Source organism: Paenibacillus violae (assembly GCF_032461945.1).
GTDB classification, from domain to species: domain Bacteria; phylum Bacillota; class Bacilli; order Paenibacillales; family NBRC-103111; genus Paenibacillus_E; species Paenibacillus_E violae.
On record NZ_JAWCUD010000007.1, the window covers coordinates 165,316 to 222,986 of the forward strand.

Below are 57,671 nucleotides of genomic sequence, written 5' to 3' on the forward strand. Positions count from 1 at the left end.
TTGCACTTGCACTTGCACTTGCACTTGCACTTGCACTTGCACTTGCACTTGCACTTGCACTTGCACTTGCACTTGCACTTGCACTTGCACTTGCACTTGCACTTGCACTTGCACTTGCACTTGCACTTGGGCTTGCACACGGCTTCCGGCCGTGAAGGGAACTACGGTCCGCTATTCCAATATTCTCACGAATTTCACTAGCCCAAGGGAACTACGGTCCTCTAATATGTCACATTCAGCTTAAATTCAACAAAAAAAGTGGAAATAAGTCCCCGTAGTTCCCCAACAGCAACACCATGTTTCACAGTACCATGTCCCCCACCACCACTACCCTCCAAAGCAGAAAGGGGCTATCTCAACAGATCATTGCTGACCTGTTAAGATAGCCCCTCATCTTTATTTCTTCGAACCGATCTCCAGCAGATCTTTCACGGCCACGCTCACCATGATCAACCCTGCCACCGGAGGAACGAAAGCGTTGCTCGCAGGCGGCTGCTTCGCTTTGCGAATTTCTGGGGCATTCGCCGGTACGATTTGTTGTGTAACGTCTTCACGCGGCTTCATCGGCTCTTCGGTAGAGAAGACGACTTTTACGCCTTTTTTGATGCCTTCTTTGCGCAGCTTCTGGCGCACGACCCGAGCGATCGGATCCATGCTCGTTTTGGAAATATCCGCTACTTTGAACTGCGAAGGGTCCATTTTGTTAGCGGCTCCCATGCTGGAGATGATCGGAATCTTCCGCTCCAAGCATTGCTTGATCAGATGAATTTTATAGGAAATGGTGTCACTGGCATCGAGCACGTAGTCGATGTGATGAGCGAACACTTCCTCGTAGGTTTCCTCTGTGTAGAACATCCGCATGGAGATAACATCGCATTCCGGATTAATCAGTTTGATCCGATCGCGCATCAGATCAGCTTTGGGCTGCCCTACGGTCGTTGTAAGGGCATGAATCTGACGGTTAATATTCGTGATGTCGACAACGTCCTTGTCGATCAGAATAAGCCGTCCGACCCCTGTACGCGCCAATGCTTCTGCGGCGATCGAACCGACACCGCCGATGCCCAGGACGGCGACGGTGCTATTTTTCATAATATCTAGACCTTCAGGGCCAATGGCTAGTTCAGTCCGCGAAAATTGGTGAAGCATAGAAACACGTCCTCTTCAATGTTCTTAGGCTTTAGCAGGCTGCTTAAGCGCTAAGCGAATCGACAATTGATCAAGCTGTTTGTCATCTACAGTTCCCGGTGCATCCATCAACAGGTCAGTCGCGCTAGCTGTTTTCGGGAATGCAATTGTTTCTCTCAAGTTCGTACGGCCTGTGATCAGCATCACCAAACGGTCGAAACCGAAGGCGAAACCGCCATGTGGAGGCGTCCCATATTCGAACGCATCGAGCAAGAAGCCGAATTTCTCTTGTGCTTCTTCATTTGAGAAACCAAGTGCTCCGAACATTTTCTCTTGCACATCACGTTGGTAAATACGCATGGAACCGCCGCCTACTTCATAGCCGTTCAATACAAGGTCATACGCTTGAGCGCGAATTTGGCCAGGGTCCGTGTCAAAGAAATGAATGTCATCTTCGTTAGGACGCGTGAACGGATGGTGCTCTGCGACATAACGTTTGGCTTCTTCGTCGTATCCAAGCAGCGGGAAGTCTACGACCCATGCATACTTGAACTTGGAGTCGTCGATGAGTCCAAGCTCACGACCGATTTTCAGACGAAGGTTGCCTAGAACATCAGCTACGACTTTCTTTTTATCCGCGGAGAAAAGAAGTAGATCTCCTTCTTCAGCGCCAAGACGCTCAGTCAGAGCAGCAATTTCAGCTTCGTTAAAGAATTTCACGATAGGCCCTTTGAATTCGCCGTCTTTGACTTGAATCCATGCTAAACCTTTGGCACCGTAACGCGCCGCGAATGGCAGCAGGTCATCGATTTCTTTACGGCTCCAAGTACCGCAGCCTTTGGCATTCAGCGCTTTCACTTGGCCTCCGCCTTTAACCACATTCGCAAACACTTGTACGCCGGAAGTTTGAACGATATCCGATACATCTTCAAGCTCCAGTCCGAAACGCAGATCCGGTTTGTCTGAACCATATTTCGCCATTGCATCCGCATACGTAATACGCTGGAATGGACGCGGAATTTCGACTTGTGCCGTCTCTCTCATCAAGTTCACGACAAGCTCTTCCAAAATATCCAGCAATTGATCTTGCGCTAGGAAGGAAGTCTCAATGTCGACTTGTGTAAATTCCGGTTGACGGTCTGCACGAAGGTCTTCGTCGCGGAAACAACGTGCGATTTGGTAGTAACGCTCCAGACCACTAACCATCAATAGTTGTTTGAAAATTTGTGGGGATTGCGGCAGCGCGAAAAATTCACCCGGGTGAACACGGCTTGGCACCAAGTAATCGCGAGCGCCTTCCGGTGTGCTTTTCGTCAAAATCGGTGTTTCCACTTCTACAAATCCTTGGTCATCCAAGAAATTGCGGAAAATTTTGGACGCTTTCGAGCGAAGCATTAACGTTCTTTGCATTTCCGGACGACGAAGGTCCAAATAGCGGTATTTCAGACGAACGGCTTCATCTACTTCCACACCGTCTTCAATGAAGAACGGAGGTGTCTTGGCTGCGTTCATGATTTCGATTTCCGTTACTTGGATTTCAATTTCACCGGTTGGGATATTTTTGTTAACCGTCTCCGCGTCACGCTCAACAACTTTCCCTTTTACAGCAAGCACATATTCATTACGCGCACGATCCGCAATAGCTAGGGCATCGCCTGAGAAATCCGGGTTAAATACGGTCTGTACAAGCCCGCTGCGATCGCGAAGATCAATAAATAGAACCCCGCCTAAGTCACGTCTTCTTTGTACCCACCCGTTTAAAATAACAGTCTGTCCTACCTGAGCTTTCGTAAGCTGCCCGCAATGATGTGTTTTGAGCATCATAATGTTGTTGCCTCCTCATGAGTAATTAATCATTTAAAACTATCTATTCGAATAGTGTCTTTGCAGCATTTGAAGCAAGATCCACTAAACTTACAATAACTTGAGAACCTGTTTCCATCTGCTTCAGCGTAATTTCGCCGCGGGCTAACTCATCGTCTCCGAGAATCGCCACATACTTCGCTTGAAAACGGTCTGCTGATTTCATTTGCGCCTTCAATTTGCGCCCTTGGTAGTCCTTCTCGGCTTTGAGGCCTTGAATCCTTAACTGGTGAAGCAGCTTCGTGACTTCCTTCTCGGCAGGCTCGCCTAATCCGATTAGGTATACATCAAGCGGCTCCGGTTTCGGAATCTCAACACCTTGCGCCTGCAGCACAAGCAGAATGCGTTCCAGACCTAGCCCCAAGCCTACGCCTGGCTGATCTGTGCCATGACCGCCAATTTGCTCAACGAGACCGTTATAGCGCCCGCCGCCACCAATTGTATCGATAGCTCCAATGCCGGCTGCTTTGTACTCAAAAGCGGTGTGTGTGTAATAATCAAGCCCGCGCACCAAGCGAGGATTTACCCGATAGGGAATGTCCATAGCGGTTAAGTGCTCTCGAACCTGTGCAAAGTGTGTCGAACATTCTTCGTCCAAATAATCCAGAATCTCAGGAGCGCCTACCCCATACTTCTGATCGGTTTTGCAATCAAGAATGCGCATCGGGTTGCGATCATAGCGGGACTGGCAATCTTTGCAAAGCAGGTGTTTCACTGGTGCAAAAAATTCCTGCAGTTTCTCGCGGTAAACCGTGCGAACGGAAGGTGTGCCCACCGAGTTAATTTCAACGGTGACTTCTTTTAACCCAATTTCTTTGTAAAACGTGTACCCCAGCGCAATGACCTCTGCATCAATGCTTGGATCAACGGATCCAAAGGCTTCAATCCCGAACTGGTGGAACTGGCGGTATCTTCCGGCTTGCGGCTGTTCATATCGAAACATCGGTCCCACATAGAACAACTTCGTCAAATCCGGAACTCCATATAGCTTATTTTCTACATAAGCCCTAACAACGCCGGCTGTCCCTTCCGGACGCAAGGTCATGCTGCGATCGCCTTTATCCATAAAGGTGTACATTTCTTTCTCGACAATATCCGTCGTTTCTCCGACACCTCTGGAAAAAAGCTCTGTACTTTCAAAAATCGGCGAACGGATTTCTTTGTAGTTAAATCGTTGACATAAGTCTCTTGCCTTACTTTCCAGGTACTGCCACTTCTCCACTTCGCCGGGAAGCAGGTCCTGCGTGCCTTTTGGCTTTTGAATGCTCATGTGTTCAACCTCCCTTTATCTGTCGCTCTTGGTTATATAACAAAAAAATCCCCCACCCCCGACGTTCGTCAGGGACGAGAGATTTGATTAACAAATTCACCCGTGGTACCACCCACATTCAGATCGTCTGTTCTCGCACCATAGCACAATAAACAGAAATCTGCTCTTTACGGTTAACGCCCGCGAATACGCACTGCCACTACTAGACGGTCATAAATAGACATGTCGTTCCCAGCAGGTCCTCGGGGAGGTCTTTTCGTTCGCTCATCATAGGAAGCTCGCAGCCTTGACTTCCTTCTCTGATAATGTGGGGGCGAAATACTTTATCCCTTCAACGGATCACAAAGGTATTGAATTATTGTTTATTGTAAACATTGGCAGAAGTAAAGTCAAGAGATATACGTCCACTTGACTTAGCGCCGCCTTCATTTAATTAATGAGAGTCTGCCCATTTTTGCAACTCGTCCATAACAGGCTTAAGTCCTTTTCCTTTAGCTGTCAATTCATATTCAATACGAACCGGAGTTTCCGGGTACACGTGTCGGACAATGATCTCTGCAGCCTCAAGTTCTTTAAATCTCTCCGAAAGCATGCGATCGCTCATACTTGGGATAAGCACGGATATATCTTTAAACCGCTTCGGCCCCGTCAACAAGACATGTACGATGAGCCCCGTCCAACGCTTTCCCAGAAGTTCAAATGCATTTTCGAATTTCGGGCACAGTTGGTAGTCTTCCATATAAATCATCTCCTTATAAACAATTTTAACATAGTCGCTTGACAAAAGTAAGTGCTGCGTAATAATATACTAACATAAAGTAAGTAATTAAATAAAATTTATTTAAAGAGGAGTAGTTAGTCATGGCCTTAGGTCTTCTTATTATTCGTTTGGTGTTAGGTTTAACAATAGCCGCGCACGGCACACAGAAAGTATTTGGATGGTTTGGTGGTTATGGACCAAAAGGCACAGGAGGCTTTTTCGATTCCATTGGTATTAAGCCCGGTGTGCTAATGGCCGTTCTGGCTGGTTTGTCGGAAATTGCAGGCGGCTTGCTCTTTGCTGCTGGACTTTGGACACCACTTGCAGCTGCACTTATTATCATTACTATGCTTGTTGCTATTGTAAAGGTACACTATAAAAGCTACTGGTCAACTTCAAATGGGTTCGAGTACAATTTGCTTTTGATTGCGGTGGCATTAGGCGTCGCGCTTATCGGTGCAGGTGACTATTCTCTGGATGCTTTATTTTAAAAAATGAAGAAATGGGCTATTTCCTTAAGTCAGAAATGACTTGATGGATGATAGCCCTTTTCTATTTCGATGGCGAAACATGAGCACATCTTAAAAGAAAATAGCCTGCAGCACGAGTGGCGGCAGGCCTCTAGACAATATATAAATTAAAGGGGGTCGACTTTTATTATATCCATGGTTGATTAACGCAGTATGAAATTTAAATTACAATTTCATTACAGTGTTTTCCCTGTATTTTCAATCATTTTCATTTGCTCCCCTCGTATATTCAGCCTTTTTTCCACATATAGATTACAACAAGGCAAATGGCCTTGAATTTATCATCAGGAGGCTGTAACAATGACAACACAAAACGAGTTTCAAGAGGAACGGCAGGATCTAGTGGTGCTCTTCTCTGAGGAATCCGAAGCCGAAGCTGAAGTTAAAGACGATGTAGCCGAAGAAGCTGAAGCAGCCGAAGAAGAGGCCATTGAGGATTCGGACGAAGCGGACGAAGCTGAAGAAGCAGCTGAGGAAGAAGAAGTCGAAGCGGAAGAAGAAGCGGAAGTTGATGCCGACGAAGAAGCCGAAGTAGATAGTGATGATTCTGCCGAAGAAGATGCGGAAGAATCTGCGGAAGCCGAAGAGGATGCATCAGAAGCTGACTGAATTTTGTAAGCGCAGTCAAAACTTCCAATGGCTTCGAAAAAAAAGATAAGAGCCTTACCGCCACATATAACTACGGCGTAATAAGGCTCTTATTTGTTATTTATTAAGGTTTGCCGGTTAAGCCAACCTTCAGATCTTTGATAAGCAAGTATATGTCGCCGTTCGTTAACTTTTGCTTGTCTGCTATTAGCTTCAATGAAGCATCGGTTAACAGCTTATTCTCTATTAACTTTGCCTGTGCCTCTTTGGATGTAGCAGCCAGTCCCAAAGCTTGTGTTATCGTATATGTGGCCTGCTCAAGCGATAACGGGATTTTATCGGCATTCTCCATCTTCGCAATCGCCTGGGATACATCCCCTTTGAAAGCATCCGGCTTCATTTTCTTCGCGCCGCTCACGAGATTGACCATCCGTTTCGGATTCGCGGGGTCATCCAAGTGAAAATTGTTGTCGTATGCACCGGAAGCCAAGCCAAGCATAAGAGCGGATTTCAGCCCCTCATACGCTTTATGCTCCATAAAAGGCTGCGGCTTGAGCGTTATCGGATGAATCTCCATCCCTTGTTTGTTCAACTGCTCCTGCAGCTTCGCAATGACTTCTTTGGACGCCGACAATTGGCGGAACGTCATCTTCTCCTGCTTCGCGAACATCGCTGCAGCTCCTGCGGCTTCCCCTTCTGCCATGCCTGTAGGCATAACGCGGGCACTTCCATGCGGTAGTGTATCGTAACTGGCCGCTCTACCTACTACAAGCAGTCCATCCACCTTCTGCGGCACTAGGCTGCGGAACGGGATAGCGTACTGCTTCGGTTTACACACAACGTTGCCGTTATCGGTCGGTGAAATCCTCTGGATGTCCACTGGATAAGATCCGAATCCAATACGGTCCCATTGATCATTGTTCGTACAAACGTCAACAATGCTCAACCGGTATTCCCCCTGCATATGACGCGTTTCCCGAACATATAGCTCTGGTGCAGATCCATCTAATTCAAGGCTTGCAAATTCAGGGAAGTTTTTTTGCATATAAGATAAAATATTAGGCAGTTCTTTTTTTCCGATGTCAAAAGCTTCTTGAACAGCTTTCGGATCAAAGGTATCGACCCCGAAAATTTGCAAGGCATTAATAAGGACGGTATTGTCATTTTCCCTACCCATATTAAGCCCTCTCATCTTGGCTCTTTCTTTGTTAAGAGGCGGGTATTTACTCATCTCCCCGTAACCAAATACACTAACATCATTTACTCCTGTATCCGGATTATTATCCCCGTTCAGCCTTGTGGCCATCAGGTTCCAAACTTCCGGTGTTACGTTTTTCAAACGAAACGCAAGCGTCACAGCCATTTTGGAATTCGGATCCCCAATGTCCTCATGACCAATTGTAAACGGCACTCCTGCTGCTGCCGCGAAATCTCCATCCTGCGTCGCATCGATAACCGAAGCCGCCTTCACGACTTGCTTACTGCCATCCTCGAGTGTAATCGTGGCGCCTTGCACAGCCTTTTTATCTTGGGAAAGGAGCGGATCGATTTTCTTCGTTTTGAGCAGCACATCGATTTTAGATTCATTTTTAACCAAATCATAGAACGCATTCGCGGCTGTATTCACATCGAAGGAATCCCCTTCAATTTTGGCATACCACTCGGAGAAAAAGCCTTTATTGAAGACATCATCTTTTCCTAAAAGGTTCTTGTTTGGAGCATAGTTCATATCAATGGAGTTAATCCAGCCCAGTGTCATTAGCCCTCCCAGAATCTCACGATTCCGTCCATCCACCAGAAGGGTAGTTAACCCATTACGCGCAGCCGAAACGGCCGCAGCAACCCCCTCAGGGTCGGTACCAACGACAATGACATCATATGCTTCTTTCGTTTTCTTCACGGATTTCACTTCTTCAATTTCTTGCTTCGCCTTAGTCTGTCCACCGCTTATGTGGTGTTTATATTGATAATACAAAGACGCCGCAGCCCCTAGCACCGCGAGCAGAATCAAGATTCCCATCAACCAAAGCCATCCTTTGGAAGCGGAATTGTTACGATTCGGATTTGCCATTAAAACGAAAGCACCCACCTTGTCCCCTGCTTTTCATACAGCTTACCGGTTAAAGGTTTGATAAGCTTTCTAGAGCAGTCGATTATTTTGTCAGCCAAAAACATCACTAGTTAGTTTACCACATTTTAAAGTCGTAGAGAAATCTTGCCACATCCAACAAATAAAGCCCCGCATTGCTGACGAGGCAGCGCGGGGCTTTACGATTAACGATATGATTTCTTGGGAATGCTTTTCATTTTTTCCTGATCGGATGTGAACTCTGCGCTAATTTCAACGTCGGCTAACGCTGGTGCTTGACTCAGCCGCTCGGCAAGTGTTGTATGCAGCAGTTGCTGCTCTGGCGCCGTCATGGCTTTATGCTTGATCGATTGACGCATCTGGATGCTCCTAACTGCAAGAATATACAGTTTTAGTATATCCAGGCTGTCCGCATCTTATCCTTTACGTAAGAGGGAACCCGACTATTTGCTATCGATGATTAAAGTAACAGGTCCCCAATTCGTAAAGGAAACATCCATCATTTCGCCAAATGCCCCCGTTTCCACTTGCAGGCCCTGAGCACGAAGCAGCTCATTGAATTTATCATACAAAGGCTGTGCAATCTCGGGTCTAGCCGCCGACATGAAGTTGGGCCGTTTCCCTTTGCGGCAATCCCCATACAAAGTAAACTGGGAAACGGATAAAATTTGACCGCCTGTTTCCAGCACGGAAAGATTCATTTTACCGGTCTCATCTTCAAAAATGCGCAGCCCGGCTACTTTGTCCGCTATATATTTGGCATCCTGCTCGGTATCTCCGTGGGTGATGCCGACTAGCAGCATCAGCCCCTGCTCGATCTGTCCGACAGACGCTCCATTAACAGTTACTTCTGCGCGTTTGCACCGCTGAACAACTACTCTCATGGTTTCTCTAAATCTCCTTACGTTCGTTCACAGCCGCAAGCTAGCTTTGCATAATACGCTGAACGGAATAAACGTCTCTTACACGTTTGATCCTCTCGACAACCGACTGCAGATGATCGATATTTTTGATCAAAATGGTCATATGAACCGTTGCCATCTTGTTTTTATCCGATCGGCCCGAAACCGCTGAAATACTCGTTTTGCTTTCTGAAACAGCCTGAAGCACTTCGTTTAAGAAATCTCGGCGATCATGGCCTGTAATCTCAATTTCCACATTGAAATTGGATTCAATGGCTTCACACCAATCAACCTCAATGACCCGTTCCTCTTCCCCCATGCTTGTGGGGATATTCGTACAATCCGCCCGGTGCACGGACACGCCGCGTCCTCTTGTAATGTAGCCGATGATCAAATCACCGGGAACCGGATTACAACAGCGGGCAAAGCGCACAAGCAAGTTGTCCACGCCCTTCACTCGCACGCCGTTGGTAGGTCGGCTTTTCCGTTCGGTTGCGCTTGGTGACTTAACTTCTTTAACTTCCGTAGTGAGCTGAAGCACCTGAGCTTCTTCGGCTTCCTTACGCAGCTTTTCCGTAAGCTTCGTACATATTTGCGCGGCTGTAATACCGCCAAACCCGACAGCAGACAGCATGTCTTCAATGTCGTTAAAATTGAACTTCTTCGCCGCTTCGAGCATTTTCTCATCGCTCATCAGTGTCGGCGGATCAATAGCCAACCGCTTGAGCTCGCGCTCAATCATGGTTTTCCCTTTTTCGACGTTCTCTTCGCGCTTCTCTTTCTTGAACCACTGCTTGATTTTACTGCGGGCGTGGGACGATTGCGCGAGCTTGATCCAATCCTGACTTGGTCCATAGGAATGTTTGGACGTCAAAATTTCAATGATATCCCCTGTTTTCAACTTGTGATCCAAGGGGACGATGCGCGAATTGACTTTGGCGCCAATGGTCCGATTTCCAACCTCCGTATGAATACGGTAAGCAAAATCCAAAGGCACAGAACCGGCCGGAAGCTCGATGACTTCGCCTTTTGGCGTAAACACAAAGACAAGATCAGAGAAGAAGTCCATCTTCATGGATTCCATAAACTCCGAAGCATCATTCGTTTCATGCTGAAGCTCCAAAATTTCACGGAACCAGCTCATCTTATCTTCAAACGTGCCTGATGGCACAACGGAGCCACCTTCTTTGTAAGCCCAGTGTGCAGCAATACCGAACTCGGACGTTCTATGCATTTCCCAAGTACGAATCTGAACCTCCAGAGGTTCCCCTTTGGGACCGATCACCGTTGTATGGAGAGACTGATACATATTCGGTTTCGGCATAGCGATATAATCTTTGAAACGTCCAGGCATCGGTTTCCACAATGTATGAATAATACCCAAAGAAGCGTAGCAATCCTTGATGCCATCGACAATTACGCGCAGGGCCATGAGATCATAGATCTCATTGAACTGTTTGCCGCGGGAGCTCATTTTTTTATAAATACTGTAGAGATGTTTGGGTCTTCCGGAAATATCTCCTTGGATTCCCATCTCATCCAGCTTTTCTTTGATACTGTGAATCACGTCTTCAATATATTGCTCACGTTCGGTTCGCTTCTTCTGCATCAGATTCACGATCCGGTAATACTGCTGCGGATTCAAATAACGGAGGGCGATATCCTCCATTTCCCACTTGATGGTGGAAATCCCGAGCCTGTGTGCAATCGGACAGAAAATCTCCAGCGTTTCCTCCGCTATGCGGCGCTGGCTTTCTTCCGATTGGTACTTCAATGTGCGCATGTTGTGCAGTCGATCCGCAAGTTTAATCAAAATAACGCGAATATCCTGCGCCATAGCGACAAACATTTTGCGGTAGTTCTCATTCTGCTGCTCTTCCTTGGACTTGAACTTAATTCGTTCGAGCTTCGTCAAGCCGTCTACAAGCATGGCGCAGGTTTTCCCGAATTTATCTAGAACAGTTTCGAGTGAAACTGTTGTATCTTCAACGACATCATGCAGAAGCGCCGCGATCACGGATGTGACGTCCATCTGCATGTTCACCAGTATATCTGCAACAGCGAGTGGATGCAGAATATAGGGCTCCCCCGATTTGCGCACTTGGCCATGATGGGCTTCATCCGCGAATTCATAGGCCTCCCGTATCCTCTGCAAATCATTCTCTTTCAGATAGGTGGCTGCCTTCTCTAACAGCTGCTCTATACCCATGCATCTACCCATTCCCTTTAGAGGTTGTTTAAAAAGCGAACTTTTCAAACGCTCATCTTTAGTCGATTTTTATTCATTATGCCTGCAAGGCAGGCTCCGCGTCAACTATGCCATGTTAACCTTTCGACAAAAACCATCATTTTGCCTCAAATCCTTTGAAATATTCCCTTCCTTATGGCCTATTTCCATGTACAAAAAAGAATCGAATTTAACATTCGATTCTTCGCTTATTTTAATATTGAACTAAGGAAACGACATCTATACCATTAAACTTATTTCTGCCTTCCAGATAGGAAAGCTCAATCAGGAATGCTGCCCCTACAATATCTCCACCAAGCTGTTGAATCAAATCGATCGAGGATTGAATCGTTCCGCCGGTTGCCAGCAAGTCATCGGCAATCAGAACTTTTTGACCAGGCTTAATGGCATCTTTGTGCATCGCAAGTTTATCTTTGCCGTATTCCAAGGCATAATCCACTTCAATGGTTTCGCCTGGCAGTTTACCGCTTTTGCGAATCGGAATAAAACCTACGCCAAGCGCATAAGCCAGTGGAGCGCCGATGACGAAGCCGCGAGCTTCTGGTCCCGCAATGACATCAATTTCTTTCTCTTTAACCATTTCTTTCAGTTGATCAATGGCTTCTTTGTAGACAGCACCGTTTTGAAGCAGCGTGGTGATATCTTTGAAACGGATTCCCGGTTGCGGGAAGTCTGGGATGACGCGAATGTACTCTTTGAAATTCATATAATTTCCTCCAATATGTGGTTTTCTTTCTTGATATGCTGGGCAATCCACTGCTCTAATTCTTTGGCTGAAGAATACATCACAACAGATTCAACTTCTTGACGATTCATTCTATGCTGATAAATGCGGGATGCCGTAAGATCTTTTTTTGCAGGTGATGCATGCAGTTTAACGAAAGCCCCTTGTCTTTCAATAAACGCTAACTCCTCAAACACGGATAAAATGAATTGAATCATAGCTGGCGACAGTCCCGATCTTTTGCTAAATGAGGCCATTAGACGGACATCTTGCACATTCAACGAACCCTCTTTTTGTAATGTGCCGTACATCATCTTAAACATCTCACGGGAAGGCAATGTGCTTCCGCTGTCAGGACCTAACTCTGCGAAAACTGGATAACAACGCATCATGCCAAGGGCTTGCTGTAAAACGCCTTGTAGGCTGACTAAACTCCTTGGGATCGTGTACAGAATGATATCCTTCATATGAGCAAAATCCAGCTGACTGGCTGTTTCATTGCCTGGCCGTAGAAGGCCGCTATCTTGAAAGACCCAGTAAGGGATCGCTTCGCCAATTTGAAAAGCCGTGGCAGCAAAAGCTTTCACATCTGTTTCGTCGAAGAGCACGATACCAGGCACTTGATTCTTCGCGTTGCTTGTTGCCAGGTTATTTTGAAGCATATTCAGCTTGGCGCTTAATTGCCCCGCTCCACGCCAATCAAAGAGCTGCATATGCGTTATCTTTAAATCCTGCATGACAATTTGCGGCTTGCGGACGCCGTTCCACTCATTAATAGACAGCTCGCCAAGCACATCGACCTTTGCTGCTTGTGTGATGAGTCCAGCCAGACTGCCTTTGCCGAACCCAACGGCTTCCACCGAGCAGCTTACTTCATCTTTGGCCTGAGAGAGCGCGAGCTTCAGATGTTGTTTCTCTTTGCCCATGGTCCGGATGTCATCCAGCGATAAATTGGTGAACATGAACCTTGGCGCGGGATTGCCCATGCCAAATGGCGCAAGCTTTTCCAACCCTTCAATGCTGGCAATCGGAACATCGGGCAAGCTGCATACAGCGTCAGCCTTCAACAGCGGGATATAATCCTGCTCCGTCAATGTCGCAGCTGCAAGCTCGTTCAGCTTTTGCGTGAAAGCCTCCAAATGGTCTCTGCTTAAACTCATCCCAGCTGCCGCTTGATGGCCTCCGTAGTGGTCCAGCCACTCTTCACAGACTGTCAAAGCCTTGTGCAAATCAAAACCGGCAATGGAACGTGCTGAACCTTTGGCAATCCCTGTCTGCGGATCTATGCTGAGTACTAGGGTCGGACGGTAAAATTTATCCACGATTTTGGAGGCTACAATGCCGACAACGCCCACATTCCAGCCTTCCTTCGCCACGACGATCACTTTGTCCAGACCTTTGGCCTGCTGCTCTTCTGCGAGAACAAAAGCTTCTTTCACCATGTCTTCAACGATAAGTTGACGTTCTTTATTCAGCATATCCAATTCAAAAGCAATTTGCTCCGCCTCGGTTTCATTGGACGTCGTCAACAATTTAACCGCGATATCCGCTGCTTCCAATCTTCCGCTGGCATTGATTCTTGGTGCGAGTGAGAAGCCGATGTGACCTGCTGTCACTTCCTTGCGTTCAATGCCTGAGACGCCAATAAGCGAACGGAATCCTGCGTAAGCCGAATCCTGCATGCGCTGCAGACCTTGTTTGACAATTAATCGGTTCTCGCCATTCAGCGGCATTAAATCCGCTACCGTGCCAAGAGCCGCAAATTCCAGCAGTTCCTCTGGCAGCCTATCCAGCAAAGCGTGTGCCAGCTTCAGAGCAACACCAACACCGGCAAGGTGCTTAAAAGGATAAGGACAGCCTGGCTTCTTCGGATTGATCACAGACAAAGCCTGTGGCAGGTGCTCCGGAGGTTCATGGTGATCCGTCACGATGACATCTATGCCTAGCTCTTCACAGTAGGCGATTTCTTGAACGGCACTAATGCCTGTGTCCACGGTAATTAAGAGATCTACGCCTTGCTCTTTGGCTAAATCAATCGCTGAGCGATTCAGACCATAGCCTTCACGAATGCGATGCGGGATATACGTATCGAACCGAGCACCTAAGCCTTTGAGCAAATGATACATTAGCGAAGTGCTGCTAACGCCGTCTGCATCATAGTCCCCATATATGCGAATAAATTCGTTGTTCTGAAGTGCTTTCCGGATACGTTCAACAGCCTGGTGCATGCCATCGAGCAAATAAGGATCATGATAATACTGAACTCCGCCATGCATGAATTGTTCGGCTTCGGGTACCGTCCGAATGTCTCGGAGAACAAGCAGTCGGGCCACAAGCGGGTCGATCTGCAGCTCGCGCACAAAAGTTTCTATGAGCATTTCATCTGCATGGCCAATGCTCCATCTTGCCTTTGGTGCTAGCACTTATGTGTCCTCCTTAGAGTTTTGCTATGCAAAACTGTCTTCGTGCTTATTGCAAAATTAATGAATAACGGATGGAAGCTCGCTGAGCTCTGAATCCGTAGAATGTTTGTAGGGATAGCCGGCATCATAAGGAGCCACGTGCACAACCACATCCGAAACATGATGAAATCTTTTCATCAGCTGCTGTTTGATCCTTTTGGAAACTTCATGCCCTTCCCAAACCGTTACCCTTGGATTCACGCTGATTTTGACCGTAACCACCACATAATGTCCGTGCTCTCTGGCTCTTAAGTCATCTACGGTGATTACACCTTTAATCAACTGCACAACGGCAATCAGATCGTCAGCATCCTCTTGCTGTAGAACATACTCTTGCTTCCTATGTAAAGCTTCCTTGACAAGCGAATACCCCATTTTCAAGATCAAAAGAGAAATGATAATTCCAGTTATCGGATCCAAATAGGAAAGGAATGGGACCTCTAAGACGTTGGCCAATGTTGCGCCGAATACCCCTATTAGAGCCACAATAGTAGAGTATATATCGGAACGGTGCCCTCTGCTATTAGCAATTAATTCCTGCGAGCCTATACGTTTGCCCAACCGGCTTACGTATTGATACATGATTTCTTTGACGACTAACGAAAGTCCAAGCGCAGCGAGCGCGTAATTCTTGTCAGTATGTTCCTCCACAGACCCTAGGGCTTGAATCGCAGAAATCCCCATCTCGATTCCTATAATAAGAACGACGATAGCCAGCAGAATACTTGCGAAAGACCTATTCTTTTCTGGACTTTGGACATCCAACTCCTCTGGAGGCTGCTGATCTGATTTCACACGAATCAGTGCTGCGGAAGAGGTTATGGCTCTTGATGCCGAATGTGCGGCATCAGCTAACAAGGCTGAGCTCTGCGCCATAATCCCAACAATACCTTTCAGACACGCAAGAACTGCATTACCGGCGATGCCGCCCCATACCGCAAGCTCCGTTTTTTGAAAACGCTCGTCTTTCACGCTGACACTCCCCCTGAACGGATACAAAGGCCGCGCAACATTCACGCGGCCAGTTACTATGGTTATTACGCTGCAGCTTTCTTTTTAGAACTCCGTAACGATTTTCTTTTCAAGAGGTACCACAGAGAACAAGCAATAACGATGGAGGAGTAAGCACCGCTCGTTAATCCGACCAGCTTCGCAAGTGCGAACAACTTGATGGACTCGCTTCCGAAAATGTACAAGCAGCCAGCGGCAATTAATACCACGAGAACGGTATTGATATTACGCGCCATCGTCTGCCAAATACTGTCGTTGACCAAAGCAACGAGGTCTTCGTCCGTTTTGAGCTTGGCGAATCTGAGATTTTCACGGATACGGTCAAAAATAACGATTTTATCATTGATGGAATAACCGATGGTCGTCAAAACAGCCGCCAGAAACGGAAGATTGACTTCCAGACGGAAAATCGCAAAAACCGCGATAACCATGAATGCGTCGTGAAGAATGGCAATAATCGCAGCAATCGCAAAACGCCATTCGAAACGGATGCTGACATACACACAAATCAATACGCTGGCAATCGCTACCGCATATACGGCTTTCAACAGCAATTCTTTTGCCAACTGAGGATCTACGGTATTGATCTCTTTGGAAACATCAACGCCATAAGCCGTTGCAAATGCTTTTTGAATTTTATTCACCGCGTCGTCGTTCAGCACGTCATCGAAGCGGATTGAGACACGATCACTGTTGTTCCCCCCGATTGTCGGGTCCGCATGGTGCGATTTCACATCACCGCTCGTTGACAGACCGTTCAGAATCTCATCGACTTTGGCTTTATCCAACTGCTTGCCTACGACAAGATCGATATTCGTTCCTGCTTTGAAATCGACCCCGAAGTTCATCCCTGAGAAAAGCATTACAGCTAATCCTATGATAAGAAGAACAATCGAAATACCAAAGAATTTATTACGAGATCTTACAAAATCAAACTTGTTCTTAGAGTCCACGGATGTCTGCCTCCTTCACACCGAAATAACTTGGCTTTTTCAGCAAGTTGCCTCGTATGATCAGATGGAGCAGCCATCTGGAGAAAAGAACATTCGTTAAGATACTGATGATAATACTTAACATTGTAATAACCGCGAATCCACGGATTGCGCCGTTCCCTACATAGTAAAGAACAATACCGGCAATCAAGTTCGTAACGTTAGCGTCCATGATTGTACGGAAGGAATGCTTGGAGCCTGCTTTCAAAGAAGAAAGGATGCTTTTGCCCGCGCGAATTTCTTCACGGATTCTCTCGTATGTAATAATGTTCGCGTCAACCGCCATACCTGCTCCCAAAACAAGTGCCGCAATACCCGGCAATGTCAAGGTTGCATTCATAAAGTCGAAGACCGCAAGAAGAACCCAAATGTATGTAATTAGCGTGAAAGCCGCAACAAGCCCCGGTGCACGATAGTACAGTACCATGAAGATGAAAATCAGGATCGATGCAATCAGCCCAGCACGCGCTGTTTGGTGCAAGGATGCTTGTCCTAGCGTCGCATCAACACGTTGAATATATTTTTCGGTTAACTTTAGCGGCATAGCCCCCAAGTTAATCATTTTCGCTACTTTAGTTGCTTCCGTTACACTTGTTTGTGTAATGATTGCGGAGTCGCTGTCGATCGGGAAATTAACGGATGCCGTCGATTGCACTTGATCGTCCAGATAGATGGACAATGTGCTGCCCACCAGCTTAGTCGTAACTTCCTTGAATTTCTCTCTGCTTTTCATTTTGATCTCGACAATCGGCTGTTTCGTATTCGGATCGTAGCTTAATTTCGCTGCGTTTTCCACGAAGTCAGTACCATTCATGTACACTGTACCGTCCGGACCTCTGAAGGTAAGAACAGATGGCTTGGACATCAAACTTCTAACTTCTTCCTCATTCTCAACGCCTGCCAGACGCACACGAATCCGATCTGTTCCTTCTGGGTAGACCTCAGGCTCTGCTACACCAAGGGAGTCAGCCCGTTTGGCAAGACTTTCCGCTGCTTGCGTAAGCGTTTCCTTCGTTAAAGGCTGCCCAGCCGTTAGTGGCTCCGCGGTATACAAAATTTCAAATCCGCCTTTTAAATCCAAACCAAGCTTGATTCGTTCTACAAGTCTAGGGCTTGTTGCTCCGATTGCGCCGAGAACAATTACAACCGTTAGAAAAAAGAACGATATTCTTTTCCAATCCAGCATCTCTTGCTTGTCTCCCTTCGATACTCAATATGCCTATTATATACAGGTCTGAAAATCGAGTCAATTTAAGTCGTTACATGAAAAAATAAGCCCTATTCTTAGAATTGGGCCCCTCTATACATGCTTATCGTCAGCCAGTTCATAAACTGGGTCGATTTCAGTGATAAGATGTCATTCACGATTTGATGAAGAGAAGGGACACCCGTTTTACGGTATTTGTCACTCACACAATCCCAGATCTCTTTTCCAGTGACATGTTCATAGCCAAGCAGCACAAACTCCTCCACTTTGCTCAAACAGAGATTCTCGATGAGCTCGCTCAATTCAAAATCGGAAAGTGCAATTTCCGCTTCTTCCTTGTCCGCGTTATGGGGGGCTGACTCACTTTCCTCTATCTGTTCGCTTGCCTTGTCCTCAGGATGATGAGGAACTTGATCATTATCTTCTCCATTCATAGAGAGATCCTCCTAAGGTCAGTTTATCATGGTTAACTTGACATGTTATTCGATATTCACCCTCCAATTTCCTGCTAGCTTTAACCTGTCCATAAAATGTTAGCATGAGCCTGACCAACTCTCGCATATTCATAAGGTAAGACAAGTATCGGAAGAGGGTATGGCATGACCAAGCAGTCATTTATCAGGGGCACGATGATTCTTTTGGCCGCAGGCATTTTGAACCGTATTCTCGGCTTCATCCCCAGAATTACTTTACCGCGTGTCATCGGCGCAGAAGGCATTGGCCTTTATCAAATGGGCTGGCCTTTCCTTTCCGTCATCTTGACGATCATAACGGGAGGCATACCTATTGCCATTGCCAAGCTGATTGCCGAGGCTGAAGCCGAGCATAATGAATCGAGAATTCGCAGCATTCTTCGAATTTCTTTAGTGATCACAATTGGCTTGAGCATCCTATTCACTATTGCTTGCGTAGCAGGAGCCTCTTGGATCACCTCCCATTTGTTAACCGATTCACGCGTTTATTACACCTTCTTGTGCATGAGTCCCATGATCCCGATCATCGGGGTTTCCGCTGTTTACCGCGGATACTTTCAAGGCAGACAGAATATGATTCCCACGGCCACATCACAGATTATGGAAACACTGATTCGCATTGTGATGGTGCTTGTCTGCTCGTATGTTATGATCCCATACGGGATCGAATATGCCGCCGCCGGCGCCATGGTAGGCGTTCTTGCCGGTGAAATTGGCGGTCTAGCCGTTCTGGCCATCCATTTCAGGTACGATAAGAAATCGTCACCGAAACTTCCTGTCGCTCAGATCGGTACCACGAAAACGAATGGCCGGTTGGCTAACTTCCGACGGATTATGCGCATTTCCATTCCGATTACGGGCAGTAAGTTAATTGGGGCAAGCTCTTATTTATTCGAATCTATTCTCATAGCACAAAGTCTAGCAATTGCAGGCATCGCCACTTCGTTGGCAACAGCGCAGTATGGCGCATTGCAAGGCATGGTTATCCCTATCATTCTGCTTCCAAGCGCACTGACAATGTCTTTATCGGTCTCGCTGGTCCCTTCATTAAGTGAAGCCGCGGCTCGCAAAGATATGAAAACAATCCATGCACGCCTGCACCAATCCTTAAAACTGGCTTTAGTCACAGGTGCTCCGTTCGCTGTCATCATGTTCGTCCTGGCCGAACCCATCTGCAGGTATATGTACAATCAACCCGATGTTGGTATCATGCTGAAGATGATGGCTCCAATTGCCATATTCATCTATTTCCAGGCCCCCTTGCAGTCGACTCTGCAAGCTTTGAACAAACCTGGATCCGCTTTGATCAATACCTTGATAGGCTCTACCGTCAAACTGATACTCATTTATTGGTTGGCCAGCAAGCCGGAACTCGGCATTCAAGGAGCTGTTTTTGCGATCAATGTAAACATCGTGCTGGTTACGCTCCTGCATTGGAACAGCGTTGTGCGTTTGCTGAAGTTTCGTATGGAGGGCAGTGATTTCGGCAAAATTGGAGTGGCTATGGCACTTTCAGGCCTATGTTGTTACTTCATCATGTACGTCCCATGGACATCCGTTGAATGGCTTCGTTTTGTAGCTTCATCACTCGTAGGCTTTATTGTCTATATGTTTTCGATTACGGTCTTTCGATTGATTAGCTTGAAGGATCTGACCCGGATTCTGAACATGGGCAAAAAAATTATCCGCTGATCTATCTTTTGCGGTCAAGAAACATTCTACCCCTGTGATCAATAGAGCAGTAAAACACTTCTTTGAAATCGCGCGCTCCCTTGAATTGAAGCTGGTTTTTTAGCCAAAATCTCGTTTTTCCTATTTTCTCCAAATTATCGTCCTGTACTTTGCCGTCCATAATGAGAGGCAGCGGTAGTCCCTCATATCGAATGGTGCCTTTCAGGCCTTGTTCGTCAATCGCTGTCTCTTTCGCTTTCAAGCTTTTCTCCACTACGCTTAACTTCCCCGAGGGCTCAAGAACGGCAAACTCCACGTCTGCGACATTCATGATCTTATTTTGCCTTAGCTGCTGCATTAAGTCATCCAGGTTATAACGGTGTTTCCTCATTTCTTCACGGTCGATCAATCCTTGTTTGATGATCACGCTAGGTTTCCCGTCAAATAGAATCCGGAGATTTCTATTCTTTAATGTGACATAGGCGATGATGATTTGGATCAGCACCAGTGTCGCCATCGGGACAATCCCATCCATGACTGGCTTCTCTACATCTTCAAGCACGAACACGGCAATTTCGGCAATCATAATCGAAATAACCAGATCAAACAGCGATAACTTCCCGATTTCCCGTTTTCCCATAAGACGTAGCATGAGAAAAACGACAAAGTAGATCAGCACGGTACGTAAAAAAATGGTCAGAATATCCATCGATAGCCTCCCTGATCTAAGCTACTTGCTTGTTCTCGGAGTTCACTGGTATTCTGACCGCTCATGCACTTCATCATGCAATTTTTACGTATTCAATTGTTGGGAATTACAACAGAAATAACTTGAAATAGATCGTAGCTACGATGAATAAAACTAAGGAAATCGGCCCTGCAATCATGAAATAATTACGGGGATTCAGCCCTCCCCCTTCTTGCTCAGCGAGTGCCGCCGCATACATGCTCGATATCGAACCGAAGAGCGTAACCCCGCTTCCAATCGCGGTTCCAACGATAATGGACCACCACAGAGGCTGAATGGATGCTTGGGAAAAACTCTTCATTTCTGTTCCTATATGTTCTATTACAGGAATCATAGCCGCGGTATAAGGTACATAATCCACAACCGATGAACCAAACCCCGTTAACCATAACAAAAGCATGGATAAGAATGATATGGAGCCTTGGCTCAATTCCAACCCTCTAACAGCGATAAATCCCGATATCCCGGCATACGTTAATCCGCCAACCATAATAAACAATCCTAGAAAAAACAAACCCTGTGTTTCTAATAGCCCACTCCAGAAGGAACGATAGTCTCTCTTTTTGAAAAGCTGAATGAAGTCCTGATAGTTGAGTGCAATTAGCGCTACTGCCCCACCTGCAGCAATATAGGAAGCTTGCCAACCCAAAATACCTTGCAATAAAAAAGCAAGCAGCGTTACCCCGGCAATGGCGCAGCCACCGATAAATTGGGCGCGATCTTCCGTTAAGTATGTATCGGGCTGTAAACTAAGCACCTCCCGCTTGTACGTTTCAGGAATAATCATTTTCCTTCCATAGAGAAACCAAATGGCTAGATATACGATGGCCAACATGAGAATAACCAGCGGTCCGACTTTTAATAGCATCTCCCCTGTTGTTATATGCTCTGATGCACCTATCAGCCTATTGGACCAATTGCCCATAAGCGTTGCTGCACCACCGAGATTCGCCGATAACAATACGGAAATCAAAAAAGGTACAGGCGACAGTTTCATCATCTTCGTCGTTTTGAGCAGGATCGGAACAATAATAGCGATGGCGAGCAAAGTGTTTAATAAGGCAGAAGTTACAGCGGCCAGTAGCGACAAACCTATTAATATCGTAAAAGGCTGTAACCGAAACACGCGTATGATTTTGCTTGCGGCGAATGCGATAAGTCCTGTTTTCTGAAAAAGGCCGGCAATTACGAATAAACCAACAAGAAATAAAAGAACAGGCCAATTCGCGTATGTTGTAAGCGCCTTTCCAATTGGAACAACGCCCAGCAGAAGCATCAGGATGGCTCCTCCAAGCGCCGTATACGTACGGTCCCACTTTTCAATCAAGATACAAATATAAGCGGCAACAAAAATAATAAGAGCTGCAATAGCCTGCCATAGAGCGGGTCCTTGAGAAAATTCCGTCATAATTATTCACCTTCCCTTTGAACAGTCTGTACTAATTCTATGTGCTTGGCCATACAATGATGATAATGAAAAGAACGAATATAAGAAAGGATTGGTGCCTGTGAACCCCATGAAAACGGTCAGTCAGGTTCGAATAACATCTCCTTTATTTTCCGGACTTGCCTATTCATTAAGCATGATGACAATTGGGACAATAGTAACATCATTATTTTTGCTGCTAACTAGCACACAAGAGAGTTCCTTGCATACGTTAACTACGATAATTCATGCTGCAGCACTGTTTATTGGAGGCTGGGTTTCAGGAAAAAGAGCCGGTAACCGCGGCTGGTACCACGGGGGACTCGTCGGATTCGTCTATTTTATCCTTATTTTCTTGGTTGGTTTTCTAGCTTTTGACGCAGGATTGAATCTTCAATCCCTGCAATTGCTCGGTATTTTATTTGCAGCAGGAGCACTTGGAGGCATCCTTGGCGTTAACACGCAGAAATAAGACGTTTCCGTGAAAATTCACTATCCCCCTTTGATTGTGGTATACTATCATAGTTATATTCGCAATAATTTCCAATATTAGGGGGAAAACACCATGAGCCCGTTTCAGTCTATGACACATGCGACGGTCTATATAGTAATTACTGTCATCGTCTTTCTAATTGCCGCAACACGTAAAAATCCGTTTGTTATCGCAGGAAGTTTCGTTCAAGAAATATTTTCATCCCGCAAGTATTTAATTCACTTCGCAGCACTCATCACAATCCTTTTTTTCAATAAAATTGAGATGTGGGTCGAAAAACGAATTGACTATAAAGCTGATTTTACCAAATCAATCTATAGCATAGAAGGAAACTTTGTTTCTGCGATTCAACATTTCTTCCACAATGATATATTGACCGTGATTAGCAGTTATTTCTACGTCGTGATCTTTCCATCCGTCATGATTGCATCCATTGCCCTTTATACATTTCAGAAAAATTATAAATTATTCTACGCGATTTGTTACGCGCTCATGTTCAACTATATGATAGCCATTCCGTTTTATCTGTTCTTTCCAGTTAATGAAGTCTGGTCATTTCATCCAAATGTTAAGCTGCTTATTCTCGATGTGTTCCCAACCTTCGAGCAGGACTATCGCCCGCTGTCGGGATTGGATAATTGCTTCCCCAGCCTGCATACATCGATCTCCGTATCGATGGCCGTCATTGCTGTGAAGAGCCGCAATACATTTTGGAAAATTTTCGTTCCGATTTCCTCAGCTTTTATCATTTTCACGATTTTCTATCTCGGTATCCACTGGTTATCCGATATGTGTGCCGGTGTCGTGCTAGGTGTAGTAGCAGCAAGATTAGGACTGCGCATTTCCGAAGGACGTCTCATTCTTGGCGAGCAAGCACTGCTTAAACGATCTTTTAAAAATAATGAGCTTTAAAAGCCAAACAAAAAGCGAGAGCCTGATGAAGGTTCTCGCTTTTTTATTTTATTCCTTTGCTGTTGTTTGTGAAACAGCATTGATGGCAGAACGATCAAAAGTCATTTTCGTTGCATCGTTGACACGAAGCACACAAATGTCGTCGGTGATCTCCATAATCGTGCCGTGAAGACCGCCAATCGTAACGACCTTATCTCCTTTTTTCAAAGAGCCGAGCATTTGATTGCGTGTTTTCTGTCTTTTTTGCTGTGGACGAATAAGTAAGAAATAGAGAACTACGAACATGAGCACTAACGGCCCGTATGTATACAAATATCCTACCGCGCCAGTATTCGCAGTTGTAGTTTCAGCCAATAGAAACATAGGTATCCTCCTTTCTTAAAATCCTCTTTCATTATCATTCAGCCCATAGGACGCAAAGAATTCATCACGGAAATCGAGCAAGCGATCTTCCATAATGGCCCCTCTGACATCGCGCATAAGCTGTAGCAGAAAGTGAAGGTTATGAATCGTTGTCAATCTGATTCCAAAGGTTTCATCCGCTTTAATTAAATGACGAATATATGCTCTGCTGTAATTTGTGCAGGTATAACATGAACATTTGGGATCCAGTGGGCCAAAATCCGTCGCATGCTTCGCATTTCGAATCACAAGACGGCCTTCGCTTGTCATGCAAGTCCCATTTCGGGCAATCCTTGTAGGCAATACGCAGTCGAACATGTCGATCCCGCGGATAGCGCCTTCAATTAAAGCATCGGGTGAACCCACCCCCATAAGATAACGTGGTTTGTTAGCCGGCATCAACGGTGCTGTATAATCAAGCACTTCATACATCAAATGCTTAGGCTCTCCAACGCTCAGTCCACCAATAGCATACCCCGGGAAATCCATGGAAGTCAACTGCTCGGCGCTCATTCTGCGCAGGTCCTCATGCATCCCGCCCTGGATAATGGCGAATAAACCTTGGTCTTCCGGTCGGTTGTGACTTTTCAGGCAGCGCTCGGCCCAGCGTGTCGTACGTTCCAATGATTTCTTCACATAATCGTACTCTGCCGGGAACGGAGGGCATTCATCGAAGGCCATCATAATATCGGAACCAAGCGCGTTTTGTATTTCCATGGCTACTTCCGGCGAGAGAAAAAGCTTGTCACCGTTCAAATGGGACTTAAACGTAACGCCCTCTTCGGTAATTTTGCGCATATTGCTCAGGCTAAACACTTGGAACCCACCGCTATCCGTTAAAATAGGGCGATCCCAGTTCATGAATTTGTGCAATCCGCCCGCGGATTTTACGATCTCATGACCAGGACGAATGAATAGATGATACGTATTGCTCAAAATAATTTGAGCATCCATCGTTTTCAACTCTTCCGGACTCATCGTTTTTACCGTAGCCTGCGTGCCTACCGGCATGAAAGCCGGCGTTTCAATGACGCCATGCGGGGTGTGAACCCGGCCCAAGCGGGCACCGGATTGTTTACAAGTTTTGATCGGTTCGTACGTTACTGCTGCTGCCATGACATCCACTTCCTATTCTAAACTTCCTCTAGTCTTTGTTTCTATTAGTAAATAAGCATTGCATCCCCGAAGCTAAAAAAGCGATACTGCTCTCGTACAGCCTCTTCGTAAGCTTGCATGATATGCGTCCTTCCAGCCAGAGCGCTAATCAGCATGAGCAGGGTTGATTTAGGCAAATGGAAATTCGTTAACAGAGCATCCACGACCCCAAAGCTATATCCCGGATAAATAAAGATACTCGTCCATCCCTGCGAAGGCTGGATAACTAATGGCTTCCCAGCTTCAAAGCCTCCTTGCTCACGGCTAAGACCTGCAGCTGTTTCCAGCGTACGGGCAGATGTTGTTCCTACAGCAACAACACGTTTCCCGTTCGCTTTGGTTTCATTGATCGCCGCTGCGGTTTCAGCGGAAAGCACGTAATACTCCGCGTGCATTTGATGCTCCTCAATGGTGTCTACGGACACAGGACGAAATGTGCCTAAACCCACATGCAGAGTGACGAATGCAAGACGAACCCCCTTCGCTTGCAGCTTCTCCAAGTAAGCCTCTGTGAAATGAAGTCCTGCTGTCGGCGCCGCGGCCGAGCCCTCGTGCTTCGCATACACGGTTTGATAGCGTTCCCTCTCCGGCAGCTGTTCTTTAATATAAGGAGGCAGGGGCATCTCCCCTAAGCGATCCAAAATTTCATTAAAAATGCCCTTATAGCTGAATTGAAGTACACGTGCTCCCATATCTCCAACTTCAACGACTTCCGCCGTTAGCAGAGGCTCTTCCTCCTGAGTCCCCTCCTGGTTCATGCCAAAAACGGCCACAGCCCCCAGCTGCATGCGCTTCCCGGGTTTCACCAGGGCCTCCCAACGGTCCTCACCGAGCTGTTTCAGTAGCAGAAGCTCAACCTTGGCACCCGTGTCTTTCTTCATGCCAAAGAGCCGTGCTGGAATAACTCGTGTGTCATTCATCACGAGCAAGTCCCCGGCTTCCAGATAATCAATGAGTTGTTCAAAAGTCTGATGACCAATTGCTCCGGTCTGTTTATTCAGCGTAAGCAGTCTAGACGCCGTGCGATTAAGCAGCGGCGTCTGGGCAATCAATGATTCAGGTAATTCAAAGTCAAATGCTTGTACATCCATGAGTGTGTATTCATTCCTTAGTTATGTTGACTCCAGCATAATATGTCTGAAGTATTTTTTTATAATCATAGCCTTGTTCAGCAAAACCTCTTGCTCCCCATTGGGACATTCCTAAGCCATGGCCATATCCTGTGCCGCGGAATACGAATTGTTTGCCTTGTGTTGGTGTTACCGAAGGTGTGTTTGGGGTTCCTACTGAATCCGTTGGTTTAGCCAACCCATTGGTGCCTAAAGCAGTCAAATCCGATTTCTTGAGCGAGGTCGGCTGGGATTGATTACCGGAAAGCACGTAGACGGAGTCAGCGCTGGTAGTGCCTGTCTCGGCACTTCCGCCCCCCACGATCGCCAGATCCGCTCCTTGCGGGGTACTACCAGTATAACTTCCTGCTCCTTCAATTTCAAACAGGGTGCTGGGCAAGCCTCCAAGCACAGTGCGCAGGGCGTCAGGATATGGCACTTTCACTACAACGCCATTTGCTTTGAGCTCTGTAACCCTTCCTGATGGGCCGCGTGCAGATATCTCTAGAGATGTTAGTTCACCGTTGATCTGTACCCCTGCCGCTGTTAATTTGCTTTTCATCTCACTCGGCGTATAGGGACCTCTCATCCACGAGTAGGCATTAGACTCTTTTTCCTGACCTATAACGAGTACTCTTTCCTTAGCTGCAAGCTGACCAATGGAGGGATTCGCTGCATTGTCCACGTACGGCGCCAAACGAACATTTACATTTTGATCGGTAGACTCATAGTAAGGAGTTCCGTTCTTGTCTTTCTGACCCGTATCTTTCAAATACTCAGCCGAGACATAACCCAGACGGCCATCCGTCAACTGAATGCGGTACCATGTCGCTTTGCCTTTTTCCGCTCCTTGATCAGGACTAGCCACGCTGCGCAAATAACTCACAGGATTTCCCCAAACCTCGGATGGATCTGCGGTCTTCCCCCCGGAATTCGATGAGAACACCGGAGAAATCAATCCGCTTTTATCCGAAATGACTTCATCTTTCGTGGCATCAACCGCTTGATTGCCTGCCGCAAACTCTTTTTGCATGCCGTAATAAGCTTGATCTAACGTCGTGTCCGTCACTTGAGCAATTTCATATTTATTTCCTTGTTTAATGGCAAACGTGCGGGCTGCGACAGCTTGAGCTTTCAATGCCTCTGCTGGCCATCCGGAGCCAAGTTCCGCACCTAACACGCCATATAAGTAGGACTCCATCGGCACTTCATTCACCAATGCTAATTTATTCTGATAAGTACTTATTTCCATGTCGCCACGATATTTGCGGTCTGCTTTTTCTTTCACAGTAATCGCTTCACTTTTGGAGTGAATCAATGTTTTTTGCTGGCCAGCTCCTGCTGCGAAATGCGGGACAGGTGTCGTTCCATTTGCCGATGCAGTTACGTCTGATTTGCGAATGAGATAAGATGCCTTCGTATTGGCAGCTTGCAAAGGAATGGCAGGAACCGCACGCATAGCGGCCTGCTTCACCGTTTCTAACTGAGCAGGACTTGCTTCATTGCCGATCCATACACTATATGCCGGCTTACCTGTTGCATCCTCTTGCAAGGCTAAGTCCGCTTGAATGCCAGCTCCAGCATAAACAGCCGCTTGCTGCAAAGCAGCAGCCTCTGACGCAAACGTACCCGCGCTTAGATGGAGCGGCCCTGTCACTGCAGGAGGGGCTTGCTTCGTGAACGCAGCCACTGTCACATCTTTTAGCGCTTGGGCTGAAGCGCTTTCTGCTGCTTCCATCGTAGGGAAGCTGCCGTAAAATACCTGAAACACCGTTTTCCCTTGTTTCATCCGGCTTAACACGTAACCATCCGCAGACATCGTGGCGAGCTTCGTACTTAATCCCTTAGCAGCAGCGAAATCCGTCGTTTCCAGCATCATGACACTATACTGATCCAATGACATGCGGATGGTGCTGTCTTGGAGAGTAAGCCAGAGCTGTTGGGCGGCACCTGCTGTACTGCGTACACTGATATCCATTCCGCCAGTCGAGCTGAGTGTCGTAACCGGTTCTATTAATTTATATTTGGCAGAATCTATGAATAAGGCAACACGCACTTCATCCAAATGCGATATTCCCGCTGCATGCGCAGGGATCGTCAACACTGGAACTGTTCCAAACGTTAAAGCAGCCGTCGTAATCAAAGCTAGTGTTCTGGGGGCTAACAGCTTTTTTGTTCGTTTCATTCGACAATATTTCCTTTCTTTTGCAGCATTCTACTAAGTTAGACTCTAGCAAAGCGCAGAAGTTTTGCTTTTTAGTAGAATAAAATGGTAAACAACCGATTTGCTGCTCAGTCGTAACGAAACAACAACTCTGACGTCGCCCGTGTAGCCTCAACTCTGTAACGGACCCAGAAGCCGTTATTTGGGCAAATTCAGTTGGATTGAGATGCTAACGGACCGAGGAGCCGCTATTCATGGACTTTATCGCTGTTATGAGCATATTCATGCTCAATAGCGGCCCGTGAGTCCATTAGATGCTAATTTTGCGGCAAAAGTGGCAAATAGGGTCATCTCAGTCCGATAGCCGGCGGCTCGTGCTCGCAAGGGGTAATAGAGAATGAAAATTGGACAAGCGAGCGGTGCAGGCATAGAAACTGGAAGTAAAACGAGTCACTTACTTAGGTGTGCAGGCTGGAAGTAACGAGTTTCTGCCCCAAGTGTAACTCACTGTGTCGAGGACACGGATACAACGGCAACAAGGGACGAAATAAGGGAGCCTCCCGGCTCCCTCTCGTGTTCCTCATGACCGCTGTTCCGGCACCGGCAAGCCCAAATGATGGTAGGCCTGCGGCGTAACGATTCGCCCTCTCGGCGTACGCTGCAAAAATCCAATTTGCAGCAAATACGGCTCGTAGACGTCTTCGATCGTCTGACTCTCTTCACCGATGGTGGCAGCGATCGTCTCCAGCCCTACAGGGCCGCCTTGGAAGCTCTGGATGATCGCCCTCAGCATCTTATGGTCGATCTCATCCAGACCCAGGTCATCGATCTGGATGCGCTTCAGCGCCTCTTTGGCGATGTCCAGCGTGATAATGCCATCGCCCTTCACCTGCGCGAAATCGCGAACCCGCTTCAGCAAGCGGTTCGCGATACGCGGTGTTCCACGCGAGCGCATGCCGATCTCGCGCGCGGCTTCACCGACGATGCCGACCTGCAGGATGTCGGCCGTACGGGAGACGATGTAGGTGAGTTCCTCCACCGTATAAAACTCCAGCCGGCTGACGACTCCGAAACGGTCGCGCAGCGGCGCAGACAACAAACCGACGCGCGTCGTCGCGCCGACCAGCGTAAACGCCGGCAAGTCCAGCCGCACCGAGCGTGCGCTCGGCCCCTTGCCGATGATAATATCAAGGGCAAAATCCTCCATCGCCGGATACAGCACCTCTTCCACCGTACGGTGGAGGCGGTGAATTTCGTCGATGAACAGCACGTCGCCCTCCTGCAGGTTCGTTAGGATGGCAGCCAAATCGCCCGGCCGCTCAATGGCGGGGCCGGAGGTTGTTCGAATGTTCACGCCAAGCTCGTTGGCGATGATATTGGACAGGGTCGTCTTCCCGAGCCCCGGCGGTCCATAAAGCAGCACGTGATCCAACGCTTCCTTGCGCATTTTGGCGGCTTCAATATAAATCTTGAGGTTCTCCTTAGCCTGCTTCTGGCCGATATATTCAGCCAAATAACGGGGACGCAGACTGTACTCTATGACGTTGTCCTCCATCATCAAGTTAGCTGATATAATCCGGTCATTATCCATGGTGATCCTCCTACGAGCTTTCCCTAGGAAAGCTTTCTTCATTGGCTAATACTTGCTACATCGTATACAAGGCTTGCAGCGCAAGCTTCATCAAAACATCTGTAGAATCCGAAGGATTTGCTTTGGGCTTCACTTGCAGCCACGCGCGGTCCACTTCCGCTTCCGTGTAACCAAGCGTCATCAGAGCCTCTTTCGCTTCCGTCCAAACTTGCCCGCCCTCCGTAATTTGGGCTGAGCCGACAACGCTTAAAGCAACAGCAGCTTCTGGACTCGAGAACGTCACTGAACCTAATTTGTCCTTAAGGTCCAAAATAATCCGCTGCGCCGTCTTTTTGCCGATGCCTGGCAGCTTCGTTAGGAATGCCAAATTTTCTTGGCTAATTGCCAAAATAACGGCTTCCGGTCGTCCGCCCGCAGCAAGGATACCTAAAGCTACTTTAGGTCCAATCCCCGTCACATCCAGCAGCAAACGGAATAAAGCCTGCTCATCTCGTGAGACAAATCCGAATAGCAAGTGAGCATCTTCCCTCACGTGATAATGAATGAACATCGTAACTTCTTCATTATCCTTATGCGAAAGTGCATAGGGATTAGGACAAAATACTCGATAACCTACGCCGTTCACATCCAGCACAGCATATTCGCTCTCGCGCAGCGCCACTTTTCCTCGTAAGAAATCTATCATCTTTTTCTGACCTCATTTATTCTAGATTGCAAAGCTGAAGAATGTGCATGGCAAATAGCGATTGCCAGAGCATCCGCTACATCATCAGGCTTAGGCACCTGCGATAGTTTGAGCAATATTTTGACCATTTCCTGGACTTGCTTCTTCTCCGCATTCCCGTAGCCGACAACGGATTGCTTGACTTGAAGAGGCGTATATTCCGCTATTGGCAGACCTGCCTGAACACCCGCTAAAATCATGACACCGCGTGCTTGGCCTACGGTAAATGCCGTCGTTACATTTCGGTTAAAAAAAAGCTTCTCTATGGACATAGCGTCCGGTTTATACTTTTCTATCAATTGCGTTGTAGCGTCGTAGACATCCTTCAGTCTCAGACCCGGATCGGTATGTGCTTCCGTCTGAATTGAACCATATTGCACAGGAACAAGCTTGCTGCCAATTTTATCAATAAAGCCAAAACCTACAATCGCGATCCCCGGATCAATCCCCAGAATACGCACAGCATTTCTCTCCCATCTAAAAAAAGCGAACATATGTAGTCATTTCTCATTATAGCAGATAACAAAAAAAAGAGATAGACTCGGGATTTCCCCTTATCTACCTCACCTTTTTGCTTCATTATGGTCTAGTCATTGCTTTTTCTGTTTCTTCCACGGCATAATCGCTGAATGTTGATAATACGCTATTATACTCCTCCATATCCGAGATGCGAATGCCCTCGCGCAGCTTTTCCACCGTATCCGGGGGCAGGCTGCTTTCCAAATGCTTGATGTTTAGTTGGAAAAATGTCCGAATGACGTTATCTTTGGCGGGAGTGCCGTTAAACAACGAGAGATTGCTGCTGCCGTCGATGCCGAATACCGCTTTCTCTTTGCATGCCGGAGATAAATCTTCAATGTTCTCGGTAAATGTGACCTCTCCGCTCGGACTGACATTGAGCAGCCAGTTCGGATGTTTCATTTGCATATCAAGCAGCTGCTCTGAGGTTTGCTGACCAAGTGTGCTCTTCTCTTCACCGCAAACGTAAGATTTAATCAAGTAGCTTTCCCTGGTATCTGTAATCCGCTTCAGCGTTGCTTCCGCTTCTTTCAGACGCTCATCGTCTTCCGGCGTTAATTGAGCCATCGTAGCTTGAGTCGGAGAATGGTCTGCACCTGAAAAACCATCTGTTGCGTATCCGATCCAACAAACCGTACCTATAAGGAAGATCATCCCTAATGTCAACCAACTGCGTTTCCAGCGCAGCCTTCTTTTCCAATGCTTCAAAAAACGTTGTACATTCACTGGTATCCCCTTCTATTCTCTTTTTTCGTATTGTTTCCATTTGCATGAGACGCTATACATCATTTACCATAGGGAGAGTAGCATCAAACCAATCAAGACGGACGGTGAAGCTCTATCATGAAAGGTAAAAGACGAATCAAGCGTACAACACTCCTGATTATTGGAGTTCTCCTATTATGGGGAGCCGTTGCTATTTGGAATGAAGTACTCAAAATTGAAAAAGGTGTGCCCACTCCTCGCTCAACTTCAGCCTCATATCCGACCACTGATATGAAAAGTAACCAAACATCCATAAATTCGGGAAATAATGGGAATGTCCTGAGTATAAAATAACTATAAAATTTGACTGTTGCCACAGAAATGATATAGTCAGAAGTAGATGAAATATTCTAATACTTATTCATGAAAAACGATATATATCTGAAAAGGCTGCCAGCCGCTTTTCTATAAGAAAACGCTAAGCCTGATCTTTCGAAGACAGTTTTCTTACGAAAACGCTAAGGAGGGGAAACACCATGAATGTGGCAGAACTTCAATTAATTCAATTATCCAGACGAGGCGATCGCAACGCTTTCGTTGAATTAGTCGAGTTATACCGGAATAAAATACAAAAGCTTGCATTCCGCATGCTTCATAACAGACCTGATTCGGAGGATATCGTTCAGGAGACATTTATTCGCGTTTACTTGAATTTGAATCACTACGATGAGAGCCAGAACTTCTCTACTTGGATTTATCGGATCGGCAAAAATGTCGCCATTGATTTATTGCGCAAAAAGCGGCCTGTTCAATCCCTAGATGCTGAGCTGAGCGATCATGACGATGATTACAGCTATTACAGTAAACTCGCAAGCCAGGATCAATCGCCGGAGCACGCTGTGCTGCAAACAGAAATCCAAGATCACATGCACACTTCCATTAATAAATTGGCCGACAAATACAAAAGCGTCATTACGCTTTATTATCTGGAGGAGCTTTCGCTTCAAGAAATTAGCACCAAGCTTAACTTGCCGATTACAACGGTAAAAACTCGTCTGCACCGCGGGCGGGAGCTGCTCCGCAAGAAATGGGGCATGAATTTCGTCGTTGGCCTTATGGTCTTCTTCACCATCGGAATGATTGCATAATGGTTCCGTCAGCTAAAATAATAAAAAGCCTCCCAATCCACGAACTGTGGACTTAGGAGGCTTCTTTGTTATTCAGAAATTAATCCAAGGAACATTTGGTCTGGTTTCCTGCGACTCTAAGACGGCTCTTTGCTGACGTCTTACGAAGGCATTGAGCGCGTCTGTTCCAGTCAATTTCGCTTTTTTGGAGGAGCCGCCGCTGTTTTTGGATTTCGCCTGCTTGTTAGTGCGAATATCGATTTCTACGACTTCATCTTTGTCGCTCTCTTTCGTAAGTTCATGCGTATGAACTTGCGGCATCATAGGCGACTCGAAAGGCGCTTGATAGTGAGCTCCAGCATAAGGGATTCCATAAGGACCCGGTTGAAAAGCAAACGGATTATGCCCGGACTGCCCCATGTCAAAAGGAGTTCCTTGCGGATATTGGTCAGGCATGTAAGGCATGTTAGGCATAGACGACATAGTCTGCATGTCAGCCATGTTCGGCATAAATGGCATTGTGTTCATGTCAGCCACATTCGGCATTGATGGCATCATGTTCATATCAGCCATGTTCGGCATTGATGGCATTGTGTTCATATCAGCCATGTTCGGCATTGATGGCATGCCATGATGGTAACCATGATGCTGCCCTTCCCATGGATTTCCTAATGGGCCAGTAGCAAATCCTTCTGGTCCTGTCATCCATGGCTGCTCCATGATGGCAGGACCCCCACAGCCGCACCCCTCGTTGCTCACAGGGAACGTGGGCATCTGAGCGTGGTGAGGCGCTTGCTGCCATGGCTGCTGTTGATACGGCATAAATGCTGGATGAGCTGCTGCTTCTTGCTGGTTAGCCTCTGGATAAGCGAATACTTCCGTCGCAGTAATATGAAACTGCTTGAAAGGATGAGTAGCTGGCTGCTCGTATGGTTCCTGCAGCGCAATATCCTCTGGCTCTCCACTTGGCACCTCAGGCATCAAAGTCTGCTCTGGCGCAGGTGCAGAAACAGCAGGCATTGGTTGCATCGGCATTGGCATTGGCATTGGTTGCATGGCCTCTGGCATCGTTTCTTCCGGAACCGGGATATATGGCGGCGGACTCGCATCGCTCGGCGTCATCGGCTGTGCCTCTGGCATATGATCGAAAGGCATCGTCGACACTTTTGAAGGGGTATGATGCGTCATGTCCGCAGCTCCATGTTGCATTTTGGGAACAAATACAACTTCCCCTGTCATAAGTACGTTGGGATTCTTCAGCTGAGGATTAGCCGCAATCATCGCCTGCAGAGGTACATCCCAGGCTTTTCCAAGCTTCCATAAGCTGTCTCCCTGCTGAACAATGTGCTTGTAAACGAACTCTGACGCAGGTGGATCAACCGGCTTCGGTTTGGAAGGAATCTTCACCTTCATGCCGATGTCCAGCACATTGGGGTCTGCAATTTGCGGGTTGATCGCAATGATCTGATCCAATGTACTATGATATTTTTTTGCAAGCTCGTACAGGGTATCTCCCTTTTTGACAATATGGATTTTCAACACCTTACCTCCTTTTTTCGTTAGAAAAAACTGGCTTTGGAAGCTTACTCTCAAGCAATTTTTCATAAACCCTGCTAGCTAAGCCACCTACATATTCACAATGATATTACATCTTATGCACGTTTCTAGGCTTTTGCCCCTCTCGGACAAAAAAAATCCCCCGCGCTAGAGAGCCGGAGGATCTTTGAGTTAATTCTTATAGGGATAGCTAGGATAACAACCTAATATGCGGACCTGACATCCAATCGCTTCAATTTCTTGAATCGCCGACGGGAGCAGAACGGAGTCCAAAGAGCCCGCTATATCAATGTAAAAATAATAAGTGCCTAATTTTTTCTTCGTTGGCTTGGACTCAATTTTGGAAAGATTGATTCTCCGCCATGCGAAGGCTGAGAGCACCTGGTGAAGAGCGCCCGGATAATCTTCCGGCAGCGTGACGAGAATCGTCGTCTTCATGTCTTCCGAGGGTTTCAACTCGGAAGCTTCCTTGCCGACCAGCAAGAAACGCGTCATGTTGTCTTTGTGGTCCTGGATTTCTTTTTGAAGCATAGGCACGCCATAGTTCGTAGAAGCAATGGCCGTTCCTATGGCTGCAACCGAAGGATCCTGAAGAGAAGAAACAATTCGCACTCCTTCTGCCGTAGAACTGACTTGTTCAAATTCCGCTCCGCTTAAATATTGCTTCATAAAACGGCTGCACTGTGCAGGCACAACGTGATGAGACAGCACCTTGCGGATATATCCGAATGGATTCGACTCATCCGCTCTCCCCTCAGGACCAGAGTACCCGATGAGATTCATATCAATGGGAAACACCCATTCCGCCCGAATCGGAAGATCCACTTCGTGAACAAGCCAGTCCACATGCAGATGGACCGAGCCTTCCAGTGTATTTTCGATTGGAATAACGCCCAGATCCGTTTCACCGGACGACGTCGCGTTGAATACTTCGGAAATTAACTTATAAGAAACGTAGGTGAAGTCCTCGCCCAAAAAATGGCGGGTAGCCTCTTCCGAAAAAGTGCTGGGTCCAAGAATCGCGACTCGCTTCATGCATGAACCTCCTTGTCTACGAAGGACTGGAGATCCCCGTCGTTTTCCTGCAGCGCAGTCGTTGTTACCCCTTCACGGCTTGGCATTAGCCACAACGTCTGTGCCTCGATACCTTCTTTAGCCAGCGTCTCTTTCAGAAATCCTTCCAACTCCGCCTTGCGGCCGCTTCGCTGGTCCACTAGTGCAAGCATAGTTGGCCCCGCTCCGCTAAGCGCAACCCCAAGCGCGCCGTGATTCTCGGCTTGCTCTAGCAGCGTCTTCATGCCGGGAATGAGAGGCGCACGGTATGGCTGATGCAGCGCGTCCTTCATGGCATGACGGATCATCCCCAGGTTGCCTGTGATTAGCGCGGCAACAAGCAGCGATGAGTGGCTGAGGTTGAACACCGCATCCTTCATGGCTACCTGCTTCGGCATAACGCCTCTCGCCTTCTCTGTAGCCAGTTGGAAGGCTGGGATTGCCACCAGCACCTCCAAGTTCGGGTCCGGCTCGATCCGAATGGATTCCGCCTTCTCTCCGTCCCAGAACGCAACCACGATGCCGCCAAAAAGGCTTGCTCCTACATTGTCTGGGTGCTTCTCGAGGCGGCTTGCAATTTGGAACAGCTCATATTCTGTGAGCTTATTGCCAATCAATGCATTGGCTCCGGCCAGGGCGCCAACAATCGCTGACGCGCTGCTGCCCAGTCCGCGGGTTAGTGGGATATCGCTGTACATCGAGATGTACAGTTCCGGGTGGGAGACGCCGGCTTCTTGAAACACCATTTGCGCGACTTTATAAATGAGGTTCGTCTTGTCCGTCGGAATCCCGTGCATTTGATCACCGATCAAATCAATCGTGGTTTGCTCCGAGATGGCCATATCAATCCAGGCATATAAATTCAAGGCCATCCCCAGTGAGTCAAAGCCAGGACCTAAGTTTGCCGTACTTGCCGGCACTTTCACTCTTACCTTTTGCACTGCCTTATAACTCATTTCGAAATTGCGCCTCTTTTCAATAGATTAGCCTTCAACGCGGTAGACGCTTTTGATGGCGTGAATAACGTCCATGGATTCAAACTGTTTCAGTACATTTTTCATGCTGGCTTGGTTGGCGTCATGGGTAATGATGATAATTTCAGCTTTCGGGTTGTGCTTATTCGGATGCTGGAAGACGGATTCCAAGCTGACTTCATGCTCAGCAAAAATTTGTGTAATTTGTGCAAGAACACCCGCTTTATCCTCAACGTGCAAAAGAATGAAGTTTTTGCATGCAATTTGCTCATCTGTTTTCAGCTTCTTCTCCTTGTAAGGGGCAAGCACCCTGCGTCCACTCACTCCAAGCTTCAAGTTCTGGACAACGGCAACCAAATCCGCTACAACAGATGTTGCTGTAGGCAGCTCGCCTGCGCCGGCTCCGTAAAACATTGTCTCGCCAACCGCTTCGCCCGTCACGTACACGGCATTGAACACGCCGTTTACGGAAGCAAGCGGGTGGGAGCTCTTCACCATCGTAGGCTGAACGCTCACGGAGATATGCCCGTCATGATTTTCAGCAATACCAAGCAGCTTCACTTCGTACCCTAATTTCTTGCCGTATTGGATGTCTTCTTTTGTTACTTTAGAAATTCCTTTTGCTTCAACATCGCTAAGGCTAACATTGGCATGGAAGCCAAGTGTGGATAGAATCGTCATCTTGCGGGCAGCATCAAGACCTTCAACGTCGGAAGTCGGATCAGCCTCTGCATAACCAAGCGCTTGGGCTTCTTTCAGCACATCAGCGTAAGCAGCGCCTTCTTGGCTCATTTTAGTTAAAATATAGTTCGTTGTTCCGTTAACAATCCCCATGATCTTCGTAATACGGTCAGAGGAGAAGCCCTCTACAAGTGCACGAATAATCGGAATACCGCCGGCAACACTTGCTTCATAGAAAACGTCGCATCCGTGCTCAGCTGCTTTTGCCAAAATTTCAGCGCCATGCATCGCCATGAGATCCTTATTCGCCGTCACAATGTGCTTTCCATTGCCAAGAGCCGTTAGAATATGATCTTTCGTAGCGGAAACGCCGCCCATCACTTCAACAACAACATCAATTTCGCTATCGCTGATGACGTCCCAAACATTCTCCGTCAGCTTGTCCGCGTCTACGGTAATGTTGCGAAGCTTTGATTTATCTTGCACCAAAATTTTGGCAATTTCGATCGCAGAGCCTGTCTGACGGTGTAAATCCTCTTGATGACCTTCAATAATACGTACGACACCTGTTCCAACTGTGCCTAGTCCCAGTAATCCAACCTTGATCGGTTTCATTTCGTTTGTCCTCCCGAATAGTAATATGTTTTATCTTAACTGCCCTGACCGATAATCATGGCACGCTTGACTCCTTCTTGCGATTGCAGCCGATCCAAAATTTGACGAATCTCTTCCCCCATCGTTGAGGTTTCAACCGAAATGACTACATTGGCCATCCCTTGCAGTGGAATCGTCTGATGAATCGTAAGCACATTCCCTTCCAAATTAGCGATAAGCGCAAGAACGCGGGACAAAATCCCTGACCGATGCTCCAAATCCATCGATATCGTTACGATACGCTCTCTTTCCAGCTTATTTAGCGAATGAATGCCATCCTTGTACTTATAAAAAGCGCTTCGGCTGAGCCCAACCTGTTCAACGGCATCATGAATCGTCTTCACTTCACCCCGAGCGAGCAGCTCTTTGGCCTGTACCGTCTTCAGTACACCTTCTGGCAAAATATCTTCCCGGACTAAGTAGTACCTCTCAGGACCGGTGTGCTTGATCGTTTGTAAAAACTCTTTGCTTTCCGGCACGACCTTACCGTCCTCTCTAGAAAGACTATTGTTTACCTATAGAGGACATTATATCGAATCACGAGGTCTGAAGCAATAGGCAAATTACTCTGAAACTAGCTTCTTTGCAGGAGCTAGTTTACTTGTGCTAAGCTGAGTGTACTAGAAAAAGAAAGGGATCGCCACCATGATTACATTGCGTATGATGTCTACCGCTCTCCTATGGAACAGCCGGAATGAATTGCTAATGATGAAACGCTCTTTAACGCGTACACTGTCCCCTGGACTGTGGGCCGCTATCGGGGGCCATTTAGAGCCAGATGAACTGAACAACCCGCGTGCCGCGTGCTTACGTGAAATATGGGAGGAAACTGGCATAGAACACGATGAAATTCAAGGACTTCGCTTGCAGTATATTTTACTGCGTTTGAATGGACAAGAAGTTCGGCAGCAGTTTTTCTACGTCGGCTCCACCGATGTAAATCCCCGTATCACGACCCCTGAAGGTGAGCTGCACTGGGTTCCGAAAGATCTTGTTCTTGAACGTCCTCTTCCATTTATTTTCCGCAATTTGCTGGAGCATTATTTAGATGTTGGACCTACAACAACTCCCTGGATCGGCTCTGCTGGCGTAAACGAACAAAGTCATTTACCAACCATTCATTGGCATCCATTCGTTGATCCTATGGAAGTATAAAAAAAGCAGACTTCGAGTAGAATCGAAGTCTGCTTTTTGACATTTAAAGGGCACTGCCGCCATATAAGAAGCGGTACTCCCAGTGACGATTTTCAAAGGAATCAATGCGAACGCCGCCGCTTTCTTTCGAATATGTCGATAAAATCTGCCCATTACCTAAGTATATGGCCACGTGTGAGATTGTTTGTTTCGATTTATCAATACCACTGTAATTCGACTTGCTTGTCCCTTTGTAATCCATGAAGAACATCAGATCGCCGGGTTTCAAATCATGCCAATCGGTTTTGGCGTTACCAAGCGATTTCACATAACTCCCTTGCCCTCTGGAATCGCCTGGCAGTTTTAAGCCAATGCCGTCCAAGAAAGCTTGACGAACGAAGTCAGAGCAGTCAAACGTATTGGTATTATCACGGCTAGAACCATATTCATAAGGTGTTCCTAAGTATTTTTTACCGGCAGCAATCACTTTTTGCGCTTTTTCACTGACGGAGCCGCCGCTTGTACCACCGTTATTGTTTGAATCGCCCGGCGGTGTTACGCCTGAAGTTTTAATGTATTTGGAATCAGTGCTTACATAACCTTCCTGACCATCGGATGCTCGTACTTTGTACCAATAACTGTTCACTTTGGACAAGATGGTCACTTTCTCGCCTGCCTTCAAGTAACGAATACGTGCTGCATCCGTACTTGCACCTTGGCGGAAACTGACGGAGCTTACGATTTGTCCGGTTGTCGCTGACCCGCTGTTATTGTCGGAATCATCCGGCGTTGTCACGCTAGACGTTTTTATGTATTTGGAATCGGTGCTTACATAACCTTCCTTGCCGTCGGACGCTCTTACTTTGTACCAATAACTATTCACTTTGGACAAGATGGCCACTTTCTCGCCTGCCTTCAAGTAGCGAATACGTGCAGCATCCGTACTTGCACCTTGGCGGAAACTGACGGAGCTTACGATTTGTCCGGTTGTGGTTGTCGTAGCAGCCGAAGCTTCTTTGACCATAGGAACGGTAACTGCGCCGAAAATAAGTGCTGGAACCAGCGCTAGGGTGAGTATTTGTTTTTTCATGATGTATGCCTCCTTAGCGTTCTGCTTTTCACGTTGTGCACCGGCTTTCGTGATCTTGCTTGTGCCAGGTTGTCCGGCACCGAAAGCGTTGCCTCTTATATCATTTCGCAGGGGGAAGCTTGTTTCAGAGGGTAGAAATAAAAAAAAGACCATTTTTGCCGAATTAACCGCATAATGGTCTTTTTATCCAATTTTTGAAGAGGACTCATTGTGAGGAAAATCTTGCAGTGTGAAACGATGACTCTGATCCACCCATTTCTGCATCACCTTCTGAGCTTCTCTCCTTTGCAGCAAAGATTCCGCTAATTGAAAACCTTCCTCATAACTTCCCACCTTATCGAACCATGTCAACCTCAATCCTGCATTAAAAATAACGTGATCACGCTCCCGCTTCAGCTCTTCGGAATTCTCACCGCCAATAATACGGCGCAGCGACGAGAGCTGTTCAGCCTTGTCCATGGGCTGCAGGGGTCCGCTCAGAAAGCCGAATTTCTGCGGTTCCACCACGCGCGACTCGTCTCCCCAAGGGGTAACGATGCGGATCGTGCTGTTTTGGTAAATCGGCAAATCTTCAGAGCCCTCTATACCGTTCACCAGATAAATACTTTGTACGCCCGATCTCATAGAAATAGGAATGAGCGACTCCATCGTTTTCCGCTGATTGACGCCAATAATCATATTCATGGACTGTACAGGATTCATTACTTTCTCAATCATATCGATTACTGTACGCAGCCCGATCTGCTCACGAACCTGTTTCAACTTTCCAAGCGGTGGACAGAGTTGATCGGTATGCAGGAATCCAATGTGCAAGTGAAACAACATGGTTTCCCAAGCCTTGGCCGATAAATCCATAGCAACGCCGAAGCTTTCCAAAATTTCTTGCATGGCTGTTCCCTGTCTTGACGGGAGAGAATCGCCTCCATGCAGCACTTGGGAGAAACCTACTGAGGCAAGCAAGAGACTAACAGGTAGTGTAACGGGAAAAAATTGGCGGCCTTCCGTAGGGCCTGCACAATTAAGCGAATCCGCAAATGGATGATAAGGTTGGGCATAGCTGCGGAAAACGTCAATAAATGCCCTCATTTCTTCATCAGCTTCACCTTTCATGCAAAGCGCCATCAAGAAAGCTGCACATTGCGCGTCTGTAGAATCTCCTCTGGCCATTTCATGCGCTGCTTCCAAAGCTTCTTCGTACGTGAGATCGCGCGTGCTTCCCTGCTGGCCCGAGCCGATCGCTTGAATCCATCTTTTCATCGTTCATCCTCCTTCCTATTAAAGCCTCCGGCCCTTCATTAATGTCATGTTTAATAACATAAACATTATTAATACAAGGAAATCGTAATACTTTCCAATTTATATGTCAAGTATTATGACATTAATTGGGGCTTCTATAACAAAAAAACACCCATCCCAAAGGATGAGTGTTCCCATTAACTCTTTTCATCAAATTCAAAATCAAAATCACCGATCTGAATCGTCTGCCCATGCACAGCGCCCCGGCTGCGCAAATCTTGATCGATCCCCATGTTCCGCAAAATGCGGGCGAATCGAGCGACGCCATCCTGCGTGCTGAAGTTCGTACGTTTGATCAACTTCTCAATCGAAGGGCTTTCGATCACGAAGACATCGTTTACGCGACGAATCGTGTAATCATTCTCTTCTTGTTTCTCGAAGCGATACACCTTACGCTCTTCTTTCTCTGCTACGCCCTCCACTTCAGGAGCTTGCGGAATGCTCTCTACGATGTCAGAAATCTTATACAGAAGCTCCTGCACGCCACCTCGTGTTAAAGCGGAGATTGGATACACCTCGAACTCTTTGCCATCGGCAGCAAGCTGTTCCTTGAACAAGGTAAGATTGTCCTCGGACTCCGGCATGTCCATTTTATTAGCAACAACGATTTGCGGGCGCTGCTCCAATTTAGCGTTATACAGCTTTATTTCCTCATTGATCATCAGGAAATCTTGATAAGGATCGCGTCCATCCGCTGCGGACATGTCCACAACATGCACGATAACTCGCGTCCGTTCTACGTGACGCAGGAACTCATGCCCAAGGCCCACACCTTCGTGCGCGCCTTCGATCAAACCGGGAAGGTCCGCCATGACGAAGCTGCGTCCGTCACCGACATCGACAACCCCAAGATTCGGGGTAAGGGTTGTAAAGTGGTACGCTGCGATTTTGGGCTTCGCCGCAGAAACGACCGACAGCAGCGTAGATTTCCCTACGCTAGGGAAACCGACTAGGCCGACGTCCGCCATCACTTTCATCTCCAGCACAACCCAGCGCTCTACACCTTCCTCGCCGTTCTCGGCAATCTCCGGCGCCGTGATGCGCTGCGTGACGAAACGCGTGTTGCCTCGACCGCCGCGGCCGCCTTTGGCCACAACGACTTCCTGGCCATGGCGCGTCAAGTCTGCGATGATTTCTTGCGTATCATCGTCAATCACGGTTGTGCCCGGCGGGATGCGAACGATCATGTCCTCCGCGTTAGCGCCGTGCATCGATTTATTGCGGCCCTTCTCGCCGCGATCCGCCTTAAAATGCTTCTGATAGCGGAAATCCATTAGCGTACGCAACCCTTCGTCGACGCGAAAAATCACATCGCCGCCATTGCCTCCGTCACCACCGGCTGGACCGCCTTCCGGCACATATTTCTCACGTCGGAACGCAACTAAACCATCGCCGCCGTCGCCGCCTTTTACAAAAACCTTCGCTTTATCTACAAACATTTCTACACCTCAACTAAGATGAGACTTTGGTCAATGAAGTCCAAGGTCCCTCTATTATGTAAGAAACGGCAGTCGTACCGTGATAACCGCTTCTTCCTCTTGCCAATCGCTATTCTCAAGTGAAGATGAATGGGCATGGGAGCGCAACATTTCCTTCACTGCGATTTCCAACTGGTCCCTGCGATAGGGACCTTGATATACGAAATCAAGCAGTAAGCCATCTTCTTGAAGCTCGAATTCCAAGCTTAGTTTGCCGCTCTCATCGTCACTTGTTGCCGCATGCGCCTGCACGCATTCAGCCGTTTGCCTGACTAATCTTTCAATCAGTCCGCTTCGCAAAGGAAGCTGTCCCAAATTTATCTCTTCGTCTAAGGCAACTTCGAGCTCTAAGGACTTTGACTGCACTCGGAACAACAGCAAGTAAGCAATTAAAGAGGGGATACCCAGCTTGGATAGATTGCTTTCCTGCTGCATATTCATTTTTATTTTTTCCATATAAGGCTGTAAATTATCAAACTTCTTCAACTGAATATAACCAAATAAAATCTGGGTATCGTTCATCCAATCATGACGCAATCGGTTGATGACCTGTATCAAATTCCTCTGAGCAAGCTCTTCCTGCTCCCGAAGTTCTTGGTGCCGTTTCTCTTGAACGCTGCTTTCCTGCAATTTAAAAGCCGTGTAACCGCAAATGACGATGATTAGGAGTAATGCCACCCTGACAATCCAGGGTTCTAGAAATAACATTCCCGTTAACCCAATGAGCACAAGTGCCAATAAATAAACCTGTGCGCTGCTCACTCGTTTCATTCCTCGTCCGCTCCGTTCTCCCTGCTTTGTAACCGTTTATCCAGTATAGCATGGCCATCTTGCAAACGTCACCAAACAAATGAGAAAACCTCTGCCCTTGGCCATCCATAATGACTGACCGCGTTTAGAGGTTATCTTCATATTAGGAAAAAATCCCTGACGGGCTTATCGCTCGCCAGGGATTCTCATTACGCTTCTAGAGCTGCAGCCACAGGAGCTACATCAACTGGGTATACACTCACTTTTTTGCGATCGCGTCCAAAACGCTCGAATTTCACTACGCCTTGTACTAGAGCGAAAAGTGTATCATCCGAACCAATGCCCACGTTCGTTCCTGGGTGAATTTTCGTACCGCGTTGGCGATAGAGAATGCTTCCTGCAGTTACCGTTTGACCGTCTGCACGTTTAGCGCCAAGGCGCTTAGAGTGGGAGTCACGTCCGTTCTTTGTGGAACCTACACCCTTCTTGGAAGCGAAAAACTGGAGATCCAATTTCAACATGATGTTATCCTCCTTCGTTATAGATTGTTTCAATCGTTATATAGTCACCGTAATTGTCTGCAATGGTTTCTAGCATGACGACCATCGATTCCAGAATCACTTGGATCTGGTTCCATTTCTCCGGTACTGTCCGAGCGCTGTCTGGTATCGTAATATCCATAAAGCCCCGTTCCATCTCGTGAATAGGAATAACTCCCGTTAAGGATTCAATCGAATTATATGTACCGAACGTTACCGCCGATACTGCAGCACAGACTAAGTCTTTGCCTGGTACGTCAAATTCAGCATGGCCTTCCACTACAAAAGATACAATTTGAGGTGAATCCGGTACTAGACGCTTTATGGTCACGTAGATCATAAGCTCGCCTCTTACGCTTGGATTTTCTCAACTACAACTCTTGTGTATGGTTGACGATGACCTTGCTTTTTGTGGTAGTTCTTTTTCGGTTTGTACTTATACACGATAACTTTCGCGCCTTTGCCGTGTTTCTCCACTTTCGCGGAAACTGCAGCACCGGATACCAATGGAGCACCTACAACTACGCCGCTCTCTTTGGATACCATAAGCACACGATCAAAAGAAACAACTTCACCTTCAGCTGCGTTCAATTTCTCGATGTAAAGAACATCGCCCTCTTGAACTTTGTACTGTTTACCACCTGTTTCAATAATTGCGTACATTTTCATGACCTCCTCATGTCTCAGACTCGCCTTGTCCAGGTGACGGTCCGGATGAATATCCAACCGTACTTCAACCCGTTTCGTGCGGTTACAGCATGCCTAAACAACACACTCCGAGTATTATATCACAGAAACATTTTCATATGCAATGTTTTATTTGCGTTTTCGCGTCATTTCCAGCAAGCCTAGCTTCGTCCAGCCAACGATTATCGTTTTGGAACGATCCTTGCGCACAGCCTGCGTAATGTTCTCCATAACCGCCGCGCGGTTGACTTCCGAAATCATATCAATAAAATCAACGATAATAATGCCTCTAATATTCCGCAGGCGCAGAAGCCTTGGAATCTCACTTGCCGCTTCACGATTAATATCGGTGACTGTCTGTTCCAAGTTAATCGATCCGGTATATCTGCCTGTGTTCACATCAATAACCGTCAGCGCTTCGGTCTGATCGATGATCAAGTAGCCGCCGCTCGGCAGCCAAATCTTCCTTCTAAAACTTACATTCAACTCTTCCGTTACGCCAAAATGATCGAACAGCGGAGTCTTCCGGTCGTAGAAAGCGATTCTCCCCCGCCAACTCGGGTGCTGCTTGCGAAGCAGCTGTCTCATCTCTTCGAACACTTTGGAGTCATTCAGCCAAACTTCATTCACTTCCGAAGTAATAACGTCACGGGCTAAGCGCGGCAAGAGATCCAGATCTTGATAAAGCTGCGCCGGAGCTTCCGCTCCTAATGCTTTGGATTGAATCATCTGCCACAATTCTCGCAAATTTTGCAAATCGTCGCGGATCGCTTCTTCGCTTTGGCCAAGAGAACCTGTCCGAAGGATAACCCCTTCGCCAGGGAGCAAATTGCCTTCTGCCAGCTGCTTGAGGCGCTGCCTTTCGGCTTCTAAGTCAATTTTACGGGAAATTGCGATGTAGTCGGCACCTGGCATGTACACAATCCAGCGGCCAGGAATAGAAACATGTGTCGTTACTCTTGCACCTTTGGTCCCTTGCGGATCTTTGGACACTTGTACCATAAGCAGTTGCCCAACTTCAGCAAGCTCCGTTATTGAGGGTTTAATCTTAGGTTGCTTGTCCAAATGGACAGGGAGGAGATCGTCTATATAAAGAAAGGCATTTTTCGCAAGTCCAATATCGACAAATGCCGCCTGCATGCCGGGAAGTACATTGACGATGCGACCCATGTAGATGCTGCCTGCTCTTTGGGAATCAAGCGGATACTGCGAATCATACTCAACAAGGCGACCTTCTTCCAGCAATGCCGCTTGTGTAAGCTCCGGTGCGCAGTGAATTATAAGTTGCTTCATACACGTTCACCTCACCAGTTATTTTACATGAAAAGATCGGAAACTGCACTCCCCGGTTTTTTTCCATCCAAATAACCGCTCACCAACTGCTGTTCAGGCAATATAGCTTGAATGCGTCCCGCCTCGTTGACAATGTAAATTAAATGGTATTTTTCCCGCATAAAAAGCTTCAACGTATCGGCCATTGTCCGATGTTTCGTTATGACGATCGGCTGCGCCAAAGTGCCGCGGCTCAGCAGCAGGCTTACCCGGCTCCCGCGGCCTATCAAAAAGCGAAAAAAGTGATACGGCAGCTGCCGGTACGCGTACCAATTTGACACTAGCAGAAAAATGCCGATCACTAATATATTCAGCGGCAGCTGCCCGTTAATCAGCTGTAAAATTGCCATGACAATGATGCCAAGACTTAAGAACATGGATATCCAAACCGAATATAAAATCGTATTATGGTACGACAATAAATACCCCAGTAAGGATTGCATCACTTTACCGCCATCCAGCGGCATGACCGGGAGAAGGTTGAACAGACAGATCATGATGTTAGCTTCAATAAAATAATCCCACCAACTCGCGGTCCCAACCTCCAGCCACTTCATAAGAAGCGCCAAAATAATTAGCCATACATGCTGCAGCGGACCCGCTAAAGCAACCACGAGTTCCTCCCATGTCGGTACACTTCCTAGCTCATCCACGACAAGCACACCGCCGAAGGGGAGCAGTTGTACCTCCCGCACCCGCCAGCCAAAGCCGTTTGCAGCTGCCAAATGACCGAGTTCATGAACGAGGACGATGCCGAATAAGGTAATCGCCTCAAGAAAATAACCCGTAAAGGCGGAACCAATTAAAACAAGTGTAAATAAAGGGTGAAACCGATAGGTTGTTCCGGCCAATTTAATCAAAGGAGATCACATCCGTTGGGTTGACAGGGCGGCCATCTCTCGTAAACGCGACATAAAGTGTGCCTTTGGCGGGGTCTTTCTTAGAGGCTTTGCCGACGAGTTCTCCTACCTTCATCCAATCTCCTGCTTCAACGCTAACCTCACTTAACCCCCCGTACAGGGACTGCATCCCTCCTGGATGGCGGATGATAACCGTTGTACCCGTTTCAGCCGAAACCCCGGAGAAAACGACTTGTCCCGTGTCCAGCGCATAGACAGGCGCATATTCCGCCGTATTTAGCGTGACCCCAAGTTGATTGGTCCCATCGAATGGCTTGATGATACTCCCTTTTACAGGTGCATACAGGGTCCGCTTAGTGGTACTTACCTTTACGGCTTCGTCCCCTACACGATTAAAGCTCGGAATAAAGGACGGCGAGCCACCGAATTGATTCGTATACCAAGTCGATAAGGCGTTGAAATCATAAGACTGCGTTAACGAAGCCGCAACGAACTGCTTGCCTTTGTTCGCCCATGGCTGATTCAGCTGAAACATGCCGTACAGAGAGGCAAAAAGCACACAGCTAACCAACAGCTTGACCGCTATTTTGCGTGGGGATGGAGGCGCGAACAGCCCTCTCTCTCCATCATCCGGTGGTCCGCCGCCGCTTAGCGTCTTGTCCATCAATATTTTCTGCTGCCAAGCGTATTCGGGATCTTCCATCCGCCTTTTCCAGTCTGCATCCACATAAAGCGGAAGTTCCACCTGCTGCTGCCGTGGCGGCGGCACAGGCACATGTTCCATCATTCTGGTTGCTCTCGGCGGGCTCCCATTGACGTTCGCATGCTCAGATGATTCGCGCAAATGGCGAAGCCGTTCCAATCGCCTTTGTTTCACTTTATCTTTGACTTCCATGGAAGCCCCTCCCAAACGTTTTCCTTCCGGAAAACAATCTTCATATCGCTGTATTCGCAAATCTTGCATAGTACAGCCTATGAGAAGCAGGACAAGATTATGTGATAATCCGCAGGGAAACGCCTCCGAACGGACAGAAAAAAAGCCCCTGACTGGTCGCCAGGGACTTAATCTTTTTAAAACAATTCCGGTTCACGATCCTGATGGAGCTTAACGCTCATCACCAGGCCAAGCGAAAGCATGTTGATCAAAAGCGAGGTTCCCCCATAACTAACGAATGGAAGGGTAATTCCCGTTAATGGCATTATGCCGATCATCATGCCTACATTTTCAAAAATTTGAAAGACGAACATGGAGACAACGCCAACCACGATATAAGCTCCGCTAAGCTGAGTGCTTTGAATGGAAATCAGAATCATGCGGTAGATCAGCAAGAAATAGATGAGCAGCAGAACTGCAGAACCTCTAAAACCGAATTCTTCCCCCACCACAACAAAGATGGAATCCGAATAAGCAAAAGGAATGAAGTTACTGTGGACAGAAGTTCCCTTAAGAAAGCCTTCGCCTTCAAGACCCCCTGAACCGATAGCTCGAATCGCATTTTTCACTTGATAGCTGTCATCTTCCGTTACATCTTGCGGATATAGGTAGGTGTCGATACGGTCCATCCAGTGGCTGAAGCCGTACCCTTTGAGCGTTTCAAACAAACTTGTATGAAACGTCTTATAAAGGGTGAGCATCAGGAAACCCAGCCCTGCTAGAATCACGACACTCAACAAGACGTGCGAGTATTTGATATTGCCGATCCAAAGCATGCCGAGCAGGATAATGACGAAAATGATCGCATTCCCTAAGTCCGGCTGAATCAAAACGAGGATGAACGGAAGCAGCACTGCCGCACATACAGGGATTAAATCGTTCTTGATTTGTAGCAGCTCACCGCCACGCTTGGCGAGGAGCGCAGTCACGCAAATAATCAGAATAAGCTTCACCAGCTCCGCAGGCTGGAAGGTCAAGCCTCCCGGAAGCTCAAACCAGCCGCGCGCTCCGTGAATTTTTTTACCGAAAAAATAAACTGCCACCAAGGATACGATACCGATACCGTACAAGACTGGGGCAATCCGTATGAGTACACGATAATCAAAAAGGCTGCAGGCTAGAAAGGCAAGTAATCCGACGGCATAGAGAATAAGAATTTTGGATATCGAGATGACAATGGACGGATGATCCACGGACGCACTGTAGACCGTCATTGTGCTGATAACCATGAAGGCGAACAAAATAACAACAATAGGAATGTCGATGTTTTTCAGTTTTGCGAGCACAGCAAGATCATCCTATTCCGATAAACTTTTTCATACGTTTGACCCAGCCAGTCTTGTCTTCGAGCTGCATGAGAGGCACCGTGTCGCCCAAAATCCGGCGAGCTACGTTACGATAAGCAATCGCAGCGCGGGACGATGGGTTCATCACGGTCGGCTCGCCCGCATTGGCCGCCTTAATGACATGCTCGTCATCCGGCACGATGCCGAGCAGATCGATGGCAAGGACCGAGCAAATTTCGTCAATATCCAACATCTCGCCTTTTTTCATCATCATCGGACGAATTCGATTAATGATGAGCTTCGGCGAAGAAATTTTCTCATTCTCCAGCAGTCCGATAATGCGGTCAGCATCCCGTACCGCAGCGTTCTCCGGGGTCGTTACAACGATCGCTTTGTCAGCGCCCGCTACCGCATTTTTGAAGCCTTGTTCAATACCTGCCGGGCAATCTATGATGACGAATTCAAAGTCTTTTTTAAGCTCAAGAATAATATCTTTCACTTGCTCCGGCGATACCGCATGCTTGTCCTTCGTCTGGGCAGCAGGCAGCAGATACAACTCTTCGAAGCGCTTATCTTTGATTAAGGCTTGTGGTAAACGGCAGCGTCCTTCCGCGACATCCACAAGGTCATAAATGATTCGGTTCTCGAGTCCCATGACGACATCCAAATTGCGCAGGCCAATATCGGTGTCCACCATGCATACTTTTTTCCCTAAAAGCGCCAATGCTGTTCCAAGATTTGCTGAAGTCGTTGTTTTGCCAACGCCGCCTTTTCCCGAAGTAACAACGATTGCCTCTCCCATATGTTCTCACCCCACGCGCTATTTTCTATAACGTATATAAGTTTATAATTTCAAATTCGAATCAGGGGAAATCCGATGAAGCTGATGAAGTTTATCGATTTCCATTTTACCATCTTTCACATAAGCAAACTCCATAAAAGCCTCATCAATGCCCCATTCATCCGGAGAACGACTAATAATTCCAGCGATCCGCAATTGGGTCGGGCGCATATGAGAAGCGGCAATAATCGCTTTATCATCGCCGTCAATCCCGGCATGCGCCATTCCGCGAAGCGAGCCCATAATATAAATGTTCCCGGTAGAGGTAATGGTTCCGCCTGGATTAACATCGCCTAAATAAAGTAAATCCCCCTCATGATGGAGGGTTTGTCCCGAACGAATCATACCTCTTAGCGTTGACATTCTTGCAGCAGGTTCTACGACTACTTCCTTACGAGGCTCACTTTCAATCGATTGAATCAGCAGATTGCCCTTTTGCTTAATGACAGATCTGATTTCTTCTTTCTGCTCCTCGGTTGCTTCCCTGCTGCCTAATTTAACGTGCACATGAATAATCGGTCCGGTCAGTATTTGCTGATGGGTTTTCTCCAGCTTATGCTGCAGCTCTTTCAGCAAATCTTGCCAATCGCATGCATCGTTTAGTAAAAAAACAAGGCCATCTTTGACCCCTTTTATCATCACATGGTGCTTAGCTACAGACATAATTGAATGACGACCTCCCAACCTATACATTTCGGCTCTTGTCGTGGATTCTCCTGCTAACCGCCTGGAAAATTAATCTTCGGTATTCGCAGGTACGATCCGCTTTCCTTCGAGCAGCTTGCGAATCGGTACGTAGCAAATCAAGGCGAAAAGCAAATTAAACAGCACGCTTGGGAGCATGTAGTGGGTGAGAGCAAATTTCAACTCAATATCAATGAGCTTAAACAAGTGGTTAATGCCATAATCGATGAACTCAAACAACAGCAGACCGACGCCTATAATGAGCAGATTATAAAAGATGAGGTTAGGCTGCCTGCGCTGCGCCAGTCCCGCCAAGTACCCGGTGAGTCCCATCCCGAAGGAATACACGCCGAGCATGGCCCCATAATAGTTAAAATCATGCAGGAGACCGAACAACAGTCCATAAATCAGTGCCGAATGTCGATGATGGAAAAGTCCGATGAACAAAATAAAGACCAGTGTAAAATGGGGGGTAACATGAACACTGCTTTGCCATGCAGATGGGATGAGCCAAACCACAATGGAGCCTTGCAGGATAAACAAGCCTAATAGAATGAGCCACAGCAAATGTCGAGTCACGTAACGGCTCACCTCATTTCACTTCCGGAACTTCGACGACGAACACTTCGCGAATACGGTTAAACGAAGCTTTGGGCTTCACCATAACTTTGTAGGTGATCCCGAATTCCCCTGGGCCGATGGAGGAGATTGTCCCTACTTCAATTCCCTTAGGAAATACTTGACCCAAGCCTGATGTAATAATCGTATCTCCAACTTTCATGTCGTCCGCATGTTCCACCTTGTTCATCACGAGTTCCCCTGTATTGCTGTCATAAGACTCAATCATGCCGAATGGCTGGCTCGCATTGCCTTTCACAGTGACCGCTATCGCCTTGGAGTTGTTGTCGGAATCCGTGATTTCTTTCAGCAGCTGCACATTGGAATGAAAGCCGAACACTTTACTCACTCTGCCAACTAATCCATCGACTGTCATAACCGCCATATTCTCTTTGATGCCGTCCTTGTCGCCTAAATTAATCGTCACTGTACTGTTGTACGGATCATTATCCACCGTAACAACCTCGGCAATCCGATACGTGTACGCGTTGGCTTGACGCTGACGTTCTGTAAAGCCCAGGGCTTCCATCAGTCGCTTATTTTGCGATTCCAGATCGTTCAATCGCTGCGTATCTCTCGCATACTGTGTAAGGGTCAGCTTCAGCGTCTTATTTTCTTCATAGATGACTCTTAGCTGCCGTATGTCTTCAAAGAAACCCGCTACCTGCGCAGCGGGCTTGTATAAGAGTCCTTGCGTCCACGATACCGAGTCTTTGACAAATTTCTCCGGCCATGTCATCGGTCCCCGGTTTCCCAGCGTTAATCCCATCAATATAAAGAAGCAGACTAAACCGAACATCAGGAAAATCAGCCTCTTGTTTCCCATGAATTTGAACAAAATGAGCACCTTCTAACGAATTCTTGACGAATATTAACGCTTATAGCGTGAACCTGAACCTGATTTATTTTTAAATAAATGAATATTTTCCAAGGCGCGGCCTGTCCCAATCGCTACGCAATCAAGCGGATTCTCTGCAACCAGAACGGGCATGCCGGTTTCTCTAGCAAGCAGGCGATCCAGATTGCGCAACAAACCGCCACCGCCGGTTAATACAATCCCGCGGTCCATAATATCCGCTGACAGTTCGGGCGGACACTTCTCCAACGTCACTTTCACAGCTTCAACGATCGCATTCACCGTATCCGTCAATGATTCTGTGATCTCATCAGAGGTTACGCTCATTGTCTTCGGCAAACCGGAAACAAGGTCACGTCCACGGATTTCCAGTGTTTCCGGCTGCTCCATTGGCAGCGCAGAACCAATCTCCATCTTGAGTGTCTCCGATGTGCGTTCCCCAATCATGAGATTGTATGTACGTTTAATGTATTGAATGATGGCCTCGTCCATTTCATCCCCGGCAATGCGGATGGAACGGCTCGTTACAATGCCCCCAAGCGAGATAACCGCTACTTCTGTGGTTCCCCCTCCGATATCGACAACCATGCTTCCCGTTGGTTCCCATACAGGAAGATCTGCGCCGATCGCTGCCGCAAACGGCTCTTCAATCGTATAGGCTTCACGCGCTCCGGCTTGTTTCGTTGCGTCTTCCACCGCACGTTTCTCTACGGCCGTGATGCCAGAAGGCACACAAACCATCACATTAGGGTGACGTTGGAATAACCAGCGCTGCTTTTGAGCCTGTCTCAAAAAGTAGCGAATCATCGTTGACGTTGTTTCAAAATCAGCAATAACGCCATCTTTCATCGGGCGAATTGCACGAATGTTGCCTGGCGTGCGGCCGATCATTTTTTTGGCTGCGTCTCCAACAGCCTCGATTGTTTTCGTATCCGTACGTAGAGCAACCACCGATGGTTCTCTAACGATTATTCCTCTGCCTTTTACATAAACCAGTGTATTCGCTGTACCTAAATCAATTCCCAGATCTTTCGTAAAGCCTCCAAACATGGCAGTTACTCCTTTCCTATTGCCAACCTATTATATTACATAAAGCCTTCTTCCTTCAAACTTATGAATCTCTGATCACCTATGATAACATGATCCAACACTTCAATACCAATAATAGTTCCTGCTTCCACCAAACGGTGGGTTAGCTGTATATCTTCCGGGCTTGGGGTGGGATCTCCACTAGGATGATTATGTACACAAACAATAGACGCACTGCTTCTTTTTATGGCTGCACGGAAAACTTCGCGAGGGTGGACGATGGACGCGTTCAAGCTGCCCATGGAGAGTGTTTCTTGCGCAAGCACATGATTTTTCGTATTCAAAAACAAACAAACGAAATGTTCCTTCTGTAAATATCGCAGCTCCTCGCTCATTAAATTCGCGATATCCTTCGGTGAACGAATCGTAATTCGCTCAGCGAATGTGCTTTTGGCAATTCGTCGACCGAGCTCGATACCGGCTAGAATTTGCAGCGCTTTGGCATCACCAATGCCTTTGATTTGCGTAAGCTGATCCTTGCTCATGTCCACAAGGCTGCGCAATCCTCCGGACTCGCTTAAGATGCGGCTTGCCAGACGAACCGCTGATTCCGAAACCGTTCCTGTTCGAAGAATAATCGCCAACAGCTCGGCGTGGCTTAACGCCTCAGCTCCATATTGAAGCATTCGCTCTCTTGGTCTTTCTTCTGTCGGTACTTCACGAAGCATTAAACTTGTGACTTCCATCAATTCCCCTCTTTCCATCTGTAGGTTGTGTTACTTATCCGTATCCCATTCATAGCGATAAGGGTCTTAAAACGACACAAAACCCCCGGATTATAAGATCCGAGGGCTTCTAGGATAACTGCTCATTATTCAATTCCGGGCATCCGTACGCTTTGATTCGTTCCAGCATACCGCCGATGGTATATCCATCGAAGTATAATTCCATCTGTTTTTCGGCGTCTGCGAAAACGTTGCCCATCAGCTTATCCATTTTGGATGAAATGATACAATCGTTATTCTTCTCATCACCGGAACACCAGCTTGGTTTCAAAGAACCATGACAAGTTAATCGGTATATTTCACCGAGCGTCACATCATCCGGATTACGGCAGAGAATGAATCCGCCCCCGATGCCTTCTTTGGTTGAAACGTAACCTGCTTTTCGCAGAAAGCCCATAACTTTACGTATACGAGCAGAATGTGTGGATACATTTGTAGCAATTTCTTCACTGGTTGCCATATGGTCAGGCAAATTTGCAAGAAATACGAGACTGTGGACGGCTATTGTAAATTCGCTGTTCATGGCCAATCCTCCCTGAAGTTGCGATGTCATGTCGCTTACTGTCATTGTAACCGTTACAGATTGCACAGTCAATGTGTGAACGATTAGAAAGGAGAGATTACAGGACTTGAATATCGAAGGTTAACAGCAAATCACTAAGCAAGGAAAGCGGTAAGCCAACAACTGTAAAATAGTCCCCTTCAATGGCTTCGACGATGGTTGCGCCAATCCCTTGAATCGCATAGGAGCCGGCTTTGTCCTTAGGCTCACCTGTCGCGATATATCGACGAATCTGCTCGTCTGACATAGCTTTCATCTTCACATTCGTTACGCTGTGCGAGACCACCTGCTTGCCTGTAGCTGCATCGATGCAAGCCACTCCGCTATATACATGGTGCGTTGTGCCTTGCAGACCTTTCAACATCCGGAAAGAATCCTCTTCATCCACGGGCTTGCCAAGAACCTCATTGTGAAGCACAACAACCGTATCAGAACCCACGATAATCCCATGCTTTTCACTGGCCTCCAGCATCTCACGAACCGTTGACGCCTTGCGTACCGATAGAACTTCTACTAGCTCTGAAGGCGTTATTTTTCCTTCTACGGTCTCATCCGCGTCGCTCACCCGAATGATATAGGGTAGTCCAAGTCCTTGAATCAGTTCCTGCCTCCGCGGCGAGGATGAAGCAAGAATTAATCTTTGCTCGTGGTTAGGTGATTTACTCAACAGAAACAACTCCTAGCTTATAATAATGTCCGAATAGGATTCAATGCCGATTATAGCTTGCGATACAGGAGGAAAGCACCCACTAATCCAAGAATACTGCACAAATTTAGTCTCACCAGAAGATGCAGCTCATATTTCACAACTTGCAGATCTGCCTTTGGATCCCAAGTAATCGAGGCCGATTTGGTTAAAAAAGATAGAGCAGGCACAGGAGTCAGCAGCTGGCCGACGATAATCCCGGTTATCAATCCGATGATTAAAAATATGACTAAGGTAAAAGTGCCTTTTTTCATCGCTGTCATCCTCTCTTCTATGTACAAGCCCTATTATACGGGCACACTCTAATTTTTTCCATGAAAATGTAACCGGATGGTGATTCTTACCTGCTTACATCCTTAGCTGTTCCTAGTAAGATAGATTTCGGAGGTACTTCAACTTATGACCTTACTTAAAAGACTTATTTTGCTCACCTTTATACTTACGATAGCGTTTCCTTATCAAGCTTTTGCCTATAAAATCGTTCTCGATGCCGGACATGGCGGGAGCGACCCCGGTGCCTCGGGCGTGAACGGTTTGAAGGAGAAAGATGTCAATCTCGACATCACGCAAAAGCTGCGGGACGAGCTAACGAAGCGAGGTTACGAAGTCGTCCTGACAAGAACCGATGACACGTATTGGTCACTCGCGGAGCGCGTGAATTTTACAGATGCCTTGAAAGCGGATCTATTCGTCTCCGTCCACGCCAATTCGCATCCGAACGGCACAACCAGAGGCAGTATGGTGCTCTACTACGACAATGATTACCCCCAAGAGGATTATCCCGCAAGCGACAAAATGAAACAGTTAACACCCTACAGTAAAGATTTGGCTCAGCATGTTTTGGATTCCTTGGTTTCGGCAGCCGGTACGAAGAACTTAGGTTTAGTTCCAAGCGCGGTTTACGTAGCTAGAATGGGCAGCATTCCAAGTATTCTTGTGGAAACCGCTTTTCTAAACCAACCCGACGATGCAGCATTGCTTGCAAGTGACGCCGCTCGAGCGAAAATGGCCGTTGGGATTGCGAACGGCATTGCAGGCTATGCGCCGCCTGTATTCACAGATTCCCTAGGGCATTGGGCAAGAGAGTCCATTCTGCGTATGAAAAATAAAGGCATTATTGACGGAATAAACAATCAGTATCAACCGGATCGCGCTTTGAAAAGAGCGGAATTCCTCACATTGATGGATCGCGCATTTTCATTCGATAAACTCGCAACCGCTTGTACGCCAAGTGGAACCGTCACCTCAGCGGTATATAGCTGCCAGACGGCTGACCAAACGTACAAAGACCTGCCCGCTTCATACTGGGCAAGCCCCGTTTTCGCCAAAGCGCAACAATTAAATCTGCTTCAAGGATATGCCGATGGAACGATTCGCCCTGAACAACCCATCACCCGTGGCGAAGTCGCTTATCTTTTCGAACGCCTCACCCAACTGTCTACAAAAAGTGGGGGGCAAAGCCCGACCCCTAAAGTAACCTTTGACGATGTGCCTGCAGACTTGTGGAGTGCCAAAGCTATTTATGCTTTGAAACAGAAGGGCATCATTAACGGAATCACAGATACTTCGTTCAAACCGGAGCAAACGATGACACGCGCAGAGATTGCTGCCCTGTTAGATCGTTACTTCGCAAAATAAAAAAGCAGGTGTCTTCCAAAGCTCCAATGAGCTCTGGGGGCACCTGTTTTTTTGATTAAGAAACGCTTATTTTCTTCAGCAGATCTTTTTGTGCCAGAATGTACTGCATCATGGATGTTTGAGCTTGCCAGAGCATCGCCGTGGAAGGGCTTTTCTTGTACTCATCCATCGATTGCACGGCACTGTTCAAGGAGGAAGTCATCTTTTGGACGATTGGTTTGGCGTCATCGCTTAAGCCTTCATTTAGCGCCGTAGACAACGTAGTCAGCGATTGGTGAGAAGTGTGAATCGTTTGCAGCGAACTATCCGAAAGCGCACTCGGCTTCGTTTCAGCCAGATGAATAAGGGCCAATTCATTAATTGTATTCACAAGCTTATTTGCTTCTGTTAGGAAGGCAGGCACGGAATCGGGCTTTTGACCGCTCCAGCGGATTCCTGTCACTGCTGGGATGTCTAGGCTTTTGATATACACTTCTATCGTTTTATCCACGGTTTGGACTTGTTGTCTCAAGGCAGTGGCGTCGTCTTTGTTGTTGGCAAATCCCACAAATACCGTGAGCTTATCCGAACTGTCCAGTGCGGATGCCAGGCCTTTCTTCTTCAGCGTATCCTGGATGGCTTGAGCGCCTTGTATGGAGCTGAACACCCCATTTT

58 protein-coding genes and 1 other annotated feature (1 of these 59 running past the window's edge) are annotated in these 57,671 nt (G+C 47.2%); of the genes, 8 read left to right on the forward strand and 50 right to left on the reverse strand.

Annotated elements, in window-relative coordinates; all coding sequences use genetic code 11:
* Positions 1 to 396 precede the first annotated feature (396 nt).
* The 4 genes from RQP52_RS20420 to RQP52_RS20435 form a co-directional block, all read right to left on the reverse strand.
* Entirely contained in the window at positions 397 to 1,149 is a 753-nt protein-coding gene (locus RQP52_RS20420) for a tRNA threonylcarbamoyladenosine dehydratase (RefSeq protein WP_315953578.1), read from the reverse strand.
* 24 nt (positions 1,150 to 1,173) lie between these two features.
* Positions 1,174 to 2,952, reverse strand: coding sequence for an aspartate--tRNA ligase (aspS, locus tag RQP52_RS20425; protein WP_315953579.1), 1,779 nt, complete (start codon positions 2,950 to 2,952; stop codon positions 1,174 to 1,176).
* Positions 2,953 to 2,995: 43 nt separating this feature from the next.
* Positions 2,996 to 4,261 carry a histidine--tRNA ligase gene (hisS, locus tag RQP52_RS20430; protein WP_315953580.1) on the reverse strand — a complete coding sequence of 422 codons (1,266 nt, stop codon included), beginning with the start codon at positions 4,259 to 4,261 and terminating at the stop codon, positions 2,996 to 2,998.
* A 433-nt stretch (positions 4,262 to 4,694) separates the two neighbouring features.
* Positions 4,695 to 5,000, reverse strand: coding sequence for a winged helix-turn-helix transcriptional regulator (locus RQP52_RS20435; protein ID WP_127455345.1), 306 nt, complete (start codon positions 4,998 to 5,000; stop codon positions 4,695 to 4,697).
* Between the two features lie 122 nt (positions 5,001 to 5,122).
* Between RQP52_RS20435 and RQP52_RS20440 the strand changes: the two genes are divergently transcribed.
* Together RQP52_RS20440 and RQP52_RS20445 are read left to right on the forward strand one after the other, a co-directional pair.
* A complete protein-coding gene (locus RQP52_RS20440; protein WP_315953581.1) occupies positions 5,123 to 5,512 on the forward strand; it encodes a DoxX family protein in 390 nt (129 codons plus the stop codon).
* Positions 5,513 to 5,851: 339 nt separating this feature from the next.
* A complete protein-coding gene (locus RQP52_RS20445) occupies positions 5,852 to 6,160 on the forward strand; it encodes a hypothetical protein (protein WP_315953582.1) in 309 nt (102 codons plus the stop codon).
* Positions 6,161 to 6,263: 103 nt separating this feature from the next.
* Here the strand turns inward: RQP52_RS20445 and RQP52_RS20450 are convergent, their stop codons facing one another.
* From RQP52_RS20450 to RQP52_RS20495, 10 genes are all read right to left on the reverse strand, one after another.
* Positions 6,264 to 8,210, reverse strand: a complete 1,947-nt coding sequence (locus RQP52_RS20450; RefSeq protein ID WP_379170964.1) for an FAD-dependent oxidoreductase — start codon at positions 8,208 to 8,210, stop codon at positions 6,264 to 6,266.
* A gap of 203 nt (positions 8,211 to 8,413) precedes the next feature.
* Positions 8,414 to 8,587: a hypothetical protein gene (locus RQP52_RS20455; RefSeq protein WP_315953584.1), complete on the reverse strand. Its 174-nt coding sequence runs from the start codon at positions 8,585 to 8,587 to the stop codon at positions 8,414 to 8,416.
* Positions 8,588 to 8,671: 84 nt separating this feature from the next.
* Positions 8,672 to 9,112 carry a D-aminoacyl-tRNA deacylase gene (dtd, locus tag RQP52_RS20460; RefSeq protein WP_315953585.1) on the reverse strand — a complete coding sequence of 147 codons (441 nt, stop codon included), beginning with the start codon at positions 9,110 to 9,112 and terminating at the stop codon, positions 8,672 to 8,674.
* Between the two features lie 40 nt (positions 9,113 to 9,152).
* The gene (locus RQP52_RS20465; RefSeq protein WP_315953586.1) at positions 9,153 to 11,339 is read right to left on the reverse strand and encodes a RelA/SpoT family protein; all 2,187 of its coding nucleotides are present in this window, start codon (positions 11,337 to 11,339) and stop codon (positions 9,153 to 9,155) included.
* Positions 11,340 to 11,571: 232 nt separating this feature from the next.
* Entirely contained in the window at positions 11,572 to 12,084 is a 513-nt protein-coding gene (locus tag RQP52_RS20470; RefSeq protein WP_157319191.1) for an adenine phosphoribosyltransferase, read from the reverse strand.
* Positions 12,081 to 14,525: a single-stranded-DNA-specific exonuclease RecJ gene (recJ, locus tag RQP52_RS20475; RefSeq protein WP_315953587.1), complete on the reverse strand. Its 2,445-nt coding sequence runs from the start codon at positions 14,523 to 14,525 to the stop codon at positions 12,081 to 12,083. The genes RQP52_RS20470 and recJ overlap by 4 nt, the downstream gene beginning before the upstream one ends.
* A gap of 57 nt (positions 14,526 to 14,582) precedes the next feature.
* Positions 14,583 to 15,536, reverse strand: a complete 954-nt coding sequence (locus RQP52_RS20480; protein ID WP_315953588.1) for a cation diffusion facilitator family transporter — start codon at positions 15,534 to 15,536, stop codon at positions 14,583 to 14,585.
* A gap of 65 nt (positions 15,537 to 15,601) precedes the next feature.
* The gene (gene secF, locus RQP52_RS20485) at positions 15,602 to 16,528 is read right to left on the reverse strand and encodes a protein translocase subunit SecF (RefSeq protein ID WP_127455337.1); all 927 of its coding nucleotides are present in this window, start codon (positions 16,526 to 16,528) and stop codon (positions 15,602 to 15,604) included.
* Positions 16,518 to 17,750, reverse strand: a complete 1,233-nt coding sequence (gene secD / locus RQP52_RS20490) for a protein translocase subunit SecD (RefSeq protein ID WP_315953737.1) — start codon at positions 17,748 to 17,750, stop codon at positions 16,518 to 16,520. Before secD ends, secF begins: the two co-directional genes overlap by 11 nt.
* Before the next feature lie 101 nt (positions 17,751 to 17,851).
* Positions 17,852 to 18,208, reverse strand: a complete 357-nt coding sequence (locus tag RQP52_RS20495) for a post-transcriptional regulator (RefSeq protein ID WP_315953589.1) — start codon at positions 18,206 to 18,208, stop codon at positions 17,852 to 17,854.
* A gap of 165 nt (positions 18,209 to 18,373) precedes the next feature.
* Between RQP52_RS20495 and spoVB the strand changes: the two genes are divergently transcribed.
* On the forward strand, positions 18,374 to 19,939 hold the full coding sequence (gene spoVB, locus RQP52_RS20500) for a stage V sporulation protein B (protein WP_315953590.1): 1,566 nt from the start codon (positions 18,374 to 18,376) through the stop codon (positions 19,937 to 19,939).
* Between the two features lies 1 nt (position 19,940).
* On the opposite strand, the gene RQP52_RS20505 is transcribed toward spoVB, so the two are convergent.
* Together RQP52_RS20505 and RQP52_RS20510 are read right to left on the reverse strand one after the other, a co-directional pair.
* Positions 19,941 to 20,627, reverse strand: coding sequence for a DUF421 domain-containing protein (locus RQP52_RS20505; RefSeq protein ID WP_315953591.1), 687 nt, complete (start codon positions 20,625 to 20,627; stop codon positions 19,941 to 19,943).
* A 106-nt stretch (positions 20,628 to 20,733) separates the two neighbouring features.
* Positions 20,734 to 22,074 (reverse strand): ArsB/NhaD family transporter, encoded by a 1,341-nt coding sequence (locus tag RQP52_RS20510; RefSeq protein ID WP_315953592.1) that lies wholly within the window; start codon positions 22,072 to 22,074, stop codon positions 20,734 to 20,736.
* 109 nt (positions 22,075 to 22,183) lie between these two features.
* On the opposite strand from RQP52_RS20510, the gene RQP52_RS20515 reads away from it, so the two are divergent.
* Positions 22,184 to 22,564, forward strand: a complete 381-nt coding sequence (locus RQP52_RS20515) for a TIGR04086 family membrane protein (RefSeq protein ID WP_315953593.1) — start codon at positions 22,184 to 22,186, stop codon at positions 22,562 to 22,564.
* A 93-nt stretch (positions 22,565 to 22,657) separates the two neighbouring features.
* Positions 22,658 to 23,497, forward strand: a complete 840-nt coding sequence (locus RQP52_RS20520) for a phosphatase PAP2 family protein (RefSeq protein ID WP_315953594.1) — start codon at positions 22,658 to 22,660, stop codon at positions 23,495 to 23,497.
* Positions 23,498 to 23,545: 48 nt separating this feature from the next.
* Here the strand turns inward: RQP52_RS20520 and yajC are convergent, their stop codons facing one another.
* The 8 genes from yajC to RQP52_RS20560 all read right to left on the reverse strand — a co-directional run bounded on the left by yajC (position 23,546) and on the right by RQP52_RS20560 (position 31,887).
* Entirely contained in the window at positions 23,546 to 23,860 is a 315-nt protein-coding gene (gene yajC, locus RQP52_RS20525) for a preprotein translocase subunit YajC (protein ID WP_157319197.1), read from the reverse strand.
* A gap of 15 nt (positions 23,861 to 23,875) precedes the next feature.
* Entirely contained in the window at positions 23,876 to 25,015 is a 1,140-nt protein-coding gene (tgt, locus tag RQP52_RS20530) for a tRNA guanosine(34) transglycosylase Tgt (protein WP_315953595.1), read from the reverse strand.
* 44 nt (positions 25,016 to 25,059) lie between these two features.
* A complete protein-coding gene (gene queA / locus RQP52_RS20535; RefSeq protein WP_315953596.1) occupies positions 25,060 to 26,145 on the reverse strand; it encodes a tRNA preQ1(34) S-adenosylmethionine ribosyltransferase-isomerase QueA in 1,086 nt (361 codons plus the stop codon).
* 10 nt (positions 26,146 to 26,155) lie between these two features.
* Positions 26,156 to 28,348, reverse strand: coding sequence for a SpoIID/LytB domain-containing protein (locus tag RQP52_RS20540; RefSeq protein ID WP_315953597.1), 2,193 nt, complete (start codon positions 28,346 to 28,348; stop codon positions 26,156 to 26,158).
* A gap of 559 nt (positions 28,349 to 28,907) precedes the next feature.
* Positions 28,908 to 29,918, reverse strand: a complete 1,011-nt coding sequence (ruvB, locus tag RQP52_RS20545) for a Holliday junction branch migration DNA helicase RuvB (RefSeq protein ID WP_127455327.1) — start codon at positions 29,916 to 29,918, stop codon at positions 28,908 to 28,910.
* 55 nt (positions 29,919 to 29,973) lie between these two features.
* Positions 29,974 to 30,603 (reverse strand): Holliday junction branch migration protein RuvA, encoded by a 630-nt coding sequence (gene ruvA, locus RQP52_RS20550; protein ID WP_127455326.1) that lies wholly within the window; start codon positions 30,601 to 30,603, stop codon positions 29,974 to 29,976.
* Positions 30,600 to 31,103 (reverse strand): crossover junction endodeoxyribonuclease RuvC, encoded by a 504-nt coding sequence (ruvC, locus tag RQP52_RS20555; protein WP_127455325.1) that lies wholly within the window; start codon positions 31,101 to 31,103, stop codon positions 30,600 to 30,602. Before ruvC ends, ruvA begins: the two co-directional genes overlap by 4 nt.
* A 118-nt stretch (positions 31,104 to 31,221) precedes the next feature.
* Positions 31,222 to 31,887, reverse strand: a complete 666-nt coding sequence (locus tag RQP52_RS20560) for a BofC C-terminal domain-containing protein (protein WP_315953598.1) — start codon at positions 31,885 to 31,887, stop codon at positions 31,222 to 31,224.
* A gap of 515 nt (positions 31,888 to 32,402) precedes the next feature.
* On the opposite strand from RQP52_RS20560, the gene sigW reads away from it, so the two are divergent.
* Positions 32,403 to 33,014 (forward strand): RNA polymerase sigma factor SigW, encoded by a 612-nt coding sequence (gene sigW, locus RQP52_RS20565; RefSeq protein WP_127455323.1) that lies wholly within the window; start codon positions 32,403 to 32,405, stop codon positions 33,012 to 33,014.
* Positions 33,015 to 33,086: 72 nt separating this feature from the next.
* On the opposite strand, the gene RQP52_RS20570 is transcribed toward sigW, so the two are convergent.
* The 5 genes from RQP52_RS20570 to RQP52_RS20590 all read right to left on the reverse strand — a co-directional run bounded on the left by RQP52_RS20570 (position 33,087) and on the right by RQP52_RS20590 (position 38,391).
* Complete coding sequence (locus RQP52_RS20570) at positions 33,087 to 34,532, reverse strand: LysM peptidoglycan-binding domain-containing protein (RefSeq protein WP_315953599.1); 1,446 nt, start codon at positions 34,530 to 34,532, stop codon at positions 33,087 to 33,089.
* Positions 34,533 to 34,721: 189 nt separating this feature from the next.
* Entirely contained in the window at positions 34,722 to 35,585 is an 864-nt protein-coding gene (gene pheA / locus RQP52_RS20575) for a prephenate dehydratase (protein WP_315953600.1), read from the reverse strand.
* Positions 35,582 to 36,559, reverse strand: coding sequence for a homoserine kinase (thrB, locus tag RQP52_RS20580; protein WP_315953601.1), 978 nt, complete (start codon positions 36,557 to 36,559; stop codon positions 35,582 to 35,584). Before thrB ends, pheA begins: the two co-directional genes overlap by 4 nt.
* 27 nt (positions 36,560 to 36,586) lie before the next feature.
* Complete coding sequence (locus RQP52_RS20585; RefSeq protein WP_315953602.1) at positions 36,587 to 37,873, reverse strand: homoserine dehydrogenase; 1,287 nt, start codon at positions 37,871 to 37,873, stop codon at positions 36,587 to 36,589.
* Positions 37,874 to 37,908: 35 nt separating this feature from the next.
* The gene (locus RQP52_RS20590; RefSeq protein ID WP_246069137.1) at positions 37,909 to 38,391 is read right to left on the reverse strand and encodes an ACT domain-containing protein; all 483 of its coding nucleotides are present in this window, start codon (positions 38,389 to 38,391) and stop codon (positions 37,909 to 37,911) included.
* A 166-nt stretch (positions 38,392 to 38,557) separates the two neighbouring features.
* Between RQP52_RS20590 and RQP52_RS20595 the strand changes: the two genes are divergently transcribed.
* Positions 38,558 to 39,067, forward strand: a complete 510-nt coding sequence (locus RQP52_RS20595; RefSeq protein ID WP_315953603.1) for an NUDIX hydrolase — start codon at positions 38,558 to 38,560, stop codon at positions 39,065 to 39,067.
* A gap of 43 nt (positions 39,068 to 39,110) precedes the next feature.
* Here the strand turns inward: RQP52_RS20595 and RQP52_RS20600 are convergent, their stop codons facing one another.
* From RQP52_RS20600 to RQP52_RS20695, 20 genes are all read right to left on the reverse strand, one after another.
* The gene (locus RQP52_RS20600; RefSeq protein WP_315953604.1) at positions 39,111 to 40,136 is read right to left on the reverse strand and encodes a C40 family peptidase; all 1,026 of its coding nucleotides are present in this window, start codon (positions 40,134 to 40,136) and stop codon (positions 39,111 to 39,113) included.
* A 183-nt stretch (positions 40,137 to 40,319) separates the two neighbouring features.
* Positions 40,320 to 41,393, reverse strand: a complete 1,074-nt coding sequence (locus RQP52_RS20605) for an anthranilate phosphoribosyltransferase (protein WP_315953605.1) — start codon at positions 41,391 to 41,393, stop codon at positions 40,320 to 40,322.
* A 176-nt stretch (positions 41,394 to 41,569) separates the two neighbouring features.
* Complete coding sequence (gene obgE, locus RQP52_RS20610; protein WP_315953606.1) at positions 41,570 to 42,871, reverse strand: GTPase ObgE; 1,302 nt, start codon at positions 42,869 to 42,871, stop codon at positions 41,570 to 41,572.
* Between the two features lie 54 nt (positions 42,872 to 42,925).
* Positions 42,926 to 43,681 (reverse strand): Spo0B domain-containing protein, encoded by a 756-nt coding sequence (locus RQP52_RS20615; RefSeq protein WP_315953607.1) that lies wholly within the window; start codon positions 43,679 to 43,681, stop codon positions 42,926 to 42,928.
* 188 nt (positions 43,682 to 43,869) lie between these two features.
* Positions 43,870 to 44,181, reverse strand: coding sequence for a 50S ribosomal protein L27 (rpmA, locus tag RQP52_RS20620; RefSeq protein ID WP_145661470.1), 312 nt, complete (start codon positions 44,179 to 44,181; stop codon positions 43,870 to 43,872).
* 4 nt (positions 44,182 to 44,185) lie between these two features.
* Entirely contained in the window at positions 44,186 to 44,539 is a 354-nt protein-coding gene (locus RQP52_RS20625; RefSeq protein ID WP_315953608.1) for a ribosomal-processing cysteine protease Prp, read from the reverse strand.
* A gap of 11 nt (positions 44,540 to 44,550) precedes the next feature.
* Positions 44,551 to 44,862, reverse strand: coding sequence for a 50S ribosomal protein L21 (rplU, locus tag RQP52_RS20630; RefSeq protein ID WP_127455312.1), 312 nt, complete (start codon positions 44,860 to 44,862; stop codon positions 44,551 to 44,553).
* A gap of 12 nt (positions 44,863 to 44,874) precedes the next feature.
* Positions 44,875 to 44,962, reverse strand: a sequence feature (ribosomal protein L21 leader region).
* A gap of 53 nt (positions 44,963 to 45,015) precedes the next feature.
* A complete protein-coding gene (locus RQP52_RS20635) occupies positions 45,016 to 46,179 on the reverse strand; it encodes an Rne/Rng family ribonuclease (RefSeq protein WP_315953609.1) in 1,164 nt (387 codons plus the stop codon).
* A gap of 23 nt (positions 46,180 to 46,202) precedes the next feature.
* Positions 46,203 to 47,078, reverse strand: coding sequence for a M50 family metallopeptidase (locus tag RQP52_RS20640; RefSeq protein ID WP_315953610.1), 876 nt, complete (start codon positions 47,076 to 47,078; stop codon positions 46,203 to 46,205).
* The gene (locus RQP52_RS20645; protein ID WP_315953611.1) at positions 47,071 to 47,973 is read right to left on the reverse strand and encodes a M23 family metallopeptidase; all 903 of its coding nucleotides are present in this window, start codon (positions 47,971 to 47,973) and stop codon (positions 47,071 to 47,073) included. Before RQP52_RS20645 ends, RQP52_RS20640 begins: the two co-directional genes overlap by 8 nt.
* A gap of 176 nt (positions 47,974 to 48,149) precedes the next feature.
* Positions 48,150 to 49,298: an FtsW/RodA/SpoVE family cell cycle protein gene (locus tag RQP52_RS20650; protein WP_315953612.1), complete on the reverse strand. Its 1,149-nt coding sequence runs from the start codon at positions 49,296 to 49,298 to the stop codon at positions 48,150 to 48,152.
* Between the two features lie 7 nt (positions 49,299 to 49,305).
* The gene (gene minD / locus RQP52_RS20655) at positions 49,306 to 50,100 is read right to left on the reverse strand and encodes a septum site-determining protein MinD (RefSeq protein WP_315953613.1); all 795 of its coding nucleotides are present in this window, start codon (positions 50,098 to 50,100) and stop codon (positions 49,306 to 49,308) included.
* Positions 50,101 to 50,142: 42 nt separating this feature from the next.
* Positions 50,143 to 50,802, reverse strand: coding sequence for a septum site-determining protein MinC (gene minC / locus RQP52_RS20660; protein ID WP_315953614.1), 660 nt, complete (start codon positions 50,800 to 50,802; stop codon positions 50,143 to 50,145).
* 72 nt (positions 50,803 to 50,874) lie between these two features.
* Positions 50,875 to 51,402, reverse strand: a complete 528-nt coding sequence (gene mreD / locus RQP52_RS20665; protein WP_315953615.1) for a rod shape-determining protein MreD — start codon at positions 51,400 to 51,402, stop codon at positions 50,875 to 50,877.
* Positions 51,403 to 51,415: 13 nt separating this feature from the next.
* A complete protein-coding gene (gene mreC, locus RQP52_RS20670; RefSeq protein WP_315953616.1) occupies positions 51,416 to 52,267 on the reverse strand; it encodes a rod shape-determining protein MreC in 852 nt (283 codons plus the stop codon).
* A gap of 45 nt (positions 52,268 to 52,312) precedes the next feature.
* On the reverse strand, positions 52,313 to 53,347 hold the full coding sequence (locus RQP52_RS20675) for a rod shape-determining protein (protein WP_127455304.1): 1,035 nt from the start codon (positions 53,345 to 53,347) through the stop codon (positions 52,313 to 52,315).
* 35 nt (positions 53,348 to 53,382) lie between these two features.
* Positions 53,383 to 54,072, reverse strand: coding sequence for a RadC family protein (radC, locus tag RQP52_RS20680; RefSeq protein WP_157319215.1), 690 nt, complete (start codon positions 54,070 to 54,072; stop codon positions 53,383 to 53,385).
* A gap of 109 nt (positions 54,073 to 54,181) precedes the next feature.
* On the reverse strand, positions 54,182 to 54,634 hold the full coding sequence (locus RQP52_RS20685) for an RrF2 family transcriptional regulator (protein WP_127455302.1): 453 nt from the start codon (positions 54,632 to 54,634) through the stop codon (positions 54,182 to 54,184).
* 97 nt (positions 54,635 to 54,731) lie between these two features.
* A complete protein-coding gene (locus RQP52_RS20690) occupies positions 54,732 to 55,340 on the reverse strand; it encodes a Maf family protein (protein ID WP_315953617.1) in 609 nt (202 codons plus the stop codon).
* A gap of 50 nt (positions 55,341 to 55,390) precedes the next feature.
* Positions 55,391 to 55,633: a DUF4321 domain-containing protein gene (locus RQP52_RS20695; RefSeq protein WP_127455301.1), complete on the reverse strand. Its 243-nt coding sequence runs from the start codon at positions 55,631 to 55,633 to the stop codon at positions 55,391 to 55,393.
* Between the two features lie 145 nt (positions 55,634 to 55,778).
* On the opposite strand from RQP52_RS20695, the gene RQP52_RS20700 reads away from it, so the two are divergent.
* Positions 55,779 to 57,017, forward strand: coding sequence for an N-acetylmuramoyl-L-alanine amidase (locus RQP52_RS20700; RefSeq protein WP_315953618.1), 1,239 nt, complete (start codon positions 55,779 to 55,781; stop codon positions 57,015 to 57,017).
* Positions 57,018 to 57,072: 55 nt separating this feature from the next.
* On the opposite strand, the gene RQP52_RS20705 is transcribed toward RQP52_RS20700, so the two are convergent.
* Positions 57,073 to 57,671, reverse strand: partial view of an SPOR domain-containing protein gene (locus RQP52_RS20705; protein WP_315953619.1) — the final stretch only. The gene runs 748 nt beyond the window's last position; only the last 599 of its 1,347 coding nucleotides appear in the window; the start codon falls outside the window, past its right edge — the gene reads right to left on this strand; its stop codon occupies positions 57,073 to 57,075.

Bases quoted from the DNA above. Each gene is read 5' to 3' on its own strand.
- RQP52_RS20420 (WP_315953578.1), bottom strand. From the start codon at position 1,149: ATGCTTCACCAATTTTCGCGGACTGAACTAGCCATTGGCCCTGAAGGT.
- aspS (WP_315953579.1), bottom strand. From the start codon at position 2,952: ATGATGCTCAAAACACATCATTGCGGGCAGCTTACGAAAGCTCAGGTA.
- hisS (WP_315953580.1), bottom strand. From the start codon at position 4,261: ATGAGCATTCAAAAGCCAAAAGGCACGCAGGACCTGCTTCCCGGCGAA.
- RQP52_RS20435 (WP_127455345.1), bottom strand. From the start codon at position 5,000: ATGGAAGACTACCAACTGTGCCCGAAATTCGAAAATGCATTTGAACTT.
- RQP52_RS20440 (WP_315953581.1), top strand. From the start codon at position 5,123: ATGGCCTTAGGTCTTCTTATTATTCGTTTGGTGTTAGGTTTAACAATA.
- RQP52_RS20445 (WP_315953582.1), top strand. From the start codon at position 5,852: ATGACAACACAAAACGAGTTTCAAGAGGAACGGCAGGATCTAGTGGTG.
- RQP52_RS20450 (WP_379170964.1), bottom strand. From the start codon at position 8,210: ATGGCAAATCCGAATCGTAACAATTCCGCTTCCAAAGGATGGCTTTGG.
- RQP52_RS20455 (WP_315953584.1), bottom strand. From the start codon at position 8,587: ATGCGTCAATCGATCAAGCATAAAGCCATGACGGCGCCAGAGCAGCAA.
- dtd (WP_315953585.1), bottom strand. From the start codon at position 9,112: ATGAGAGTAGTTGTTCAGCGGTGCAAACGCGCAGAAGTAACTGTTAAT.
- RQP52_RS20465 (WP_315953586.1), bottom strand. From the start codon at position 11,339: ATGGGTATAGAGCAGCTGTTAGAGAAGGCAGCCACCTATCTGAAAGAG.
- RQP52_RS20470 (WP_157319191.1), bottom strand. From the start codon at position 12,084: ATGAATTTCAAAGAGTACATTCGCGTCATCCCAGACTTCCCGCAACCG.
- RQP52_RS20495 (WP_315953589.1), bottom strand. From the start codon at position 18,208: ATGAATGGAGAAGATAATGATCAAGTTCCTCATCATCCTGAGGACAAG.
- spoVB (WP_315953590.1), top strand. From the start codon at position 18,374: ATGACCAAGCAGTCATTTATCAGGGGCACGATGATTCTTTTGGCCGCA.
- RQP52_RS20505 (WP_315953591.1), bottom strand. From the start codon at position 20,627: ATGGATATTCTGACCATTTTTTTACGTACCGTGCTGATCTACTTTGTC.
- RQP52_RS20510 (WP_315953592.1), bottom strand. From the start codon at position 22,074: ATGACGGAATTTTCTCAAGGACCCGCTCTATGGCAGGCTATTGCAGCT.
- RQP52_RS20515 (WP_315953593.1), top strand. From the start codon at position 22,184: ATGAAAACGGTCAGTCAGGTTCGAATAACATCTCCTTTATTTTCCGGA.
- RQP52_RS20520 (WP_315953594.1), top strand. From the start codon at position 22,658: ATGAGCCCGTTTCAGTCTATGACACATGCGACGGTCTATATAGTAATT.
- yajC (WP_157319197.1), bottom strand. From the start codon at position 23,860: ATGTTTCTATTGGCTGAAACTACAACTGCGAATACTGGCGCGGTAGGA.
- tgt (WP_315953595.1), bottom strand. From the start codon at position 25,015: ATGGCAGCAGCAGTAACGTACGAACCGATCAAAACTTGTAAACAATCC.
- queA (WP_315953596.1), bottom strand. From the start codon at position 26,145: ATGGATGTACAAGCATTTGACTTTGAATTACCTGAATCATTGATTGCC.
- RQP52_RS20540 (WP_315953597.1), bottom strand. From the start codon at position 28,348: ATGAAACGAACAAAAAAGCTGTTAGCCCCCAGAACACTAGCTTTGATT.
- ruvB (WP_127455327.1), bottom strand. From the start codon at position 29,918: ATGGATAATGACCGGATTATATCAGCTAACTTGATGATGGAGGACAAC.
- ruvA (WP_127455326.1), bottom strand. From the start codon at position 30,603: ATGATAGATTTCTTACGAGGAAAAGTGGCGCTGCGCGAGAGCGAATAT.
- sigW (WP_127455323.1), top strand. From the start codon at position 32,403: ATGAATGTGGCAGAACTTCAATTAATTCAATTATCCAGACGAGGCGAT.
- pheA (WP_315953600.1), bottom strand. From the start codon at position 35,585: ATGAAGCGAGTCGCGATTCTTGGACCCAGCACTTTTTCGGAAGAGGCT.
- thrB (WP_315953601.1), bottom strand. From the start codon at position 36,559: ATGAGTTATAAGGCAGTGCAAAAGGTAAGAGTGAAAGTGCCGGCAAGT.
- RQP52_RS20585 (WP_315953602.1), bottom strand. From the start codon at position 37,873: ATGAAACCGATCAAGGTTGGATTACTGGGACTAGGCACAGTTGGAACA.
- RQP52_RS20595 (WP_315953603.1), top strand. From the start codon at position 38,558: ATGATTACATTGCGTATGATGTCTACCGCTCTCCTATGGAACAGCCGG.
- RQP52_RS20600 (WP_315953604.1), bottom strand. From the start codon at position 40,136: ATGAAAAAACAAATACTCACCCTAGCGCTGGTTCCAGCACTTATTTTC.
- RQP52_RS20605 (WP_315953605.1), bottom strand. From the start codon at position 41,393: ATGAAAAGATGGATTCAAGCGATCGGCTCGGGCCAGCAGGGAAGCACG.
- obgE (WP_315953606.1), bottom strand. From the start codon at position 42,871: ATGTTTGTAGATAAAGCGAAGGTTTTTGTAAAAGGCGGCGACGGCGGC.
- RQP52_RS20615 (WP_315953607.1), bottom strand. From the start codon at position 43,681: ATGAAACGAGTGAGCAGCGCACAGGTTTATTTATTGGCACTTGTGCTC.
- rpmA (WP_145661470.1), bottom strand. From the start codon at position 44,181: ATGTTGAAATTGGATCTCCAGTTTTTCGCTTCCAAGAAGGGTGTAGGT.
- RQP52_RS20625 (WP_315953608.1), bottom strand. From the start codon at position 44,539: ATGATCTACGTGACCATAAAGCGTCTAGTACCGGATTCACCTCAAATT.
- rplU (WP_127455312.1), bottom strand. From the start codon at position 44,862: ATGTACGCAATTATTGAAACAGGTGGTAAACAGTACAAAGTTCAAGAG.
- RQP52_RS20635 (WP_315953609.1), bottom strand. From the start codon at position 46,179: ATGAAGCAACTTATAATTCACTGCGCACCGGAGCTTACACAAGCGGCA.
- RQP52_RS20645 (WP_315953611.1), bottom strand. From the start codon at position 47,973: ATGGAAGTCAAAGATAAAGTGAAACAAAGGCGATTGGAACGGCTTCGC.
- minD (WP_315953613.1), bottom strand. From the start codon at position 50,100: ATGGGAGAGGCAATCGTTGTTACTTCGGGAAAAGGCGGCGTTGGCAAA.
- minC (WP_315953614.1), bottom strand. From the start codon at position 50,802: ATGTCTGTAGCTAAGCACCATGTGATGATAAAAGGGGTCAAAGATGGC.
- mreC (WP_315953616.1), bottom strand. From the start codon at position 52,267: ATGGGAAACAAGAGGCTGATTTTCCTGATGTTCGGTTTAGTCTGCTTC.
- RQP52_RS20675 (WP_127455304.1), bottom strand. From the start codon at position 53,347: ATGTTTGGAGGCTTTACGAAAGATCTGGGAATTGATTTAGGTACAGCG.
- radC (WP_157319215.1), bottom strand. From the start codon at position 54,072: ATGGAAGTCACAAGTTTAATGCTTCGTGAAGTACCGACAGAAGAAAGA.
- RQP52_RS20685 (WP_127455302.1), bottom strand. From the start codon at position 54,634: ATGAACAGCGAATTTACAATAGCCGTCCACAGTCTCGTATTTCTTGCA.
- RQP52_RS20695 (WP_127455301.1), bottom strand. From the start codon at position 55,633: ATGAAAAAAGGCACTTTTACCTTAGTCATATTTTTAATCATCGGATTG.
- RQP52_RS20700 (WP_315953618.1), top strand. From the start codon at position 55,779: ATGACCTTACTTAAAAGACTTATTTTGCTCACCTTTATACTTACGATA.